We start from the raw sequence: 56,437 nt of genomic DNA, 5'->3' as shown, positions 1-56,437 counted from the left end.
GGAACGGAATGTGGAGGAACAGCCCGATCCGGTTGTCGACACCGAGCCTGCGAAGTTCCTGCGCGACCATCAGGAAATGGTAATCCTGGATCCAGATCAGGTCGTTCGGCTCGACGATCGCGGCGATGGCGCGCGCCACGCGTGTGTTGACGGTCGCGTAATCCTCGAAGTCCCGTCCGTCGAGCGACAGCAGATCGGAGCGGTGGTGGAAGAGCGGCCAGAGCACCGAGTTCGAATAGCCGAAATAGAACCCCTTGTGCTCGCTTTCGGTGAGCGAGAACGTCGCGCGGTCGTAGTCGCCGCTTCCGATCTGGGTCAGGCCGTCATCGGTCTCCTCGGTCGGATTGGCGGCCCCGATCCACAATCCGCCGGCCTCCGTCAGCGCTTCGTGGATTGCAAAGACGAGCCCCCCTGCCGGGACGTCGTCGCCCTTGGGAAGCCTGTTGGAAACGACGAGGAGCCGCCCCCCGCTGTCTTCTTCATCAGGCAAGCCAGCCTCCTAGAAGAGCCGCGAGCTGCTCGGGACGCTCGAGCCTGTGCTCGGCGACGGTTTCCGCATGGCCCATCTTGATCGCCACACCGCCGCGGGACTGGACCAGTTCGAGCGCGGGCTCGTCGGTCAGATCGTCGCCGGCATAGATCGGCGTCCTGTCGCGGAACGCATCGGTGTCGAGCAGCCGTTTCAGCGCGATGTCCTTGCCGACGCCCTCCGGCTTGATCTCGTAGGCCATGAGGGCCGGCTGAAGGCGGAAACCATCGGCCGCCATGGCGAGGCTTTCCATGAACCGCATCGCCAGCGCCGAATGCTGCTCCGCCTGCCTGAAGTGCAGCACGACGCCCGACGGCTTGTGCTCGACGAAGAATTCGGGCCGCAAAGCGGCGAAGTCGTCGGCCAGACGGCAAAGCCGGGAAACCGTACCGTGGTCGATCTCCACCACATCAAGATGTTCGCCACCCATGGCACGCATTTCGGCCCCGTGGGTTCCGATCAGCGCGCCCTTGAACCCCGGAAGGAACGCTTCGAGCGTGGCAACCGAACGTCCGGAGACGAGCGCGACACGGCCGTTCAGCCGGTCCATCGCCCGATCCAGAAGGTCGACCACGTTCTGCGGCACGACGACACCGTCCGGTCGATCCGCGATCTCGACGAGCGTGCCGTCGAAATCGAGGAACAGCGCCGAATCGGCGGGATCGGGCATCCGTATGTCGGAGCAGTCATCGGCCGTATCCGTCTCCACGCCCATGAAGCCCGTCATCTGGTAGAATTCCAAGGAAGCCCCCCCTCAATCGATCTATTCTGCGGCGATGGCCAGCGGGACTTCATTGTCCCGCCGCGCTGCCTGTACGGCAAGCGTAGCATCAACGATGCCGTCCTTCGACCCACAGTCATAACGCGTACCCGAGAACCGGAACGCATGGATCGCGCCGGCCGCGGCGATCGCGTCGGTGATCTGGATTTCTCCGCCAGCGCCACGCTCGGTCCGCGTCAGCGCATCGAACACGTCAGGCGCGATCACGTAGCGACCGACCGCGGCGAGATCGGACGGCGCATCGGCAGGATCGGGCTTCTCGACGAAGCCCCGCGCCGCGAGGGTCCGGGCCTTTCCGTCGGCGCCGTCGCAGTCGCAGTCGAAGATGCCGTAGCTCGATACGCGATCGGCCGGGACGCGCTGCGCGGCGACGAGGCTCCGCATGCGTTCGGGATCGAAGGCCTCCGCCATCTCGCGCATGCAGGGCGCGCCGAGAATCAGATCGTCGGGCAGGATCACGCCGACCGGCCCGTCGAGAACATGCGGTGCAGCGCAAAGGATCGCGTGGCCGAGGCCGAGCTGCTCTTCCTGCATCGTGAAGACCACCTCCACGTCGCTTGGAACGGATGCAGCCTGCACGGCCTCCAGAAGCTCGGTCTTGCCTTTCGCCGTCAACTCCGCCTCGAGTGTCTGATCGGGGCGCAAATAGGCCTCGATCGCTGATTTGGCGGGGTGGGAGACGAAGACCAGACGCTTCGCGCCGGCGGCAAGCGCCTCCTCGACGGCGAATTGAAGAAGCGGCGTGTCGTAGACCGGCAACAATTCCTTCGGCGTGACCTTGGTGGCGGGAAGCATCCGCGTCCCGAGACCTGCAACAGGGAAGACGACGGTGGAAATGCTGCGCATCGAAAATTCCTCGTGATGTATAAAACGTAAACGGCCGGATCGTGCGCAGGGTTCCTACGAACGATCCGCACCTGTCCAGAATTTTGCGCAACTTGCGTTAATCTTGACCGGGCGGGATGCCGCTTGGATTACCCCGCCTGCGCCAGCGCCTCGCGGACCGCCTCGAGGTCGCGCCGGAACAGCTCCGTCTCGGCCGCACGAGTACGCTCGTCGGGCAGGCGCAGAAGAAAACTCGGATGCACGGTGACCATCAGGGGCCGCCCGTCACGCGTCTCCTCCATCTGGCCGCGGCGTTTCAGGATCCCCTTGCCGTCCCCGGTCAGCGAATGCAGCGCCGTCGCGCCGAGCGCCACGACGACCTTCGGGTCGACCGTCGTCAATTCCTGCTCGAGCCACCACCGGCAGGCGCTGATCTCGCCGCCACCGGGCTTCTGGTGGATGCGGCGCTTGCCCTTCTGGACGAACTTGAAATGCTTCACCGCATTCGTGACGTATGCCGCTTTCCGGTCGATCCCCGCCTGTTCGACGACCTGGTCGAAGAGTTGCCCCGCGGGACCGACGAAGGGGCGCCCGGCAATGTCCTCGCGGTCGCCCGGCTGCTCGCCCACGAACATCAGCGGCGCGTCCTCCGGCCCCTCGCCGAAGACGGTCTGCGTGGCGGGGCCGTAGAGCGGACAGCGGGTGCAGCCCTTCGCGTCGCGGGCGATGCCCTCCAGATTTGTGGCGGCGAAGAGGTCGGGTCCGGGTTGGGTGGCCATGACGTCATCCTTCCGTCTGAGCGATTGCGGCGCCGGAAGGCTGGGCCCGGCGGCCTGCATCTCGGCCACGCGAGCCCGTGCGCCGGCGATCAGGGAAGGAATCGCCTGCGCCTCGGGAAGGTTCCGCCAGTACTTCTTCGGCATCTCCGCCCGCATCGCGTCTGGCTTCAGCCTGGCGGGGTTGAAGATGTTGCTGTAATAGGTCGTCCAGAGCTGTTCGAGCGGATCCGTGGCATTCGGTCGCGTCGCGGCCACGGCCTCCATCGAAAGCTCTCTTCCGGCATAGGTGAGCGTCACCTCCGGCGTGACGATCCGCCAGTCCATGTCTCCGAACCGGTCGACGAAGAAGCTTGCCACCGGCTCCTCGATCCGGTGCTCCGGCTCGAACCATGCGGCGAAGGCGCGGCGCCCGTCGGGGCGTTCGGTGTCCGGGGCCAGCTCCTGGAAGCGGACGAAGGCATGCATCTTGTGGATGTCGCGATGGATCGCCTTGGCGATGTCGCGGGCGCGCGCGACCTGTTCGTCGGCGCGGTTCGCGAGCAGGTCCGGCCGTCCCTGAGTTCGCGTCAACAGCGAATAGGCCAACCGCATGCCCAGCCCCGTCCGCTCGGGGATCAGGTCGCGACTGAGCGTCAGGAACGCCTTGGTGACGGCGAGCGGCCGCCCGGCCTCCGGCAACGCGTCGTCGAACATCGCGTCGCTCTCGCCCTCGAGGGCCCAGTCCACGTCCTCGGGCGGGACGTCCGCCGAGGCGAGACGCCGCGCCACGTCCCGCCAGGCCTCGTAGGTGCCGATGCGGGGAAGGCGCGGGGCGTACATCTCAGAAGAGTTCCATCTGCTTCGGCTTCACGAAGCGGGCCTTGAGATTCTCGGCGTCGAGATTGCCCCCGGGATGATGGTCGCGCGTGGTGATGAAGGCGCGCGATTGCTTCACCCGCCCGCCCATGCGGCGAATATCCTCGAGGCCCAGAGATGCGGACTTCCGCGCCGCGACGATCCGATCCACGATCTTGGTGCCGAACCCCGGCACGCGCAGCAGAAGCTCCTTCGATGCGCGGTTCACGTCCACCGGAAAACGGTCGCGGTTCGACAGCGCCCAGGCGAGCTTCGGGTCGATGTCAAGGTCGAGCATCCCCGCCCCGTCCCGCGTGACGATCTCGTCCAGTCCGAAATCGTAAAACCGCAGGAGCCAGTCCGCCTGGTAGAGCCGGTGCTCCCGCATCAGCGGCGGATCGACGAGCGGCAGCACGGCGCTGCTGTCCGGGATGGGGGAGAAGGCCGAGTAATACACGCGCTTCAAACCGTAGGCGCCGTAAAGACGGCTGGCATTGCCGAGGATCGTCGCGTCGTTCGCGGCATCGGCGCCGACGATCATCTGCGTCGACTGCCCAGCCGGCGCGAAACGGCCTCGCTTGCGGCCGGTATGCGACTTGTCGGCGTAATCTTCTGTGGTGAGACGCACCTTGCCCATCGCGCCGCGGATCTGCTCGGGGTCCTTCTCCGGCGCAAACGCCTTCACGCTGGCATCGGTCGGAAGCTCGACGTTGATCGAGAGGCGGTCGGCGACGAGGCCGGCCCGCTCGATCAACTCGGGCGCGGCGTCAGGGATCGTCTTGAGGTGGATGTAGCCGCGGAACCCGCCGGCGCGCAGCTTCTCGGCAATGCGGACCATCTCCTCCATCGTGTAGTCCGACGACTTGATGATGCCGGAGGAGAGAAACAGCCCTTCGATGTAGTTCCGACGGTAGAACTCGGTCGTCAGCCACACGACCTCGTCGACCGTGAACCGGGCGCGCTGCACGTTGCTGCTCACGCGATTCACGCAATAGGCGCAGTCGTAGATGCAGTGGTTCGTCATCAGGATCTTGAGGAGCGAGATGCACCGCCCGTCCGGCGCATAGGCGTGACAAATCCCCGAGCCGGTGGTCGAACCGAGCCCCGAACCATCCTTCGAGTTGCGCTTCGTGGTGCCCGAGGAGGCGCAACTCGCGTCGTACTTCGCGGCATCGGACAAAAGCGCGAGCTTGTCCCGGATCGACATTTTACCCATAGGTTCTGGATATGTTCCAAACCAGAATTTTTCAAGGAACTGCGGGGCTGACAAATGTCGCAGCGCCTCGCCGGACGGGGGTGGATCAATGCCGCGGCACGTCCCGCGGGCGGGTGCCGTCGCCCGCGGGGACGAGGTCCTCGACCGTCTCCTCCGCCAGTTCTTCCGGCAGGACGAGATTCAGGACGATGGCGATGAAGGCCGCGGGCACGAGCCCCGAGACCATCAGCACGCGAAGCCAGTCGGGCAGATACTGCACCGCCCCCGGTTCGAGCTGCAGGCCGAGGCCGAGCGAGAGGGCGACCGCGAAGATCACCATGTTGCGACGGTTCCAGACGACGTCGGCGAGCATCGACACGCCCGCCGCGACGACCATGCCGAACATCACGATCACCCCGCCGCCCAGAACCTCGATCGGGACGGTCCGGATGACGCCGCCGACCTTCGGGATCAGGCCGCAGAGGATGAGGAAGATCGCGCCGATCGTGACGACGTGGCGGCTCATCACCCCCGTCATCGCGATCAGGCCCACGTTCTGGCTGAATGAGGTGTTGGGCAGGCCGCCGAATACGCCCGCGATTGCCGTGCCGAGACCGTCCGCGTAGGTCGCGCCGGTAATCTCCCGGTCGGTCGCCTCCCGCCCCGCGCCGCCCTTGGCGATGCCCGAGACGTCGCCAACGGTCTCGATCGCGGAGACGAAGGCCATCAGGCAGAAGCCGAGGACCGCGGCGGCCGAGAACTCGAAACCGTAGCGGAACGGCTGCGGCAGGGCGAAGGCCGCCGCGTTCGACCACGACCCCGCGATGTCGGCCACCGGCAAGATGCCGACGAGGATCGCGTAGAGATATCCCACGACGAGCCCGATCAGCACGGCCGAGACGGAAAGCATCCCGCGGGCGAAGAACTTGAGCGCCAGCGTGACGACGACCACGATCAACGCCGCCGACCAGTTCAGCGCCGAGCCGTATTCCGCCGTCCCGATGGCCGGCACGCCACCGGCCGCGTACTGGATGCCGACCTGCACCAACGCGAGACCGATCAGCGTCACGACGAGGCCGGTGACGAGCGGCGGCAGCGCGAAGCGGATGCGGCCGATGAAGGTACCGATGCAGGCATGGAACAGTCCGCCGATCAGCACGCCTCCGAACAGGGCCGCGAGCGCATCCACGCCCTTGCCCGCCACGAGCGGGATCATGATCGGCAGGAACGCGAAACTCGTGCCCTGAACGATCGGCAGCGCCGCGCCCACCGGCCCGATCGTCACCGTCTGCAGCAGCGTCGCCACGCCCGCGAAGAGCATCGACATCTGGATCAGGTAGAGAAGCTCCGGGAAGTCCGGCGAGTCCGAGCCGAAGCCAAACCCCGCGGCGCCCGCCACGATGATCGCCGGCGTAACGTTCGAGACGAACATCGCCATAACGTGCTGGATGCCGAGCGGGATCGCCTGCGCCAGCGGGGGCGTGTAGTCTGGATCGCGCAGCTCTGCCGGCGTGCCGATGGAATGGTCTTTCATGGCAAGTCCCCCGTCAGCCTTGATCGCGGAGCACGGTGTACGGCGCCTCGAACCAGTGTTCCTCGAGATTTTCGCCGTCACCGATCCGGTCGATGATGGAAAACAGGCCCGGCGCCACGAGCGGGGTCAAGACGCCGTGCCACGTCCCGCGCCGATAGTTCACCCCCTGGCCCGGTTCCGCCACGAAAGCGCGCGGAATGCCCGGAATCCCGGCATTGTCAGGCGCGACGATTACCAGCCACGGATTGCCATGCATCGGCACGAAGGCCTGACTGCCCGCGGGATGCCGCTCGACCATCTCAAGCCGGTACGGCAGGTCGCGCGGCACGGCGTCGAATACGCTGATCCCGGCTTGGCCGTCGGCGAAATCGAGGCGGGCGCGGTCGTGATGCCGGCCGCACATCCCCTGATTGATGATCCTGTCGGGGTCGCCCCGCGCCTCCAGCACCTCGCCGAACGGCGCGAAGGCTTCGGCGGTCAGCGGCTCGGTCCGGATCTCCCGGCTCATGGAAGCATGTCCGACAGGCGGTGCAGCGCGATGCGCTCCACCTGCCGGCAGGCCTCGGCGAACTCGGTCTCGCGGCTCTGGCCGTTGCGCCGCTCGAAAGCGGCGAGGATGCCGGCCTTGTCGTGGTCACGTACCGCGATGATGAACGGGAAGCCGTGCCGAGCGACGTAATCGGCGTTCAATCGTTCGAAGTTTGCCCGCTCCGCGTCGGTCAGCGCGTCGAGCCCGGCGCTCGCCTGCTCCGACGAACTTTCCTCGGTCAGTCGCTTCGCGGCGGCGAGCTTGCCGGCAAGGTCCGGATGCGCGGTCAGGACGCCGAGCCGCTCAGCCTCGCTTGCGCTTCGGAAGACGCGGGCCAGTGCATTGTGCAGACCGATCGCCGTGTCGTGCGGGGGGCCGAGCTCCAGCGCATGCGCCCGCTCCGCAACCCAGGGCGAATGTTCGAAGACGCCGCCAAAGCGCGCGACGAAGGTCTCGCGATCCATCTGCGAGGGTCGCTTCCGCCGGACATGCGGGTGCGTCGCCGCCCAATGCGCCGCGATCTGTTCCCGCGTGGCGAACCAGACATCGCCCCTGGCCCGGGCGTGCTCGACGAACCGCGCGAGGGCCTCCGCCCGGCCGGGCCGTCCGACGAGGCGGCAATGCAGGCCGACCGACATCATCCGCCCGCCCTCGGCGTGAAGCGTGTCGAAGGTCGCGCGGAGGTAGTCGAAGAACTGCTCCGGCGCGTTGAACCCCTGCGGCGTGGCGAAGCGCATGTCGTTGGTGTCGAGCGTATAGGGCACGATCATCTGGTCCCGATCACCGACCTCGATCCAGTAGGGAACGTCGTCGGCGTAGGTATCCGCAAGATAGGCGAATTGCCCGGTCTCGGCGGCGAGCCGGATCGTGTTGACCGAGGACCGTCCGCAGTAGAAGCCGACGGGCGCCTCGCCCACGACCTCGGAGTGCAGCCGGATCGCCTCCTCGATGGCCGCGCGCTCCGCATCCTCGGGCATGTCCTTGTGCTCGACCCAGCGCAGCCCGTGGCTCGCGATCTCCCAGCCCGCGTCCTTCATCGCCGCGACCTGCACCGGCGAGCGCGCCAGCGCGGTCGCCACGCCGTAGACCGTCACGGGCAGGTCGCGCAGCATCCGGTGCAGGCGCCAGAACCCGGCCCGCGCGCCGTATTCGTAGATCGACTCCATGTTGGCGTGCCGCTGTCCCGGCCAGGGCGCGGCGCCGACGATCTCCGACAGGAACGCCTCGGAGGCGGCATCGCCGTGGAGGACGTTGTTCTCGCCCCCCTCCTCGTAGTTCAGCACGATCTGCACCGCGATCCGCGCGCCGCCGGGCCAGTTCGCCTCGGGCGGGGTCGGGCCGTAGCCCTGCAGGTCACGGGGGTAGCGGGTCATTGGGGACTCCTCGGGGTCGCGTCGGACCCTTCTCGCCATTTGCCGGCTTCCCCTGCAACCTCCGACGTCGCATCCTGCGGCCGAACGCTGACGGAGACGCAAATGGCCGGCTACCTTACCACCCACGTCCTCGACACCGCGCAGGGGCATCCCGCCCACGGAATGGCCATCACGCTGTGGCGGGTGGCCGGCGAGGCGCGTGACTTGCTGGCGGAAGCCGTCACCAACGCCGACGGTCGCACCGACGCGCCGATCATGCCCGAGGACGCCTTCCGCATCGGCAGCTACGAGCTCGTGTTCCAGGCCGGAGACTATTTCCGCGCGCAGGGCTTCCGGGACGACCCGCTGTTCCTCGAGCGCATCCCGATCCGCTTCGGCATGAACGAGGCGGTCCATTATCACGTCCCTCTCCTGCTCTCTCCCTTCGGCTACTCGACCTACCGGGGCAGCTGACGCCTTGCCCGCCGCGCCGCAGCGCGCGAAACAGGAACCGCCCCCATGATCCGAAGGAGCCGCGCATGTACGACCTCGCCATCATGTGGGACTGGCTCGCCTTCGCGGTCCGCTGGACGCATGTCATCGTCGCGATCGCGTGGATCGGGTCGTCCTTCTACTTCATCGCGCTCGACCTCGGCTTGAACCGCAACGTGCCCGGCCCCGCCGATGGAGAGGAATGGCAGGTTCATGGCGGCGGCTTCTACCATATCCAGAAGTACCTCGTCGCGCCGGGGTCGATGCCCGACCACCTGACCTGGTTCAAATGGGAGAGCTACACGACCTGGCTTTCGGGCGCCGCCCTTTTGGCAGTCGTCTACTGGGCGGGGGCGGAGCTGTTCCTGATCGACCCGTCGAAGCTCGAACTCGCCGTCTGGCAGGCGGTCCTGCTCTCGGCCGCGTTCATCGCGGCGGGCTGGATCGGTTACGACCTTCTCTGCAAGTCGCCGCTGGCGTCGCGGCCGACGCTGGTGATGCTGGTCCTCTTCGCGGGCATCGTCGCGGTGAGCTGGCTTCTGAACCAGGTCTTCACCGGACGCGCCGCGCTCCTCCATCTCGGCGCGATGACGGCGACGATCATGACGGCCAACGTCTTCTTCATCATCATGCCGAACCAGCGCATCGTGGTGGACGACCTCAAGGCGGGACGGACGCCGGACGCGAAATACGGCAAGATCGCCAAGCTACGCTCCACCCACAACAACTACCTGACCCTGCCGGTCCTGTTCCTGATGCTGTCGAACCATTACCCGCTGGCCTTCGGCACGCAGCACGCTTGGATCATCGCGGCGCTCGTCTTCCTGCTCGGCGTCACGATCCGGCATTACTTCAACACGCTGCACGCGACCGGATCCGGTCCCGTCTGGACCTGGGGCGCGACGGCAGTCCTCTTCGTGGTGATCGCCTGGCTCTCCACCGCGTCCTCCTGGGACGGGGATTACGAGGCGCTGGAAGAGGCGGGGATGACGGCCTACGAGACGCGCTTCGCCGAGGCCGAGGGGTTCGAGGAGGTCGCGAGCATCGTGCAGGGCCGATGCTCCATGTGCCACGCGCGGGAGCCGAACTGGGACGGTATCCGCTGGGCGCCGAAGGGCGTGCATCTGGAGAACACCGCCGACATCGCCCACGAGGCGCGGCAGATCTACCTGCAGGCAGGCGTCACGCACGCCATGCCGCCGGGCAACCTGACCGGGATCACGCAGGCGGAACGCGCCGCCATCGTGGGGTGGTATCGGGGTGCCGGAACGGAGGTCGCTCGGGCCGATTGAAGCTCGACCGGGATAAGCTATGCGGTAAGGGCAGTCCCCGGCCGCGGGTGGGGGCAGCCCCCCCTGCCGATGGAGGCCGGGGAGCTGCCCGACGTCACGCCGGGCCTTGCGGCCAGAGAGGCACCTGCGTCCTCAAGCCGGCGCCGGCGAGGACGATCCGCCGACGAAACCACGGATCAGGACCGGCACGCAAAGCGCCGCCGCGATCAGTGTCGTGACGAGGTCCGGCGCCACGAAGAGGAGCGCGGCCACCGCGAGGAGCGACCGCTCCCACGCGCGCAAGGGTTGCGTCAGGTAGCCGGAGAACGCTGCCGACAGCGCAGTGATCCCGAGCATCGCGCCGGACAGGGCGAGGATGAAGGACGGCCAGGTGAACCCCTGCGTCACCAGCAGAAGCGAAGGTGAGAACACGAACACGAAGGGCACGAGCGCCTTGCCCATCGAGAGGCGGAACGCCGTGTTGCCCGCCTTGAACGCGTTCGCCCCCGCGATCCCGGCGGCGGCATAGGCGGCCAGCGCCACGGGTGGCGTCACGTCGGCCAGCACGCCGTAGTAGAACACGAAGAAATGCGCCACGATCGGCTCCACCCCGAGCGCCCCGAGGATCGGGGCCGCGATGGCGATCATGATCAGGTAGTTCGCCGTCGTCGGGATGCCGCAGCCCATGAGGATGCAGACCACCGCCGTCATCATCAGCGTGAAGAGGAGCGTCAGCGTGCCGACGTCCATCGCGCCGAACGGGATGTAGGGCGCGACCGTCTCCGCCCAGCCGCCAGCGGTGGAGGTGACGAGGAACACGATCTTGAACCCCACGCCCGTCAGCGTCACCACGCCGATCACCACGCCCACCAGCGCGGCGGCCACCGTGACCGAGAGCGAGTACTTCGCGCCCATCACGAAGCCGTCGAAGATATCGGTCGCCGTCGCCCGCAACGCGTCGACGAAGCCACGCGCCATCAGGTTCTGCACCACCATCACGGCGATGCAGGTGGTGATGCCCCAGAACGCCGCCGAATAGGGCGTCCGCCCCGATAGCAGGATCGCGACCAGCACGATCAGCGGGAAGATCGTCAGCCAGTTTGCCTTGAACACCTTCCAGGCATCCGGCAGCTCCTCCTTCGTCAGCCCGCGCAGGCCGAGGCGCTTGGCCTCCATGTGGACCTGCACCAGTACGCCGAAGAAATGCATGAAGGCCGGCACCAGCGCCGCGGTCAGGATCGTCGTCAGCGGCACTTCGAGGTATTCGATCATCAGGAACGCCACCGCCCCCATGACCGGCGGCGTGATCTGTCCACCCGTCGACGACGCCGCCTCGACCGCCGCCGCGAAGTGGCGCCGGTAGCCGATCTTGATCATCGCCGGGATGGTGAGGGAGCCGGTCGTGACCGTGTTGGCGATGGAGGAGCCCGAGATCGAGCCGAGCATCGCCGAGGACAGGACCGAGACCTTGGCCGGCCCGCCCGCGTAACGGCCAGCAAGCGCGGAGGCGAGGTCGATGAAGAGCTGGCCCAGCCCGATCCGCGTCGCCAGCACCCCGAACAGGACGAAATGGAACACGTAGGTCGCGATCACGCCCAGCGCGGTGCCGTAGATGCCCTGGCTCGTCAGGTAGAGGTGATTGACGAGGCTCGCCCAGGACGCGCCCGGATGTTGCAGGATGCCGGGCATGGACTGGCCGAAATAGGCGTAGGCCATGAACAGGATGGCGATGACCGGCAGCGGCCAGCCCATCGCCCGCCGCGTCGCCTCCAGCAGACAGAGGATGAGGATCGTTCCCATCGCGACGTCGACGGGCGTCGGGTTGCCGACGCGCATGGCCAACGTGTCGAAGATCCACGGCACGTACATCGCGGAGACAACGCCGCCGATCAGGAACGCCCAGTCGAGAAGCGGCAGGCCCAGCGGTCTCAGCCAGCCTTGCTCGGCGGGGTCGGTGGAGACGCGGCCGGAGAAGGCGAAGACCGCGAAGACCAAACCGAGCGTGAAGGCGAGGTGCAGGCCGTTATGCGTCGTCTGCTGCAGGATGCCGAAGCCGGCGGTGTAGTAGTGGAAGCAGGACAGCACGAAGAGCGCGATCGAGGAGGCGATGAGCACCGGCCGCGTCAGCGGGCGGAACCGGACCTCGCTGTCGAACTTCTCCTCCAGCGCCCGCTGTTCCGCCTCGGTCAATGCCGCGGCGCCCTCGCTCGCGGCGACGCCGCCTGCCGGGCCGGCCTTCGGATCGTTCGTCATGTCCGTCGCTCCCCCTTGGAGGACGGGGCGGATCGTTGCCGCCCCGTCTGGTCTTGATGCGACCCCGAACCGGAATCGCGGATGGTCAGGCCATCACTCGATCAGGCCGGCCTCGCGGTAGAAGCGCTCCGCGCCCGGATGCAGCGGGATGCCGACACCGTCGAGCGCCGTGTCCGACGTGATCGAGGCGCCCTTGGCGTGACCGCCATCGAGCAACGCGCGGGTGTTGTCGTTCCACAGCGCCTTGGTGATCTCGTAGATCAGCTCTTCGGGCTGGTCCGCAGAGGTGACCCATTGCGCGCCCACGCTGATCGTCGTGACGTCCTCCTCCTGCCCCTCGTAGGTGCCGGCGGGAATCAGGTCCTCGGCGAAGAACTCGTAGTTGCTCAGGATGCCCGCAGCCGCGTCGCCATCGATGGGAATGACGCGGATGTCCTCCTGCGAGGCCAGCTCCGCGATGGCGCCGGCGGGGAAGCCGCCCACGAAGAAGAACGCGTCCATCGCGCCGTCGCGCATCCGGTCGGCGGCCTGGTCGGGCTTGAGGTACTCCGCCTCGACGTCGTCCTCGCTGAGGCCGGCGGATTCGAGGATGATCCGCGCATCGACCAGCGTGCCGGAGCCCGGTTCGTCGAGCGAGACCTGCTTGCCGGCGAGATCCGCGACACTCTCGATCCCGCTGTCGGCGGAGGCGATGAGGTGGATCGATTCCGGATACAGGTTGGCGATGGCGCGCAGCGACTCGACCGGCTCCTGATCCTCCCAGATGCCGGTGCCGGTATAGGCCCAGGTGGCGACGTCGGACTGCGCGAAGCCGCTTTCGATCGTGCCGCCGGCAATGCCGTTCACGTTCGCGACCGAGCCGTTCGCCGACATCGCGGTGGCGATCAGGCCGGGCGCGCCGCAGGCGCCGCCTTCCTCGCAGGGACGGCTGCCCGGCGGGGCGGAGATGGCGTTCGCGATCAGGCCGCCGATCGGAAAGTAGGTGCCCGAGGTGCCTCCCGTCGCGATGCGGAAGAAGGACGGGGCCTGCGCCGCGGCCGATCCGGCGATCAGGACCGCCGCGGCGAAGGTGCCGGCCGCCTTCAGAAAGGTGCGTTTCGTCTGTGTCATTCAGTTCTCTCCCGTTTGTGCGCCACAGGGTTGTTGAACCGCGCCGGCGATGCAAGGAGAGAACGCGAATTCACGTCTCCGCGTGCGAGGACCGGGCCCAGAGGTTGATATCCGCGTCGAGCGCGTAATGATCGATCTCGGCCAGTTCCGCCTCGGTGAAGTCGAGGTTCCGGGTGGCGCCGACGCACTCGGCGATCTGCTCCGGCCGGCTCGCCCCGATCAGCGCCGTGGTGATCCCTTCGTCGCGCAGCACCCAGGCGATCGCCATCTGCGCCAGCGTCTGTCCCCGCCGCTCCGCCACGTCGTTCAGCGCGCGGATGCGCTGCACCGTCTCCTCGGTGATCTTGCCGGAATCGAGCGACTTGCCCTGCGCCGCGCGGCTCTCCTCGGGGATGCCGTTCAGGTATTTGGTCGTCAGCATTCCCTGTGCCAGCGGCGTGAAGGCGATGGAGCCGACGCCGAGTTCCTGGAGCGTGTCCTTGACCCCGTCGGTCTCGATCCAGCGGTTGAACAGGTTGTAGGCCGGCTGATGGATGAGGCAGGGCGTGCCCATCTCCTTCAGGATGCGGACCGCCTCGCGCGTCGGACCGTCGTTGTAGCTGCTGATGCCGACATAGAGCGCCCGGCCTGAGCGGACGATGTGGTCGAGCGCGCCCATCGTCTCCTCGATCGGCGTATGCGGGTCGAAGCGATGCGAATAGAAAATATCGACGTAGTCGAGCCCCATCCGCTTCAGCGACGCATCGCAGGAGGAGATCAGGTACTTGCGGGAGCCGAACTCACCGTAGGGGCCCGGATGCATGAGGTAGCCGGCCTTCGAGGAGATCACCATCTCGTCACGGTAGCCGGAGAAGTCGGACTTGAGGATGCGCCCGAAGGCCGCCTCGGCGCTGCCGCCCGGCGGCCCGTAATTGTTGGCGAGATCGAAATGCGTGATGCCGTGGTCGAAGGCCGTGCGCAGCATGGCCCGCTTACGCTCCTCCGGCGTGTCGTCCCCGAAATTGTGCCACAGCCCGAGCGAGATCGCCGGCAGAAGCAGTCCCGACCGTCCGCAGCGGCGGTAGGGCATCGTGTCGTAGCGGGTCTCGGCGGGCGTATAGGTCATCACATGTCCTCCAGATGAACGAGCGCACCGCGCTCGGATATGACGCGTGCCGCGAGCGCACACCCGGCGGCGATGGCCGTGGCCTCGCCCTGTCCGTCGAGGCGGGCCGCCAGGTAGGCGGCGTTGAAGCTGTCTCCGGCGGCGGTCGAGTCCACGACACGGGGCAGCGGCTCGGGCTCGAAGCGCCCGGTCGTCCCGCCCTCGGCATGCAGGATCGGGCCGTCGCCGTTCTTGACCACGACCGTCCCCGCGCCCTGGCCCAGGTATCGGTCGCGCGTGGCCGCCGGGTCTGCGTCGCCGAAATGGGACGCCTCGTCGTCGTGGCTGGGCAACGTGATGTCGCAGAGCGCGGCGGCCTCCATGACTGCCGCGCACATCGTGGCCGTATCGGGCCAGAGCCGCAGCCTGAGGTTCGGATCGAAGGCGACCTTTGCCCCCGCCCCCCGGGCACGGCGCAGCGCCTCCATCAGATGCGCGCGCCCCTCGCCCTCGAGGATCGCGAGCGTGATGCCCGACAGGTAGACGAGGTCGGCCCCGGCGAACGCCGCGTCGAGCCGCATCGGGTCCTCCGCGAGCCGGCGCGCCGCCGATTGCCCCCGCCAGTAGGAGAAGCTCCGCTCCCCGTCCTTCAGCGTGATGAGATAGAGCCCGACGGTCCGCTCCGCGTCGCGGATGACGTGTTCCGTCCCGATCCCCGAATCCCGCAGGAACGTCAGCACGCTGTCCGACATCGCGTCCGAGCCGAGCGCGGTGACGTAGTCGATCTGCCATTCCGGGCGGAGCCGCGCGAGATACCATGCGGTGTTGAGCGTATCCCCCGCATAGCCGAGCCGGTAGGTCGCGGGGGCATCGAGCGGGGCCAGTTCGGCCATGCATTCTCCGACGGAGACGATCCTCATCTGCGTTCCCCCATGTCGTACGCTCCCCGGACTGCCATTCACGCCCTTGCCTTCCATACCCGTGTCCGTACCGCCAGCGGCGACCGGAAACAGAGTGTCGCGACGTTGCCGCCACGACGTGATTTGACATCTGGTATTCTACCATATTACCGAGACGCAACACGGAGGCCGTCGTTCGGCCGACGCGACGAGGGGGGACATTGATGGCACGACTCGATCCCGACCGTCTGTTCCCGACAGACGATCGCACCCGTGGCCTGGCCCGGGATCTCTACGACCGGATCCACGCGCTGCCGATCATCAGCCCGCACGGCCATTGCGACCCGGCCTGGTTCGCCGAGGACGCGCCCTTCCCCGATCCCGCCCGCCTGTTCGTGACGCCGGACCATTACGTGTTCCGGATGCTGTTCTCGCAGGGCGTCCCGCTCGAGAGCCTGGGCATCGCCCGTCGCGACGGGGGCGAGGTGGAGACCGACGGCCGCGCGATCTGGCGGGTCTTCGCGTCGCACTGGCACCTGTTCCGCGCCACGCCGTCGCAGATGTGGGTCGAGCACGCGCTCGAGGACGTGTTCGGCTGGGAGGAGACGCTTTCGGCCGAGACGGCGGATGCCGCCTACGACCACATCGCCGCCAAGCTGGCCGATCCGGCCTTCCGGCCCCGCGCCCTCTTCGACCGGTTCGGGATCGAGGTGCTGGCGACGACGGACTCCGCGCTCGACCCGCTCGCGCACCACGAGACGATCCGCGCCGCAGACTGGTACGGGCGCATCGTTCCGACCTACCGCCCCGACGCGACCGTCGATCCCGAGGCGCAGGGCTTCGCCGCCAACGTCGCCCGGCTGGGCGAGATCACCGGCGAGGACACGACCACCTGGACGGGCTATCTGGCCGCGCACCGAAAGCGTCGTGCCGATTTCATCGCCCTCGGCGCCACCGCAACCGATCACGGCCACCCGACCGCGCGGACGGCCGATCTCGACGATCCCGCCGCGCTCTTCGCCCGCGTCCTCGCCGGTGCGACGCCAGACGATGCAGAGACGTTCCGCGCGCAGATGCTGACCGAGATGGCGCGGATGTCCCTCGACGACGGGCTGGTGATGCAGATCCACGCCGGCGCGTCGCGCAACCATTCGCCTGCGATGCACGCGCTGTTCGGCCCCGACAAGGGCTTCGACATCCCCGCGCGTACCGACTACGTGAGCGTGCTCAAGCCGCTCCTCGACGCGCACGGTACCGATCCGCGGCTCCGCATCATCCTCTTCACGCTGGACGAGACGGTCTACAGCCGTGAACTCGCGCCGATGGCGGGGGTCTACCCGTCGTTGCTGCTCGGGCCCGCCTGGTGGTTCTTCGACAGCCCCGAGGGAATGCGCCGCTACCGCGAGGCGGTGACCGAGACCGCCGGTTTCTACAACACGGCCGGGTTCAACGACGACACCCGTGCCTTCTGCTCGATCCCCGCGCGCCACGACGTCGCGCGGCGGGTCGACTGCGCCCATCTCGCCACCCTCGTCGCAACCGGACGGCTGAGCCGGCCGGACGCGGAAGAGGTGGCCGAGGACCTGGCCTACCGGCTCGCCAAGAAGGCCTACCGGCTCTGACACGATACCAAAGGGAGAACCACCACATGAAACTGACGAGAACCCTGACCGCGGCCCTGCTGGCCAGCGCGGCGCTGACCGGCGCGGCCTTCGCGCAGCAATGCGAGACGACCCTGCGCTCCTCCGACACCCACCCCGAGGGCTACCCCACGGTTGTGGCCGTCGAGCGGATGGGCGAGATGGTCGAGGAGCGCACCGACGGACGCATCTGCATCGAGGTGTTCCACTCCGCCCAGCTCGGCGAGGAGAAGGACACGATCGAGCAGACGCAGTTCGGCGTGATCGACCTCAACCGCGTCTCGATGGGGCCGTTCAACAACATCGTCGAGGAGACGCAGGTCGTCTCGCTGCCCTACATCTTCCGCTCGGTCGAGCACATGCACAACGTCATGGACGGCCCGATCGGCGACGAGATCCTGGCCGCGTTCGAGGCGCACGACCTCGTCGGGCTGGCCTTCTACGACGGCGGCTCGCGCAGCTTCTACAATTCCGAGAAGCCGATTCAGTCGATGGAAGACCTGCAGGGCATGAAGTTCCGCGTCATGCAATCCGACATCTTCGTCGACATGGTCTCCGCCCTCGGCGCGAACGCGACGCCGATGCCCTATGGCGAGGTCTATTCCTCGATCCAGACCGGCGTGATCGACGGCGCCGAGAACAACTGGCCCTCCTACGACAGCTCGGGCCATTTCGAGGTCGCGCAATACTACACGCTGGACGAGCACCTGATCGTGCCGGAAGTCCTGGTGATGGCGAAGTCGAGCTGGGATTCCCTTTCCCCCGAGGATCAGGAAATCGTGCGCCAGGCCGCCAAGGACAGCGTCCCGGTCATGCGCGAGCTCTGGGCCGAGCGCGAGGCCGAGTCCGAGCAGAAGGTCCGCGACGCGGGCGTCGAGATCATCAAGGACATCGACAAGACCCCGTTCATCGAGGCGATGGTCCCGGTCTACGAGAAGTACGTCACGTCCGACAAGCTGAAGGACCTCGTCGAGCGCGTCCAGGCGACCGAGTGATCCGTCCGCATCCCCCGGCCGCCGCGCCGGGGGATGCCCCCACGCTGCGAAAGCAACCACCTTGTCCCCATCCGCTCTGCAAAGCGTAGCCCGCGCGACCGGCCTCCTGGCCCGCATCGCGCTCTGGGTCGCGGCCATCGGGCTTGTCGCCATGACGGCGATGATCGCCTGCCAGGTCTTCTGGCGCTACGTCCTCAACGACAGCATCATCTGGACCGAGCCGGCCTCCGTCATGGTGATGGGCTGGTTCATCTTCTTGGGCGCCGCCGTGGGCATCCGCGAGGGCTACCACCTGAGCTTCGATGTGCTGCTCTACTTCCTGCCCGACAGCGTGGTGCCCTGGCTGCATTCGCTCTCCGACATCGCGGTCGGCGCGTTCGGGCTCGGCATGATCTGGTTCGGCACCGAGCTTGCCGTGAAGACCGGCGGCAACATGATCCCGTCGCTCGGCATCTCGGGCGCGTTCGACTTCCTTCCCATCGTCGCGGGCGGCGTGCTGGTCGTCCTGTTCTCCGCCGAGCGGATCGTGCGCCGCGCCGCAGGGCTCCAGACGGCCCGGTTCGGCGAGGAGGCGGAGATCGACTGATGGAACTCTGGGTCCTGTTCGGAACGTTCACGTTCCTTCTCCTCATCGGCACGCCCGTCGCCTTCTGCCTCGGCGTCTCGAGCTTCGCGACGATCGCCTATCTGGGCCTGCCGCCCGTCGTCGTGTTCCAGCGGCTCAACTCGGGCGTCAGCGTCTTCGCGCTGATGGCGATCCCGTTCTTCATCTACGCCGGCGACCTGATGGTGCGCGGCGACATCGCCCGCCGCCTGGTGGCGCTCGCCGGGGCCTTCGTCGGGCATTTCCGCGGCGGCCTCGGGCAGGTGAACGTCCTGTCCTCGGTCATGTTCGGCGGCGTCTCGGGCTCGGCCGCAGCCGACGCCTCCGCGGTCGGCGGCCTGATGGTGCCGCAGATGAAGGAGCGCGGCTACGACGTGGACTACGCGGTCAACATCACCGTCGTTTCCTCGATCATCGCGCTGCTGCTGCCGCCGTCGCACAACATGATCATCTACTCGATCGCCGCGGGCGGGCGGATCTCTATCGCCGACCTCTTCACCGCGGGCATTTTGCCGGGCTTCCTGCTGGCCTTCGCGCTGATGGTCACCTCCTGGTACGTGGCCATGCGCAAGGGCTATCCGGTCCAGCCCTTCCAGGGCTTCCGCATGATCGGCACGCTCTTCGTCTCGGCGGCCCCCGGACTGATCCTCGTCGCGATCATCTTCGGCGGGGTGCGGTCGGGCATCTTCACCGCCTCGGAATCCTCGAACATCGCCGTCGTCTATGCGCTGTTCGTGACCTTCTTCGTCTATCGCACGCTCAGCTTCGAGGACTTCAAGGCGGCCACCTTCGCGGCCGTCCGGACCACCGCGATGGTCCTCCTCGTCATCGGCTCGGCCGCGGCGTTCGGCTGGCTTCTGGCCTATACCCGGGTGCCGGCCTCGATGGTGGCGCTCCTGCAGGGCGTCTCGGACAACCCGATCGTCATCCTCCTGCTGCTGAACGTCGTCCTGCTGATCCTCGGCACGTTCATGGACATGTCGCCGCTGATCGTCATCACCACGCCTATCTTCCTGCCGGTCGCCACGGCCTTCGGTGTCGATCCGGTCCATTTCGGCGTAATCCTGATCCTGAACCTCGGCATCGGCCTCTGCACGCCGCCGGTGGGCGCCGTCCTGTTCGTGGGCTGTGCCGTCGGCCGCATCCCGATCTGGGACGCGGTGCGCACGATCTGGCCGTTCTACGGGGCAGCGGTCGCGGTGCTTCTGGCCGTCACCTACATCCCGGGGCTGTCGCTCTGGTTGCCGCAACTCTTCCAGTAAGGAGGCCGCGATGCCCTTCCCCGAAGTCGACGCCGATCCCGGCGTCCGCCGTCAGGTCCTCGCCGACGCGCCCGAACTGATGGTCGTGGCGTTCCGCTTCGCGGCAGGCGCCGAGGGCAAGCTCCACAACCACCCCCACGTGCAGTCCACCTTCGTCCAATCCGGCCGCTTCCGCTTCACCGTCGCAGGCGAGACGCGGGAGTTTGGCCCGGGCGACAGCCTCGTCGTGCCCTCGGACGCCGTACATGGCTGCACCTGCCTCGAGGCGGGCACGCTCATCGACAACTTCACGCCCCGCCGCGACGACTTCCTCTGAAAGGCCATCCGATGCTCAAGACCGAAACCCGCTACGCGATCGACCCCTCCACCGCGAAGACGCTCGATACCGAAGGGCTGCGCGCGCATTTCCACGTGGGCGATCTCTTCGCGGAGGGCGAGGTCCGGCTGGTCTACAGCCATTACGACCGCCTCATCCTCGGCAGCGCGGTGCCCGCCGGCGGCACGCTCACGCTCGACAAGGTCGCCGAGACCGGCACCGACAGCATCCTCGACCGGCGCGAGATGGGCGTCCTCAACATCGGCGAGACCGGCACGGTGTCGGTCGGCGGTGAGGCGCATTCGGTCGGAAGCGGCGAGATCCTGTATATCGGCATGGGCTCCGGCGCGATTGAGTTCTCCGGCGCCGGCCGCTTCTACATCCTCTCCGCGCCCGCGCACCGCGCCTGCCCGACCCGCCTCGTCACGGTGCAGCAGGCCCGGCGCGTCGAGCTCGGCTCCCGCGAAACGGCGAACGAGCGGGTCATCATCCAGTTCCTGCATCCCGAGGTGATCGACACCTGCCAGCTCGTCATGGGCTACACGCAGTTCCAGCCGGGCAGCCTGTGGAACACGATGCCCGCCCACCTGCACGACCGGCGGATGGAGGCGTATCTCTACTTCGACGTCGGCGCGGACCAGCGCGTGTTCCACTTCATGGGCAAGCCCGAGGAGACGCGCCACATCGTCATGGCGAACGAGGAAGCGGTGATCTCGCCGCCCTGGTCGATCCATTGTGGCGCCGGCACAGGGGCCTACACGTTCTGCTGGGCGATGGCGGGCGACAACGTCGATTTCACCGACATGGACATGGTGGACATGGGAGCGTTGCGTTGAGCCCCTTCTCGCTCGACGGCCAGACGGCGCTGGTGACCGGCGCCAATACCGGGATCGGCCAGGCGATCGCCGTGGCGATGGGTCAGGCCGGTGCCCACGTCATCTGCGCCGGACGCTCTTCCTGCACTGAAACGGTCGGCATGATCGAGGGCGCCGAGGAGATGGCGCTCGACTTCGCCGATCCGATGGCGGCGCGGGACGTGTTCGCCGACCGGCAGGTCGACATCCTCGTCAACAACGCGGGCATTATCCGCCGCGAGGACAGCGCCGACTTCACCGAATCCGACTGGGACGACGTGATGGACGTCAACCTGAAGGCCGTCTTCTTCACCTGCCAGGCCTTCGCGAAGGCCGCCCTGCCCCGCGGCGCGGGCCGGATCGTCAACATCGCCTCGCTCCTGTCCTTCCAAGGCGGCATCCGCGTGCCCTCCTACACCGCGTCGAAGCACGGCGTCGCCGGGCTGACGAAAATCCTCGCCAACGAATGGGCGGCGAAGGGAATCGGCGTGAACGCCATCGCGCCGGGCTACATCGCGACGAACAACACGCAGGCCCTGCGCGACGACCCCGAGCGCAGCCAGGCGATCCTCGACCGCATCCCGGCCGGCCGCTGGGGCGAACCCGAGGACATCGCGCAGACCGCCGTGTTCCTCGCCTCTCCCGCCGCACGCTACATCCACGGCGCGCTGCTCAACGTCGATGGAGGCTGGCTTGCCCGATAGCGTGACCCCTTCCGGCGATCCGCGGCCCGAGGTCGGCATCGTCCATCTGGGCCTCGGCGCTTTCGCCCGTGCTTTCATCATGCCCTGGCTGGCGGAGGCCGGGGGCGATTGGGGCGTGATTGGCGTGAGCCTGCGCAGCCCCGACGTCCGCGACGCGCTCGCGCCGCAGGGCTGCGTCTACCACGCGGTCGAGATGACGCCGGACGGCCCCGAACCGCGGCCGATCGAGCAGGTCCGGGACGTGCTTGTCGCGCCCGAGGACCCGGAGGCCGTGCTCGCCGCGATGACGGACCCGGCCGTGCGGATCGTCTCGCTCACCGTGACGGAGAAGGGCTATTGCCACGATCCGGCAACCGGCAAGCTGAACTCGGACCACCCTGATATCGCGCACGACATCGTCAACGCCATCCCCCGCAGCGCGCCGGGCTACCTCGTCCGCGCGCTCGAGCGCCGGCGGAAGACGGGGACGCGCCCCTTCACCGTGCTCTCCTGCGACAACCTCCCGCACAATGGCGCGCTGACCCGATCTGTCCTGATCGACCTTGCCCATCGGATCGACCCGGAACTGGCCCGATGGATCGAGGCGGAGGTCGCCTGCCCCGCCACGATGGTCGATCGGATCGTGCCCGCCACGACCGAGGACGACATCGCCGAGGTGGCGCGCCTGACCGGGACCCACGACGCCGCGCCCGTCCTGCACGAGCCGTTCCGGCAATGGGTGATCGAGGACGCGTTTCCCGCAGGACGCCCCGCACTCGACCGCGTCGGCGTGCAGATGGTCGGCGACGTGGCGCCCTTCGAGGCAATGAAGCTGCGGATGCTGAACGGTAGCCACTCCTCGATCGCCTATCTGGGCTACCTCGCCGGACACGAACACGTCTCCGAGGCCGTGGCAGACCCGGCCATCGCGGACTTCGTGCGGACCTTCTGGTCGCAGGTGATCCCGACGCTCGAGACGCCGGAGGGCGAGGACCTTTCCGCCTATGCCGACGCCCTGATGGAGCGGTTCGCCAACCCCGCAATCCGGCACCGAACCTGGCAGATCGCGATGGACGGCAGCCAGAAGCTGCCGCAACGTCTACTCGGCACGCTGCGCGACGCGCTCGATGCGGGCAGGAAGACCGACGCGCTCCTCCTCCCCTTGGCCGCGTGGATCCGCTACGTCTCCGGCACCGACGAGGCCGGCGCGCCGATCGACGTGCGCGATCCGCTGGCCGACCGCCTGCGCGAGGCGGCGAACGCGGACGACCCGGTGGGATCGGTCCTCGCCATCCGGGACGTGTTCGACGCGGATATGGCAGCGCGGATCGCGGACCCGCTGCGCGAGGTTCATGCCGCCCTCGTCCGCGACGGCGCACGGGCAAGCGCCGCGGCCCGATCCGACTAGTCGGAGGCGGTATGCCGACACGCAAACACGGCACGGGCCGCGCGTCGACGGATGTTTGAGGACGGCGCCCATATGGTCCGGCTCGATGAGCTTGGCGCGCGCCGGACGAGCGCGGACATCGTCTTCGAGGAGCTTTACCGGGAGATCGTCGCGCTCGACCTCCTGCCCGGCACGAAGATGTCCGAGGTCGAGGTCGCCCGCCGGTTCGGGGTCTCGCGCCAGCCCGTCCGCGACGCGTTCAGCCGGCTCGGCAACCTGGGCTACCTGACGGTCCGGCCGCAGAAGGCCACGGAGGTGCGGAAGTTCTCGACCCATGCCATCGTCGCCGCCCGCTTCGTCCGCCTCGCGCTTGAACTCGAGGTCGTCCGCCGTTGTCACTTGCGCTGGACCCCGGAAAAGTCGGCGCGCTTCGACGCCAACCTCCGGGCGCAGGCGGATGCGGTCGCCAACGACGACCGTTCGGCCTTCCTGGCACACGACCTCGGGTTCCACCTTCTGCTCTGCGACCTAGCCGACGCGGGACATGCCGTCGATGCCATCACGGTGAACAAGGCGCAGGTCGATCGCCTCTGCCGTCTGAGCCTCGAGCCGAAGGCGGGGATGGCCGAATTGTTGACCGATCACCGCCGCCTCCTGCACGCGCTCGGAGCCGAAGATCCGGAGGAGGCCGTGCTGGCGATGCGCGACCATCTCGGCCGCCTCGACCGGACGGTCGACCACGCCCGCACGCGTTACGCGTCCTATTTTGAGGACTGACCGGTCCACGCCGCAGCGGTCGTCTCCCGGATCGAGCGCAGCGGATGATGCAGGATCGGCGTCCAGGCATTGACCCCCCGCCCGGGCGCGTAGCCCCAGGCCGCCGCCCGCGCCGCCTGAGCGTCATGCATCGTGGGCGCATCCGGATAGTCGCGATTGCCGTTGCGGATCGCCTCGTCCGGCAGCAGTCCGGTGCCGTCGCGGTCGAGGAACGCAGCGAGGGCCGTCAGCGCCGCATCCGGCCGGGCCACCACGTCCTCGTAGCGAAGTACCAGCACGGCGTGCAGCCGGGCGATGTCTTCCCGAACGATGTCGTGGGTATCCAGCCAATGGTCGATGCGCGCGGGCGCCGGATCGTCCACCCATTTCGCCGTGGCCGCCGCGACCGCTTCGGGATGCCGGATCACGACGACGAACTGCGACAGCGGGAAAAGCTGCTGCAGCAGGCGCATCCGCGTCAGGTTCACCGGCGACTTCTCGACCCGCCATGCCGCGCCGTTCGGGAACCATGGGTCCCAATCCGCGGCCAGCCGCTCGCGCGTCTCCAGCCGGTTGAGCGGATGCGCCTCCGTCAAATGCTGCGCCGGATCGGTCGCGAAGCGCATCGGCGCGCCGGCCAGCGCGTCGTGCGGGATCGCGCCCTGCAGGTAGACGCCCTCGTTCTCGGGCACCGGCGCCCCGACGATTCCGGCGGCGCCCGGAACGCGCGCGGCCATCCGTGCGACGAGGCTCGTGCCCGAACGGTGCAGCCCGCCGACGAAGAGATACCGTGTCAAAAGCACCGCAACCTCGCAGCTAACAATTATCAACCGGGCGCTTCGCCACCTTCGCATTACGGTGGGAATCGACACCGCCCCAGCAGTCGAACCGGACCGCCAGATCGCCGCAGGAACCGGCACCGCGACGGGAGGGTTATTCCTTCGGCTTAGGGGATGTGTCCATGTATATTCTGCATATCGCGCTCGGAGGATGTCTGACGTTTCCGGCTGTCCGGTACGGCGTGACGGAAGATACCGGCGGCCATATCGCCTATATACTCGGCGCGGTGACCGCTCAGGCGAAGCGCACGGATGTCGATCGGGTCGATATCGTCACGCGGGCGTTCGACGATCCGGATCTCGGTTCCGACCACATGCATCTGGTTCAGACCATCGGCCCGAAATCACGGATCCTGCGCCTCGCGACCAGCGACCGGCGCTACCTCGCCAAGGAAGCGCTCGCGGCGGAACGCCCGGCGCTCGAGCGCGCCTTCGCGGACCTGATCGGACGAATGGGCCGCAAGCCCGACGTGATCCACGCGCATTTCTCCGACGCCGTGATGACGGTCCGCCGCGCAGCCGCGCGGCACGATATTCCGGTCGTCTACACACCCCATTCGCTCGGCATCGACAAGCAGGCTTGCCTGAAGGGTCCGGGATGCGCCGTTCTGGCCCGCCGCATCGACGAGGAACGGGAAGCGCTCGCCACCGCGCGCGCGATCGTCGTCTCCTCGCGCGACGAGGCCGAGCGGCAGGTGGAGGCCTACGACGCCGACGTTGCCGCCGCCGTGCATCGCGTCGCGCCCGGCGTGAACCTGCCTGCCGCGCCGTCGGGGACCGTGGCCGCCTCGGCGCTTGTCGATCCGTACCTGACCGATCCCGAACGTCCGATGATCCTCGCGGTCGCCCGGCCCGTCATCCGCAAGAACCTCCTCGGTCTCCTGCGGGCCTATGCCGAGCATCCGACGCTCCGGGACCGTGCGAACCTCGTCATCCTCGCCGGACAGCGCGGCGGCGGCATCGTCCAGAACGAGGAGAGCCGCAGGGTGACCGACGCGCTCCTGCGCGAAGCCGCCCGGCCGGACCTGGCAGGGCGCGTGGCGCTTCCGCCGCGGCATGCACCGAAGGCCGTGCCGCAACTCTACCGGCTTGCTGCGGCGCGCGGCGGCGTCTTCGTGAACCCCGCGCTGCACGAGCCGTTCGGCCTGACGCTTCTCGAGGCGGCGCGGTTCGGGCTGCCGGTCGTGGCGACGCGCGAGGGCGGGCCGGCGGACATCCTCGAGACGATCGGGCACGGAACGCTCGTCGATCCGACCGACGCGTCGGCCATCGGCGCGGCGATCGACGCGCTGATCTCCGACCGCACCGAATGGCAGAGGGCCGCCTCCGCCGCCCGCCGCAACATGCAGGCCTTCGACTGGAACCGCTGGGCGGACCGGGTGCAGCGCGTCTATTCGGAGTTCCAACGGCCGCGGCGGAGCTTCGCCCAACCGCGCCATCTTCTCGCCAGCGACATCGACGGCACCCTGACGGGCAGCGCGGCGAGCGCCCGTCGCTTCGGGTCATGGGTCGCGAAGAACCGGCACATTCCTTTCGCCGTGGCCACCGGACGATCCATCGTCGAGGCACGCAACGTCCTGCACGCCTGGTCCCTGCCGGAGCCGGACATCTTCATCACCGCCGTCGGGACCGAGCTGCACGTGCGCGAGGCCGATGGACGTTTCCACCTCTGCCACGACTACGCGTCACGCCTGCACGAAGACTGGGACCGCGACGCCGCGTGGCGGGTCCTGACGTCCTCGTCCCTCGAGCTTCAGCCCAGCATCGAGCAGCGGCGCTGGAAGCTTGCCTGCTACGGATCCCAGCGGGAAGCAGAGCTTCTGCGGGAACGCTATCGCCGAAGCGGCGTGGCGGTCCGGATCGTCGCCTCGCACGGAAACCTCATCGACATCCTCGCGCCGAACGGGGGCAAGGCGGCGGCCGTCGCCGCGGCGGCGCGTCGGTTCGGCCTGAACCTGACCGATTGCATCACGGCGGGCGACAGCGGCAACGATTCCGACATGCTCGTCGCCTCGGGGCTCGGCATTCTGGTCGCGAACGCCCGTCCGGAAATGGCCACGCTGCATGGCGGTCGAATCTATCGGGCCGAGGCGTCGCATGCGGCGGGCATTCTCGAAGGCCTCGCGCATCTCGGCCTCGTCCGGGAAGAGCCGAAACGGCGGTCTCAGGGCGTCCCTGCGTGACGGCGCATTTCGATCTTCGCAACGTCCGGTCGGCGCCGATCGGCTACTTCGTGCACCATCAGGGCCGCGGCCATGCCGAGCGCTGTGCCGCGCTGGTTCAGGCGCTGCCGCAGAGCCGGCCGGTGACGATCTTCTGTGCCCGGGACGACATCTTTCCTGCCCTGCCGCCGAACGCCCGGGTCGAACGCATCCCGTCGCTCTTCGAGCCGACGGGGGAGGAACACCACGCCGACTGGGTTGCGACGCCCGAGACGCTGCATTGCGCGCCCCTGGGCTGGCCGGGTATCCGCACCGCGATGGGGCGGATCGCCGGGTGGTTCGCCGAGGCGGACCCTGCGCTCATGATCTGCGACGTGTCCGCCGAGGTGGCACAGCTCGCGCGGATCTGCTCCGTCCCGCATGTGAAGGTGCTGCAGCACGGTCTGCGCGACGATCCCGGCCATCGCGCGGCCTATGACGGCGCCGCGGGGCTTCTGGTTCCCTGCGACGCGCGGCTGGCACAGCCGGACTGGACGCCGGCGATGCGCGCGAAATCCTGCTTTGCCGGGGGGCTCGGCGTGACGATGGCGCAGCCCGATCGCGAGACGGCCCGTGCGCGCCTCGGCGTGCCGAAGGATGCGCGGTTGATCGTCGTGCAGTCCGGCGGCGGCGGCAGCGGCTTCGCCTCCGCACCGATCGCGGTGGGCGCGCGCGCCGTACCGGATGCGACGTGGATCACCATCGGCACCGTCGCACGGGACTGGCACGCGACGGAGCCTGCGAACCTGCGCCACGACGGATGGGTGGAGAACGCCGCGGACTATCTGGCCGCGGCGGATCTGGTCGTCGCCTCGACCGGGAACACGACTTGCCATCAGATCCTTGCCGCCGGCCGGCCCTGGCTCGCCGTGCCGGAATGGCGCTACTTCGACGAACAGGTCGAGAAGGCTCGCGCGCTCGATGCCGCAGGCGTAGCGACCTGGCGGCCGCACATGCCGTCTTCGGCGCAAGCCTGGCGCCATGCGCTGGATATCGCCACGGCCACGCACGACCCGGTGCGGCAAGGCTCGATGCTGCGCCCGGATGCCGCCCGCCACGCCGCGACCTGGATCGAGAGCCTGTGCGCCCGGCTGCGCGAAGGCACCCCCCATGCCGTCACGATACACGGAGACTGAAATGACCGAGATATCCGTCCTGACCCTCGCGCGCGGCCGGGCCGTCCACCTGCGCAACATGATCGTCGGCCTGACCCGGCAGACGGTCGCGCCTTGCGAACTCGTCATCGCGGTGATGCAGGACGAACTCTACGACGATCTGCCCGTGACCCCGTTCCCGATCCGCCAGATCCGCATCACTGGCGACGAGTTGCCGCTCGCACGCGCGCGCAACGCCGTCGCGGCGGCGGCCTGCGGGGACGTGTTCGTCTTCCTCGATGTCGATTGCATCCCCGCGCCGGAACTGCTGGCCGACTATGCGGCGCAGACCCGCGCGGGCGAAGGGCTTACGATGGGCGAGGTTCTCTATCTGCCGGCGGGCGCGAACGATCCCGGATGGTCCACCGAAGCGTTCGACGCCGTCGCAGTGCGGCATTGCGACCGGCAGGGACCGCCCGAGGCGGCCCGCAAGCGCTGCGACGATTATCGTTGCTTCTGGTCGCTAACCTTCGCGATGCACCGCGACGACTGGGCGCGATCCGGCGGCTTCGACGAGCGGTTCTCGGGCTACGGCGGCGAGGACACGGATTTCGGCCGCACGCTGGCCGAACGCGACATTCCGATATGGTGGGTCCGCGGCGCGCGCGCCTACCACCAGTACCACCCGCATTGCATGCCACCGATCCATCACGTCCCATCGATCATCCGCAACGCGGAGCTGTTCGCCACGAAATGGGGCCACCGCACGATGGAGCACTGGCTCCACGCGTTCCGCATGATGGGCCTGATCACCGACACGCCGGAGGGCCTGCGCATGCTGCGCGAGCCGTCGCAGGCGGATTTCGCGCTCTGCCAGCAGACCGCCGAGATGCCCTACGCGGCGACCGGTCGGGTCGTCCGATTGCTGGAGGACCGGGCCCGGCTCGCCGCGGGCCTGCCACCGGAAACCGCCTCCATGCGGGAGCGGCATTCCCGCATGACCCAAGCACAGGATGGTCTGCTCACCCCGCCATCAAGCGTCGCCGCCGAATGATGCGGATCGCGGTCGTCGCACATGTGCGCCACCCGATCGCGCCGCCCTTCATGGGCGGGATGGAAGCCCATTCCTGGCATCTCGCCGATGCACTGGCCCGGCGCGGCCACGAGGTCACGCTCTTCGCGAGCGGCGACAGCGCCGCCGGCGCGCCGGCGGGCGTGGCCGTACACCCCGTTCTCGAAGAGCATTACGATCGCCGCTTCCCGTGGCACGATTTCCACGGGACCGACATCCTGAACGATCATGTCGATGCCGGTTTCGCCCGCGCCGCCGCCGCGCTTCGCGATGGCGGGTTTGACGTGATCCACAACAATTCGCTGCACCGCTTTCCGCCGCGACTAGCCCGCGCCGAACAGCTGCCGATGGTCACCTCGCTGCACATCCCGCCCTTCGCTGTCCTGCGCCGGGCGGTGCACGACAGCGCCGCTCCCTGGTCGCGCTTCACCGTGACCTCCGAATTGCAGCGCGGACGCTGGTGGCCCGAGGGCGCGCCGGAAGAGGCGAGCGTCCTCCACAACGGCATCGACCTTGCTCAATGGCCCTTCGTGCCCGAAGGCGACGGCTCGGCGATCTGGATCGGACGGATCACGCCGAACAAGGGAACCCATCTCGCGGTGCAGGCCGCGCGCATCGCCGGGGTGCCGCTGACGATCTATGGCGCGATCGAGCATCTGGACTATTTTCAGGACGAGGTGGCGCCATGGCTCGGTCCCGAGATCCGCTACGGTGGACATCTCTCCGGCCGGGATTTGGCGGCAACGCTGGGCGCGGCTTCCGTGCTCCTCTTCACGCCGCTCTGGGACGAGCCGTTCGGGCTGGCGGCGATCGAGGCGATGGCCTGCGGTCTGCCGGTCGCCGCGATCGAGATGGGCGCGGTGCGCGAGGTGATCGGCCCGGCCGGGGCCTACGCCCCCCGTGACGACGCGCCGGCGCTTGCCCGGGCGGTGCAGGACGCGCTGACCATCCCGCGCGGCGTCGGACGGAACCGGGTCGAACGGCTCTTCACGCTGGAACGGATGATCGACGGCTGCGAACGAAGGTACGAAACTGTACGAAAGGGTCTTTCAGCGCATCGTCCGGCAAAACGCTTTACGACAAGGGAATTGTCGGTCGACACTTACCAAGCGATAGGTAGCTGCGACATTTCGCCGCAATTGGCGGTGGAGCCCGACATGTCAGGTTCGCCGTCATGGCATCACACCCCGACCCCGTCTCGCCCATTCACCCCCGACCCGGCACGAACACGCATTCCGGAATCCCTCTGAACGAACGCCTCGAACGGATCGGCATGTGCCATCAGATCAGCCGGGACCAGTGGGACCGTCTGGTCATGCAGTGCAGCGGGTTGCGGGATGTGCCGTGCAAGGCCCTGATCGCCGGCCGAAACGAGCCGTTGACCGAAAGTCTCCTGCTTCTCGACGGCATGATCGGGCGGCATGTTGCCTCCGACGGCGAAGGAGTCACGCAACTCGTCGGCTTGCAGGTGCCCGGCGACTTCGTCGACCTGCACGGCTTTCCGATCGGTGTCCTGGATCATGAGGTCCGAGCGGTCAGCGACGTGAGGATGGCGGTCTTTCCGCACGCGGCACTGTCCGAGCTGGTCCGGACCGAGCCGGACATGATGATCGCGCTCTGGGGCATGACGATCATCGACGCGGCAATCCATCGCTACTGGTCGTTCCGGATCGGTGCCCTGCGCGGCATGTCCCGGGTCGCGAACTTCCTCGCTGAGATGGACGTCCGCCTGCGGCAGGCGAATACGGTCGTGCGATCGACCTTCGACCTGCCGCTGACGCAGGCGCAGATCGGGGCGGCCTGCGGGATGACCTCCGTTCACGTCAACCGTGTGCTGCGCGACCTGCGCGAGGCCGACTGTTGCGTGATCCGCAACCGGCGGGTCACGATCCGGGACCGCGACGCGTTGCAGCGGATCGGCCATTTCGACCCGACCTTCTTGCAACTCGAACACGTCTGAAGCGCGAATGCGGGGAAAGGCTTGGCAGGGACGCTTCGGCATCACATCGTGCCGGAGGCCCCAGACGGAATACGCATGAAAGATCGTTCCTACTTCACCCGGCTCGGCGGGCACCCGCCGCAGACGGACTTGCTTACCGACCGCGCGGTCTTCACCGAGGCCTATGCGGTTATCCCGCGCGGCACGATGCGCGACATCACGACAAGCGCGCTGCCGTTCTGGGAGGACACGCGGCTCTGGGTGATCGCGCGGCCGCTCTCGGGCTTCGCCGAGACGTTCAGCCACTACGTGATGGAGGTCGCCCCCGGCGGCGGCAGCGACCGGCCCGAACCGGATCCGGGGGCGGAAGGCACGCTCTTCGTCGTGGGCGGCACGCTTGCGCTCAGGATCGGCGGCGCGTCGCATGCACTCGGTGCGGGCGGCTACGCCTACCTGCCGCCTGGCTGCGACTGGACCCTGCGCGCCACCGGCGACGGACCGGCACGGTTCCACTGGATCCGGAAGGCTTACGAGGCGGTCGAGGGTCTGCCGCAGCCCGATCCCGTCGTCACCAGCGACGGCGAGGTCGCGCCCACCCCGATGCCGGGCACCGACGGCCGCTGGGCCACGACGCGCTTCGTCGATCCGGCCGACCTGCGCCACGACATGCACGTCACCATCGTCACGTTGCAGCCCGGCGCGGTGATCCCGTTTCTCGAGACGCATGTGATGGAGCACGGGCTTTACGTCCTCGAGGGCAAGGCAGTCTACCGGCTCAACGCCGACTGGGTCGAGGTGGAGGCCGGCGACTACATGTGGCTCCGCGCCTTCTGCCCGCAGGCCTGCTACGCGGGCGGGCCGGGGCCGTTCCGATACCTGCTCTACAAGGACGTCAACCGGCACATGGCCCTTCCACGGCGCGGCTGAGGCCGGTTGCGTGCGCCGCCCGCCCGTGACACGTTTCGCCATGTCGCCCGAGACGCTTCCCTCCTGGCCCGATGCGGCCGCCGACCTCATCGCCATCGCCGCCGGCCGCGCGCCGGCCGAGACGGTGATCCGCGGCGGGCGCGTGGTGCTTGTCCAGACCCGCGAGGTGCTGGACTGGGAAATCGCCATCGCATACGGCCGCTTCGCCTATGTCGGCCCGGATGCGAGCCATTGCATCGGCCCGGAAACGGAGGTGATCGACGCCGCCGGACGCTACGTGATTCCGGGCCTCTGCGACGCGCACATGCATGTCGAGAGCGGGATGCTGACGCCGGCGGAGTTCTGCGCCGCCGTCCTGCCGCACGGCACGACCGCGATGTTCACCGATCCGCACGAGATCGCCAACGTGCTGGGCCTCGAAGGCGTGCGGATGATGCACGACGAGGCGCGGATGCAGCCCTGCTCGATGTTCGTTCAGATGCCCTCCTGCGCCCCTTCCGCCCCCGGCCTCGAGACGACGGGGCACGAGATCACGCCCGAGGACGTGGCCGAGGCGATGGGCTGGCCCGGTATCGTGGGACTGGGCGAGATGATGAATTTCCCCGGCGTCGTCGCGGGCGACCCGAAGATGCTGGCCGAAATGGCGGCGACCGCGCGGGCCGGGCACACGATTGGCGGCCACTACGCCTCCCCTGACCTTGGCTCCGACTTCCACGCCTATGCAGCGGGCGGGCCGGCCGACGATCATGAGGGGACCTGCGAGGCCGATGCCGTTGCCCGCGTCCGGCAGGGGATGCGGTCGATGATGCGGCTGGGCAGCGCCTGGCACGATGTCGAGCGCCAGATCACCGCCGTGACGGAACGGGGCCTCGACCCGCGCGGCTTCATCCTCTGTACCGACGATTGCATGGCCGGCACGCTGGTCCACGACGGTCACATGGATCGCGTCTATCGACACGCCGTCGAATGCGGCTGTGACCCGCTGGTGGCGCTGCAGATGTGCACGATCAACACCGCGACGCATTTCGGGATGGAACGGGAACTGGGCTCGATCGCGCCGGGCCGCCGGGCCGACCTGATCCTGACTCCGGACCTGCGCAGTCTGCCGGTCGAGCGGGTCATCGCTCTGGGGCAAACGGTGGCGCGGGACGGCGAGATGATCGTCGATTGCCCGCATTACGCCTGGCCGGAGAGGGCGCGGAACACGGTCCGTCTCGGCAGGACGCTCTCCGCAAGCGATTTCGTGATTCCGGCGCCGGAAGGTGTGGAAGAAGTGCGCGTCCGGGTCATCGGTGTGGTCGAGAACCAGGCACCGACCCGGGCGCTGAGCCGCAGGCTTCCGGTCCGCGACGGGCGGGTCGAGGCGACGGGCGCGACCTGTCAGATCGCGCTGGTCGAGCGGCACCGCGGCACCGGTGGCGTGACGAACGCCTTCGTCGAGGGATTCGGCTATACAGGGCGCGTGGCGATGGCCTCGACCGTCGCCCATGACAGCCACCACATGATCGTCGTCGGTACCTGCCGCGAACAGATGGCGCTGGCTGCAAATCGTCTGGCCGAGGTGGGTGGCGGCGTGACGCTCTGGGCGGAGGGCACGGAGCGCGCGCTGGTGCGGCTGCCCATCGCCGGCCTCATGTCCGACAGCCCGGCGCGGCAGGTGGCGGACGCGGCACAGGCGCTCGGCGCGGCCATGCGCGACGCGGGCTGCACGCTCAACAACGCCTACATGCAGCATTCACTGCTGGCCCTCGTCGTGATCCCGGACCTCCGGATCAGCGATCTGGGCCTCGTGGACGTCACCCAATTCGCCCTGACCGACCTGATCGAGACCGCATGACCCGCAAGACCGCGATCCGCACGCCCGACCTGTCGGAACCCCGGCGCTTCACCGACGGCGCCGAAGCCGTGGCCGAACTGCGCCGGCTTTATCAGGAGGCGACGGACTTCCTGCGCCGGGCCTTCCGGGAGGCGGTGACCGACGGGTTGCCGGATTGTCGCTACCGCGCCTTCTATCCCGAGGTGCGCATCACCACGACGAGCTTCGCACGCACCGATAGCCGCCTGTCATTCGGTCACGTCGCCGAGCCGGGACAGTACGCGGCGACGATCACCCGGCCGGACCTGTTCGCGAACTACCTGACGCAGCAGCTCGACCTGTTGATGCGCTCGCACGACGTGCCGGTCACGGTCGGACCGTCGCGGACGGCGATCCCGATCCATTTCGCGGTGCTGGGCGACGCCGACGTGACCGTGCCGCAGGACGGCGTCCTGCCGTTCCTGATGCGCGACGTGTTCGACGTGCCCGATCTCAACACCACGAACGACGCCATCGTGAACGGCGTAGGCTTCACCTACGAGGACGGGGCGCGGCCGCTCGCCCCCTTTACCGCCCAACGTGTCGATTACTCGCTGGCCCGGCTGGCGCATTACACCGCGACCGACCCGTCCGATTTCCAGAACCATGTCCTGTTCACGAACTACCAGTTCTACGTCGAGGAATTCGTGGCCTATGCCCGTGCCGCCCTGCGCGACCCGGATTCGGGCTACCGCGAGCTGATCGGCCCTCTGGGCCAGCGGGTGACGCCGGACGATCCCGACGCACCGATGGTCGATCCGCCGAAGATGCCGCAGATGCCGACCTACCACCTGACGCGCGACGACAGCCAGGGGATCACGCTCGTCAATATCGGCGTCGGCCCCTCCAACGCCAAGACGGCCACCGACCACATCGCCGTCCTGCGCCCGCATGTCTGGCTGATGGTGGGGCATTGCGCGGGGCTGCGGAACTCGCAATCGCTCGGCGATTTCGTCCTGGCCCACGCCTATTTGCGGGAGGACCATGTCCTCGACGACGATCTGCCGATCTGGGTGCCGATCCCGGCGCTGGCCGAGGTGCAGGTCGCGCTGGAGGAGGCGGTGGAATCCGTCACCGCGCTCGAGGGCTACGAACTGAAGCGCATCATGCGCACGGGCACGGTGGCCACGATCGACAACCGCAACTGGGAGCTGCGCGAGCAGGCCGGCCCGGTGCAGCGCCTCTCCCAGTCGCGCGCCGTCGCCCTCGACATGGAAAGCGCTACGATCGCGGCCAACGGGTTCCGCTTCCGGGTGCCCTACGGCACGCTTCTCTGCGTCAGCGACAAGCCGCTCCACGGCGAACTGAAGCTTCCTGGCATGGCCTCGTCCTTCTACCGCACTCAGGTGAGCCGGCATCTTCTGATCGGAATCAAGGCGATGGAATCGCTTCGGGAAATGCCTCTGGAACGCCTGCACAGCCGGAAGTTGCGCAGTTTCGAGGAAACAGCCTTCCTTTAGGGCAATTTCTTGGCGATTCCGCCGAAACCGGCATGCTAATTCTTGTGAGGGCCTGATTTCCCGGTCTAAGGTTTCCAGCAAATCACCAGCCCCCGGGGAGAAGAACCACATGGCCAACAAACCGATGACGAAGACGCAACTCGTCGCCGCGCTCGCCGACAAGATGGAATCCGACAAGAAGACCGCTTCGAATGCGCTGGATGCGCTGACCGGGATCATCACCGACGAGGTCTCCAACGGTGGCGCCGTTACGCTTCCCGGCGTGGGCAAGATCATGTGCCGTGAACGTCCCGAGCGGATGGTTCGCAACCCGGCCACCGGCGAGCAGTTCAAGAAGGATGCCGACAAGGTCGTGAAAATGACCATTGCGAAGGCGCTCAAGGAATCCGTGAACGGCTAAGCCGCCCGCCACCGATCGATCCACCGGGGGTCGCCGATCAGGCGGCCCTTTTTCGTGCCCGCAACATCGAGCTTCGCATGGACCTTCGCGCCCTTCTCTACGGATTGCTCTTCGCGCTGATGTGGTCCTCGGCGTTTAGCTTCGCCCGGATCATCGTGTCGGAGGCGCCACCGATCCTCGCCCTCGTCCTGCGTTTCGGGATCGCGGGCATCATCGGGGTCGGAGCGGCCCTGCTGATGGGGCAGCGGATCCGTCTGACGAAGACGCAATGGCGTGCGGTCGTCGTCTTCGGACTTTGCCAGAACGCGCTCTACCTCGGTCTCAACTTCGTCGCGATGCAGTGGATCGAGGCGTCGCTCGCCGCGATCATCGCCTCCTGCTTGCCACTCACCGTCGCGCTGGCGAGCTGGGTCCTGTTCTCGGAGCGCACACGCTTGCTGGGAGTCGTGGGACTGATTGCAGGCGCAGTCGGCGTGATCCTCATCATGGGCACGCGGCTGCAGGGCGGGGCAGACCTTCTTGGAATCGTACTCTGCCTCGTCGGAATGATCGCGTTGACCGTGGCGACGCTAGCGGTGCGCGGGGCGTCGGCAGGGGGCGGCAACCTGCTGATGATCGTGGGCCTGCAGATGCTCGTGGGCTCGGTTGCGCTCCTGCCTGCCGGGCTGGCGCTCGAGACCTGGGACGTGACATGGACGCCGCGGCTGGCGCTCGCCTTCACCTACACGACGCTGGTGCCGGGCCTGACGGCCACCTTCGTCTGGTTCCTTCTGGTTGGACGGATCGGCGCGACCCCGGCCGCGACGTTCCACTTCCTCAACCCGTTCTTCGGCGTGCTGATCGCGTGGCTGCTGCTCGGCGAGCGGCTGGGTCCGCTCGACGTGGTCGGCGTGATCGTCATCACGCTCGGCATCCTTGCGGTCCAGATCTCGCGCTTGAACCGCGCCTGACCATCGTCCGGACGCGTCCGTCAGATCCGGATACCGCTCGAAATCGAATCTTGCTTGGAGCGTCGATGCCGACGGACCTCAGCCGATCCGTCCGCCGGCATCCCCGACCTGTCCGCGATGCAGCAGGTAATGGTCCAGCACGACGCAAGCCATCATCGCCTCCGCCACCGGGACGGCGCGGATACCGACACAGGGGTCGTGGCGGCCCTTGGTGACGATCGTCGTCGCCTCGCCCGACCGGGTGATCGTCCTCCGCTCCGACAGGATCGAGGAGGTGGGCTTCACCGCGAAGCGCACCACCACGTCCTGTCCGGTGCTGATCCCACCGAGGATGCCGCCTGCGTGGTTGGACGAATAGACCGGTCCGTCCGGTCCCATCGCGATCTCGTCCGCGTTGTCGCGCCCGGTCAGGCGCGCAGCATGCATTCCCTCCCCGATCTCGACGCCCTTGACCGCGTTGATCGACATCATCGCGGCGGCCAGATCGGTGTCGAGCTTGCCGTAGACCGGGGCGCCGAGCCCCGCGGGCAGGCCCCGCGCCACGCATTCGATGATGGCGCCGACCGAATTGTGATCGTCGCGCCGCAGCCAGTCGAGATGCTCGGCAAAGGCCTCGGCAGCAATGGGGTCGGGACACCAGAAGTCGTTACGTCCGATCTCGTTCCAGTCGAAGCGCGCGCGGTCGATGTCGAGCGGCCCCATCGCCACCATGTAGCCGGTGATCCGCACCTGCGGCAGCAGCGCGCTCAGCGCCGCTCGCGCCACGCCGCCCGCCGCGACACGGGCCGCCGTCTCCCGCGCGCTGGACCGGCCGCCGCCGCGGTAATCCCGGATGCCGTATTTCTGCCAGTAGGTGATGTCGGCGTGACCGGGACGGAACTTCTCGGCGATGTCGCCGTAATCCCTGGATCGCTGGTCGGTGTTGCGGATCATCAGCTGTATCGGCGTGCCGGTCGAACGGCCCTCGAACACCCCCGACAGGATCTCGACCGTATCCGGCTCCTTTCGCTGCGTCGTGTGCTTGGATTGACCGGGCTTACGGCGGTCGAGCCAGACTTGCAGCGCCTCCGCCTCGATCGGCACGCCCGGCGGGCAGCCATCCACCGTCGCACCGAGCGCGGGGCCGTGGCTTTCCCCCCAGGTCGTGACGCGGAACATGTGGCCGAAGGAGTTCAGAGACATGGCGGCCTCATAAATGCGCGTTCGCCTGTTGGCTAGGCGATCTCGGGCCGATGGACCACGTCGCAACGGGCGCTCGGCATCAGCGTTTGGTCAAATGTTAAACTTATGTAAAGGTGGTGCCGTAGCGTTAGCGGGAGTGCCGGACATGGCAGATGCACACGTACACGATACGGGGAAACTATCCCTGACAGTCAAGATCATGATCGCGATGGGGCTCGGCATCGTCGTCGGCGTCCTGTTCGACGTCATCGATTCCGAGTTCATCGACACGAATATCGTCGCCGGTTTCTTCGGCATGATCGGCACGATGTTCGTCAACGCGCTGAAGATGCTGGTGGTTCCGCTGGTCTTCTTCTCGCTGATAACGGGCGTGACCGGGATCGGCGACATTCGCGTCCTCGGCCGGGTCGGAGGCAAGTCCTTCGCTCTCTACATGTTCACGACGGCCTGCGCGATCGGCATGGCCATCGTCCTCGCGCTGCTGATCGGGCCGGGCGCGGGCTTCGACATGGAAGGTATCAACACGTCCGGCGTCACCGGGGCGGAAGCGCCCTCGGTCTGGGCCACTTTCGCAGCCATCGTCCCGACCAATCCAATCCAGGCCTTCGCGTCGGGCGAGATGCTGCAGGTCATCTTCTACACCGTGATCCTCGGGGTCGCGGTCCTGATGATGGGCGATACGGCCAAACCCTTCACCGAGGCCTGCGGCTTCATGAACGAGCTTGTGATGAAGGTCGTCGGCATCGTCATGGTCTTCGCGCCCTACGGCGTCTTCGCCCTGATCGCCAAGACCTTTGCCGAACAGGGGATCGGGCTTTTCATCCCGGTCATGGCCTATGTCGTGACGCTGGTGCTGGCGCTCTTCCTGCACCTCTTCGGAACCCTGTCGCTGTTGCTGAAACTGCTGTCGGGCCTGAACCCGATCACATTCATGCAGAAGATGCGGCCGGCCCAGATCTTCGCCTTCTCGACGGCGAGCTCGAACGCCACGATCCCGGTCACCTACCGCTCCGTCACCGAGCGGATCGGCGTGGACAAGGGCGTCGCGTCGTTCTGCGTCCCGTTCGGGGCCACCATCAACATGGACGGCACCGCGATCATGCAGGGCGTGGCGACGGTGTTCCTCGCCAACGTCTACGGCATCGACCTCGGGCTGACCGGCTACATCACCGTCATCGGCATGGCGATCCTCGCCTCGATCGGGACGGCGGGCGTGCCGGGCGTGGGTCTGGTGATGCTGACGATGGTGCTCACGCAGGTCGGCCTGCCGATCGAGGGCGTGGCGATCATCCTCGGCGTCGACCGGCTGATGGACATGATCCGCACCGCGGTGAACATCACCGGCGACGCGGTCGTGACCACGATCATCGCCAAGTCCGAGGGCAAGGTGGATGTCGGCGTCTTCGACGATCCGGAGGCGGGCGTCATCGCCGAAGACGTGACCGACATTCCGGCCCACGCCCAACCGGCGGAATAGGCGATCGCCCTTGCCGCTACTTGCGGCTGGGGCTACATCATCTCTTACCTCGGGGAGCCTTCACGGGCTGAGATGCGCAAGCGGACCCGTTGAACCTGAACCGGTTAGGACCGGCGGAGGGAAGGTGCGAGCGTCTCGCCAAACCCGCCCGTCGAGGGAGAGCGCGAGATGAGACCTGCCACGATCGCAATGGGGTTGACCCTGATGACAACGGCCGCCACGGCCGAGCCGCTCACGATCTACGCCCCGGACTACTTCGCCTCCGAATGGGGCCCCGGACCCGCGATCAAGGAAGCGTTCGAGGCGTCCTGCGACGATTGCGAGATCGAGTACGTGACCGGCGACGTGCTGCCGCGCTTGCGCCTCGAGGGGGAGCGCACGCAGGCGGACGTGGTGATCGGCCTGAACACCGACGACGCCGAAGCGGCGCGACAGACCGGCCTCTTCGCGCCCTCGAACGTCGACACGTCCGACCTGACCATGCCGGTCGAATGGACAGACGAGACCTTCGTGCCCTTCAACTGGGGCCATACCGCCTTCGTCTACGAAGCGACGAAGATCGAGCCGCCCGCAAGCTTCCAGGCCCTCGTCGATGCGCCGGACGATCTGCGCATCGCCATTCAGGATCCGCGGACCAGCGTCTCCGGCCTGGCGCTCGCGCTCTGGATCCACCGGGTCTTCGGCGAGGAGGCGGAGTCCGCATGGGAAGGGCTCGCGCCGAAGATCGTGACCGTCACCAAGGGCTGGTCCGAGTCCTACGGCATGTTCACCGAGGGCGAGGTGGACATGGTGCTGAGCTACACGACCTCCCCCGCCTATCACATCATCGCCGAGGGCGACGACACCAAGAAGGCGGCGATCTTCCCCGAGGGCCACTACGTCATGGTGGAGACCGCCGGGCAGATCGCCGGCACCGATCAGCCAGGGCTGGCGCAGGCCTTCCTCGACTTCATCCTGACCGAGGACTTCCAGTCGATCATTCCCGAGGGGAACTGGTCCCTGCCCGCCAGGCTCGACCCGTCGAAGTTGCCCGAGGGCTTCGCCGCCCTCGAGATGCCCGAGACCGCGCTCATCTACCCGTCCGAGGAGGCGGAGGCGCTGCGCGACACGGTGGTCGCCGAGTTCGAGGCCGGTCTCGGCCGCTAGGTGACGGCGATTGGCGGCAGACGCGACGGCCCGGGCGCGCGGATCGGCCGCGCGGCGGCGATCCTCGTCGCGGTTGCGTTGGTCCTGCCGCTGGTCGCGGTGGCGTGGCGGGCCGAGGGTTGGGGCGGGCTCGCCGGATCCGACTGGGCGGCGCTCCGCTTCACGCTCTGGCAGGCGGCGCTTTCGGCGGCGCTCTCGGTCCTGCTCGCGATCCCGGTGGCGCGCGCGCTGGCTCGCCGCACATTCCCGGGTCGCGGTGTGGTCGTGCTGTTGCTCGGCGCGCCGTTCATCCTGCCGGTCATCGTCGCGGTGCTCGGACTCGTCGCCATGTTCGGCCGCAGCGGTGTCGTCAACACGGCACTCGGCTGGATCGGCGTCGCCCCCGTCTCGATCTACGGTTGGCAAGGGGTGATCCTCGCGCATGTGTTCTTCAACATGCCGCTCGCCACGCGGCTCATCCTTCAAGCCTGGCTCGGCGTGCCGGGCGAGCGCCTCCGTCTCGCCGCCTCCCTCGGCTTTACCGCCCGCGACACGTTCCGCCTGCTGGAGCTGCCGATGCTGCGGGCCGTCGTGCCGGGCATCTTCGTGGTGATCTTCCTGATTTGCACGACCTCCTTCGCCGTCGCGCTGGCGCTCGGCGGCGGGCCGCGCTCCACCACTGTGGAGCTGGCGATCTATCAAGCGTTCCGTTTCGACTTCGACCTGTCCCGGGCGGCCCTGCTCGGCGCGATGCAGATGGCCCTCGGCGGTGCAGCGGCGTTCCTGTCGCTGCGTCTCGCCCTGCCCTCGGGTTTCGGCGCGGGGCTCGACCGGGCGGTGCCGCGATGGGACAGCGCGGGCCCGGCCTTGCGGATGCAGGACGCGGTGGCGATCCTGCTCGCCTGCACGTTTCTGCTCCTGCCGATGATCCTCGTCCTGGGCGATGGAATCCGTCACCTGATCGACCTGCCCGTCTCGGTCTGGACCGCCGCCGGACGGTCGCTCGGCATCGCGCTGTCCGCCGCCCTCCTGACCACGGCGCTGGCGATGGCCATGGCCGTCGCGACAATCGCGCGCGGCCGGAACGGGTGGATCGAGGTGGTGGGCACGCTCTCCATCGCCGCCTCGCCGCTGGTGCTGGGCACCGGGCTCTACATCCTGCTCCTGCCGGTAGTGAACCCGATCGCGATGGCCCTGCCGGTGACGGCCTTCGTCAACGTTATCCTTGCCCTGCCCTTCGCGCTCCGCGCCCTGATCCCTGCGATGCGCAACCTCGACCGGGATTACGGCCGGCTCTCCGCGTCGCTCGGCCTGTCCGGCTGGTCCTGGCTCCGCCTTGTCGCCCTGCCGCGCCTGCGCCGTCCCGCGGGCTTCGCGGCCGGACTGACGGCGGCGCTGGCGGCGGGAGATCTCGGCGTCATCGCGCTCTTCGCCTCGCCCGATCAGGCGACGCTTCCCCTCGTCCTGTATCAGCTCATGGGCGCCTACCGGATGGAGGATGCCCGCGCCGCCGCGCTCCTCCTCGTCGTGCTGTCGCTTGGCCTGTTCTGGCTCTTCGAACGCGGAGGGCGCCGTGCTTGAGCTCGATCATCTGCGGCTGATGCTGGGCGCTTTTACACTCGAGGCCGATGCGCGATTAGAGGCGGGCGGCATCACCGCGCTGATGGGCGCGAGCGGGTCGGGCAAATCGACGCTCCTCGCCGCCATCGCCGGCTTCCTCGCGCCGGAGGACGGCCAAGTCCGGGTGGACGGCGCGGACATCACCGCCCTGCCCCCCGGGGACCGGCCGCTCTCGATCCTGTTCCAGGACCAGAACCTGTTCCCGCATCTCTCGGTCGCGAAGAATGTCGGGCTGGGCCTGCGCTCCGATCTGCGCCTCGACGCGGAACAGAAAAAGGACCGGGATGCGGTGCTGGCCCGCGTCGGTCTCGCAGGCATGGGCGACCGCCTGCCCCGCGACCTGTCGGGTGGACAGCAGAGCCGCGCCGCCCTGGCCCGTGCGCTCCTGCGCCGGCGGCCGTGGCTCCTGCTCGACGAGCCGTTCTCCGCCCTCGGACCTGCGCTCCGGCAAGAAATGCTGACGCTTCTGCGGGAGACGGCACAGGCGGAAGGGTTGTCGGTCCTGATGGTCACGCACGACCCAGCGGATGCCCGCGCCATCGCCGATCATACCGCGTTGATCGCGGGCGGCGTGTTGCATCCGCCGAAACCGACGGCACCGCTCTTCGCCGATCCGCCACCGGAATTGCGCGCTTATCTCGGCTGAGCGTTCCGGCGCAGCACCGACGCATTCAACGCCGTCGCATAGGCGATCCACCCGACATAGGGCAGGACCGCATAGCATGCGATCGGGTCGACAGCACGGAGCGAGGCGGCCAGCGCGATCGACGCGACCAGCAGGCAGGAGATCACCACGAGCGCCGCCCGCATCCGGTGCAGGCCGAAGAAGACCGGCGTCCAGAGCGTGTTGAGCGCGATCTGCACGGCCCAGAGCGCAAGCGGAAGCGCCGCACCCTCGCGCCCCGCCACGCGCGCCGCCGCGAAGGCAAGCAGGACGTACAGGATGCCCCAGGCCACCGGGAAGAGCCGGTTCGGCGGCGTCCAGACAGGCTTCTCGAGCCGCGCATACCACTCGCCCGGCCGGAACAGCACGCCGGTCGACGCGGCCGCGCAGCAGGCGGCCAGGAAGATCGCGAAGAGCGGCCAGTCCATCGTCAGAGCGCGGCCGGCAAGGGCAGGTTCCGCACCAGCGCCTCCGCCCCCGAGATGGCCCCGGCGACACCGCCTTCCGGCCCGGGCACGAGATGCAGGAAACCGGTTCCCGACACCGCCGAATGCCCGCCGGCCGGAAGGCCGTGGGGTGTTCCGAAGCGGTCGCGCACGTCCTCGGGGGTGAAAACCATCTCGGTCGCGAGATGCCGTGACAGCCCCGGGAGGACGCTCGCCTCGATCCGGGCCATCAGGCGATCGCGAAGCGGCCCCGCCTCCTCCGACCACCGGGGACCGGCCCGATGGCCCAGATGCGGCACGGGAACGAGCGCGTAGAACGTGTCGCCGCCTTCGGGTGCGGCCGTGCAATCGTCGAGCGTGGTGCGGCGCAGGTGGATGAGCGGATCCTCCGGGATGCGGCCCCGCGCCACGGTCCGGAGGTTCGCCGCGATGTTGTGCCCGGCGACCATGGTGCTGACCCCGGCCTCGGGCCAGAGATCCGCCGTGTCGCGCGTGCCGAAATGCCAAACGAACAGACCGATTGCCTCCGCCGGGGCACGGCGCGAGGGCGGCACAGTCCCGGCGACGACGACATCGGCCTCGAGCCGCTCGCCGCTCGTCAGCTCGACATGCCGGGCGGAGGCGGCGATCACCTCGACGCCGAGCCGCACTTCGCCACCCTGCGCCTCCACCGCCTCGGCCATCGCATGCGTGACGTCGCCGAGCCCGCCATTCGCCGCGACGAGGCCGTGGCGGGTCATCGCCGGGAAGCACAGCTCCGGATCGGCGGTCAGCGGGTTCTGACCGACGAGGATCGGCGGGCAGGCCATCATGGTCCGCAACTTCTCGTCGCTCAGATGGGTGGCGACGCGCCGCATCACGCCGCCCCAAGCCCGCGGACGGAACCGCTCGAACAGGCCGCGAAACCCGCCCCAGGGTCGCGCGCGCGCCTCGCTCCAGAGCGCGTTCCATCCTTCGAGGTCGCCGGGCGAAATCCGTCGCACCGCGTCCTCCATCCCCTCGGCCCGCGCCTCGACCCGGGTGCCGTCGTCCCAGTGGAACGACCACAGCGGATCGGGCGCGATCAGGTCGAGCACGTCGGGATCGTGACCGCATTCGAGGAACAGTCGCCGGAGCGCGTCCGGATGGCTCATCAGCGTCGGCCCGAGGTCGAAGCGGTGTCCCTCGGATTCGACCGAGATCGTCCGCCCGCCGGGCCTATCCTGGCGGTCGAGAACCGTGACGCGCCAGCCCGCAGCCCCGAGCCGCATCGCGACGGCAAGCCCGCCGAAGCCGGCGCCGATGACAACGGCATGCGGTCCGGTCCTGCCGGTTGCGGATGGAAGCAACGTCATTTGGTACTTTCGCGGATCAAGGCCGATACGTAGCGTTCGCCCGACCATACTTGCAACAAGACCGATCGCCGCAACCTGAGGGCGTGTCGTTTACCCAACGTGATCCTGCAAGAACCCGTTCGCTCGCGCTCTCCGGCCGACATCGGTTGACACGTCTCGGCCGAGCTTCACTTCACGGCACGGCGCCTCTAGACGGGCGCGGTGCCTCCGGGCCGACAGGGAGTTCGAATGCGAGCCGACGACACGATGATTCCCGCCTGGGTGGACGGGACGCTGCGCCCGATGCCGAAGCTCGAGACCCACGAACGGGGGCTGCGGCACAAGGCGATCTCGGTCTTCGTGCTGCGCGGCGACGCCGTGCTCCTGCAGCGAAGGGCGGCGTGCAAGTACCACACGCCGAACCTCTGGGCGAATACCTGCTGCACCCACCCGCACTGGAACGAGCCGTCCGCTCGTTGCGCTACCCGTCGCCTGCGGGAGGAACTGGGGATCACCGGCCTGCCGCTCGAGGCACGTGGCACGCTCGAATACCGTGCCGAGGTGGGTGGCGGCCTGATCGAGCACGAGGTCGTCGACCTGTTCGTCGGGCTCGCCGGACCGGACCTAGCGCTTGTGCCCGATCCCGAGGAAGTGCGCGACCACCGCTGGATCGGGCTGGATGCGCTGGCCGCGGAGATCGCCGCCGAACCGTCGCGTTTCACCCCCTGGCTGCGGATCTACATGGCCGATCATCGGGATCGCATCCGGCCCGGGGGTGGCAAGACGGCCGATCCCGTCACATATGGCGACGGGTGAGCAGGAGGACGACATGAGCGAATTTCCCGGCTGGCACGGCACGACCATCATCGGCGTCCGCAAGAATGGGCGCGTCGTGATCGCGGGCGACGGCCAGGTCAGCGTTGGAAACACCGTGATGAAGGGCACCGCGCGCAAGGTGCGCCGCCTGTCGCCGGGCGGCCACGACGTCGTGGCGGGCTTCGCCGGCTCCACCGCGGATGCGTTCACCCTGCTCGAACGGCTGGAGAAAAAGCTCGAGGCGACGCCGGGGCAACTCGCGCGTGCGAGCGTCGAGCTCGCCAAGGATTGGCGGACCGACAAGTACCTCCAGAAGCTGGAGGCGATGTTGATCGTCACCGACGGCAAGGACATGTACGTCATCACCGGCGCGGGCGACGTGCTCGAGCCCGAGCACGACGTGGCCGCGATCGGGTCCGGCGGGAACTACGCGCTGGCCGCGGCCCGTGCGATGATCGACACCGACCTCGACGCCGAGACGGTCGCCCGCCGGGCGATGCAGATCGCCGCCGATATCTGCGTCTTCACCAACGGCAACCTGACGGTCGAGACGCTCGGCTGACAGCCCGCTGCCGCGACATTGCGTTCGCGCGCAGGCCGCTTAGGTAGGCGCGGGAAGGAGACCGAGAATGACCGACCTGACCCCGCGCGAGATCGTGTCCGAACTGGACCGCTTCATCATCGGCCAAAAGGACGCCAAGCGCGCCGTCGCCGTGGCGTTGCGCAACCGTTGGCGGCGCAAGCAGCTCGGCGACGACCTGCGCGACGAGGTCTATCCGAAGAACATCCTGATGATCGGCCCGACCGGGGTCGGCAAGACCGAGATCAGCCGCCGGCTCGCCAAGCTCGCCCGCGCGCCGTTCCTCAAGATCGAGGCGACGAAGTTCACCGAGGTCGGCTATGTCGGCCGCGACGTGGAGCAGATCGTCCGCGATCTGGTCGATGCGGCGCAGATCATGATCCGCGAGCAGATGCGCGAGGACGTCAAGGACAAGGCCCATGCTGCTGCCGAGGAGCGGGTGATCTCGGCGCTGGCCGGCGACCAGTCGCGGGAAGGCACGCGCGAGTCGTTCCGCCGCAAGCTTCGCGCGGGCGAGCTCGATGACAAGGTGATCGAGCTCGAGGTGACCGACAATTCCAACCCGATGGGCGGCTTCGCCATCCCCGGCCAGCCGGGCAGCGACCAGATGGCCTCGCTAGGCGAGATGTTCGGCAAGGCGTTCCAGCGAAACGTCAAGAAGCGCCTGACGGTCGCGGCGAGCTACGACCTGCTGATCGACGAGGAAGCGGACAAGCTGCTCGACGCGGAGACCGTCACCCGCGAGGCGATCCGCGCGGTCGAGCAGAACGGCATCGTCTTCATCGACGAGATCGACAAGGTCTGCCGCAATGCCGATGCCCGGGGTGCCGACGTGAGCCGCGAAGGCGTGCAGCGCGACCTGCTGCCACTGATCGAGGGCACGACCGTCTCCACCAAGCACGGCACGGTCAAGACCGACCATATCCTCTTCATCGCGTCGGGCGCGTTCCACATCGCCAAGCCCTCGGACCTTCTGCCCGAACTGCAAGGGCGCCTGCCGATCCGCGTGGAGCTGCGCGCGCTGACCGAGGACGACTTCGTCCGCATCCTGACGGAGACGGACAACGCGCTGACCCGGCAATACACCGCGCTGATGGCGACGGAGCAGGTCACGGTCAGCTTCACCGACGAGGGGATCGCCGCGCTGGCCCGGATCGCCGCGCAGGTGAACGAGAGCGTCGAGAACATCGGCGCGCGGCGGCTCTACACCGTGCTCGAGCGTGTGTTCGAGGAACTGTCCTTCGAGGCGCCGGATAGAGGCGGCAGCGATGTGGTGATCGACGCAGACTTCGTGGAGGCCCAGCTCGGCGAATTGTCCCGGTCCGCGGACCTCTCCCGCTACGTGCTTTGAGCCGGGAAACCGGCTTCGCCCGGTTCCTGCACGACAACGCCGCCTTCCTGTCTGCGGGGGCGCTGATCGCGTTCACCTCGTCGTTCGGGCAGACGGTGTTCATCGCGATCTTCGCCGTCGAGGTGATGGGCGCGTTCGGCCTGACCGACGGGACCTGGGGCCTGATCTATACCTTCGCGACCTGCGCATCGGCGCTGGCCATGGTCTTCGCCGGCGGCATCGCGGACCGGCTGCGTATCCGACGGCTCGCGACGCTCGTCTGCGGCGGACTGGCAGGGGCGTGCCTGCTGATGGCCGCGACGAACGGCCTCGTGATGCTGGTGCTGGCGATCTTCGCGCTGCGGTTCATGGGCCAGGGCATGATGACGCATCTGGCCAACGTGGCGATGGCACGGTGGTTCGTGGCCTCCCGCGGCAAGGCGCTCTCCATCGCCTCGCTCGGCTTCGCGATCGGACAGGCGACCCTGCCGATCCTGTTCGTCTACCTGATGTCGGTAACGGACTGGCGGTTCCTCTGGGTTGGCTGTGCGGGCCTCACGCTCCTGTCGATCCCTATCCTGCTACGGTTGCTGCGAGCCGAGCGCACGCCGGCCTCGCTAGCGGGCGAGTCCGCCTCGACGGGCATGGGCAACCGGCACTGGGTCCGTATGGAGGTGCTGCGACACCCGCTCTTCTGGGCGATGATCCCGCTCCTGCTCGGCCCGCCCGCCTTCGGCACGGCGCTGTTCTTCCATCAGGTGCATTTCGCGATGGCCAAGGGCTGGACCCACGCGTCCTTCGTCGCGCTCCTGCCGATCTACACGGTCTCCGTCGTCAGCGTGACGCTACTCTCCGGCGCGGTGCTCGACCGGATCGGGTCCGGGCGGCTGATCCAGTTCTACATGGTCCCGTTCGTCGTGGCCTTCTACCTGCTCGCGGGGGCGGACACCCTCTGGGCCGGGGCGGTCGCTCTCGTGATCATGGGGATCGGGTCCGGGGCACAGGCGACCGTGCCCACGGCCTTCTGGGCGGAGTTCTATGGCACGCGCCACATCGGTGCGATCAAGGCGCTCGGCGCGTCGATCATGGTGCTCGGCACGGCCATCGGACCCGGCCTGACGGGCGTCGTGATCGACCACGGCATCGACCTGCCGCACCAGGCCATCGCCATCGCCGCCTACTTCGCCTGCGCCGGCCTGATCGCGGCGTACGCGGTGCAGCGTGCGAAAGCGGATCTACCGTCGCAGATAGACGTAGTACGCGCCTGAGCCCCCGTGGCGCCTATGCGCCTCGGAGACCTGCAGGACGACGGGGGCAAGCGGCGCCATGCGGAGCCATTGCGGCACCTGATGCTTCAGCACGCCCAGCCGGGCCGGGATCGGCCCCTCGGCGGGGCGGGACTTGCCCTTGCCGGTGACGACGATCACCAGCCGCTTGCCCGCCGCGTGGGACATCAGGACGAAGTGCGTCAGCTCCGGGTGCGCCTGCTCCAGCGTCATGCCGTGCAGGTCGAGCTTGCCTTCCGGGCGGAGTTTGCCGGACGTCATCCGCTTGTGCGCTTTGGCGTCCATCCGAAGCGGCGCGGCGCGGACCTCTTCGGCGATCGAGGGCGCGAGGGCGTGCGAGCTGTTGCGCATCTTCGCGCGTTCACCGAGCCGGAACGGCCGAACCTGCGGTGCGGGCGGGTCCGGGTTGGGCACGGGCGGAGATGCGTCCAGCGGCTCCTGCCGCGGCGGGTCCAACGCCTCCGCCGTGCGGGTATAGCGGGACCAGATATCCTGATCCTCGGGCGTCAGCCTGCGCCGCCTCATCGCGGCAGGAGCGGAGTGAACCGTCCCGGATGGTTGAACCGCCCCGCCGCGCGACCCGCGGCATCGCCCGTGCCGAAAAACAGATCCGCCCGGCCCGAGCCGCGGATCGCCGCACCGGTATCCTGCGCGATGCAGAGGCGCGAGATCCCGTCCGTCTCGACCCAGACCGGCGTACCGAGCGGCGTCTGCTCGGGATCGACCGCGAGCGAGCGTCCGCCGCTCAGCGGACAGAGCGTACCCATCGGGCCGGACTCGAGGGGCAGATCGAGGGCGACGAACATGACGTAGCTCGGGTTCTCCGCCATCACGGCCCGGCCGCGCACGGGATCGGCCCGGAGCCAGGTCTTCAGCGTCTCGGCGTCGATATCCGCGTCGAACACGCCACGCTCGACGAGAAGCTTGCCGATCGAGCGGTAGGAATGACCATTCCGACCGGCGAAGCGGACCCTCAACGTCCCGCCATCCTCAAGCCGGATGCGCCCCGACCCCTGAACCTGAAGGAAGAAGCGATCCACCTCGTCGCGGAGCCACGCGATCTCGTGGCCCGCCAGCAGCGGCTCGATCTCCGCGCGGGGCGCGGTGACGAGGCCGGACGGCATAGCATGAATCGGGACGGGAAAGGCATCGCTCGGCTCGAGGGCGCCCGGAAGTTCAGGCTCGTAATAGCCGGTGAAATGCCCGGTCATCGTCGGGCCCAACTGGAAGCGCGCCTCGAAGAAGGCCCGCGGGTCGGATGCCGCCCGGGCGATCTCCGACAGGGGGCCCGGCGGGTTCCTGAGATACGCATCGAGCGCCGCGGCCAAGTCGTCCTGCATCCACCCGAGCAGACCGGCAAACGAAGGCCGCCCCGTTTCGGGGGCGGCTGGCGGGGCCTCGAGGGGGGCCATCTCAGCCCCCGGTGGCGACGAGCTTCCAGTTCGGATCGCCGGTGCCCATCACGCGCGCGAAGGTCCAGACGTCGCGGCTCTTCTTGATCTCGTTCGGATCGCCCTCGACGATCTTGCCCTCGGCATCGCGCACGACGCTCGTCATCTCGCCGACAAAACGCAGCGTGATCTCAGCTTCCGATGTTGTCGGGTCGAACTCCGCGTCCGTCAGAGCCGTCTCGCGCACGCCGACGAAGTTTGCGTGAACCCGGAGCCCCCTGTCTTCCCGGTCGGAGATGACCGACAGGAAAGCGTCGTAGACATCTTCCGCCAGGAAATCCTGCACCGACGACAGGTCGCCGTTCTCGAAGGCCATCAGGATCATCTCGTAGGCCTGCCGGGCACCCCCAACGAATTCGTCCACGCTGAACCCCGGCTCGGTCTGCTTCATCACGGCAAGCGCCTTGGCGCTCTCGCTGCCATCGGGAACATGGTCGATAATGTCGCGGTCCGGCCCGCCCTCGATCACCTCGAAGTCGCGGCGCACGGTATCCGAACGCGGATTGTCCACCGCCGGCGGCTTCTCGAACCCCGTGCGCGTGCCGAGCACGTTCTTCAGCCGGATCACGAGGAACAGAGCGATCGCGGCGAGGACCAGAAGCTGTATCACGGGATGGTTCATCCTTCTCTCCGGGCGCGTGGGCTTGGTATCCCGAACCCCGCACATAAGTAAGACGGTATGGGGATCAAGGGAAGCGATCCCGACCGAAGGAGGCCCATACCATGTGGTTGTTCGCGATTTTCGTCGCCGTCCCGATCATCGAGATCGCGTTGTTCATCCAGGTGGGTGGCCTGATCGGTCTCTTTCCGACGCTCGCCATCGTCGTCGTCACGGCGGCGCTCGGGACATATTTGGTGCGCAAGCAGGGATTGGCGGAGCTGCGTCGCATTCAGCAGTCGCTGGATCGGCTGAGCAATCCGACACGCCCGCTCGCACATGGCGCGATGATCCTCGCCTCGGGGCTCCTGCTGCTAACGCCCGGCTTTTTCACCGACGCCATTGGGTTCGCGCTCTTGGTGCCAGGCGTGCGGGATGCGGTGATGCGTCACGTACGGCAGCGCATCGAGGTCAAATCCTTTACCGTCGGCGGACAACCCATGCGGGAGCAGCCACCTGCTCGCGACGACGTGGTCGAGGGCGAATATGTGGAAGTTCCGCGTCGTGGAGGCCCCTCGGGCTGGACCCGCGACTGACCCTTGCGCCGCCTCGGTTGTGACGTCCCGGCCCCTCTGGTATCGGGGCGCAACCTTTTTCTGACCCGAGGATGACGCCAGATGGCCGACGAAGACCAGACAACCGACGCTCCGAATCCCGAAGAGACCAAGCCCGAAGGCGCCACCAACGGCGCGGCCCAGCCGCAGCAGATGCCGCAAATGCAGGTGCTGGGCCAGTTCATCCGTGACCTCTCCTTCGAGAACGTGGCCGTCCAGAAGGGCCGCGCGATGGAAGGACAGCCCGACATCAGCGTGAAGGTCGGGCTCGAAGCGAAGAAGCGCAGTGCGGAGGGTCAGTACGAGGTCGCCGTGAAGCTCAACGTCACCGGCAAGGTGAAGGGCGCGGACGAACCGATCTTCGCGATGGAGCTGGACTATGCCGGCGTCTTCGCGATCTCGAACGTGCCCGAGAACCAGATGCACCCCTATCTGATGATCGAATGCCCGCGGATGCTGTTCCCGTATCTGCGCCGCATCGTCTCCGACGTGTCGCGCGATGGAGGTTTCCCGCCGCTCAACCTCGAGAACATCGACTTCGTCGCGCTTTATCGCAACGAGGTCACGCGCCGCATGCAGGCCGAGAGCGGCCAGCAGAAGCCGTCCTGAGCTAGCGCCGCCAGAGCGCCCCGTCGCCCAGGCCGTCGACGAAGGCGGCATGGGCGACGCGTTCTGCCTCCGAAATGCGCGGCGGCAGGGGCACGGGTCGCGGGCCGGGCGTCCAGTTGCCCTGCCCCGTCTGCCGACTCGTGCCCTGCGCGACCAGCGACATGGTCGGCTGCCGCCCGCCGATCAGCTCCAGATAGACTTCCGCCAGGATCTCGCTGTCGAGAAGCGCGCCGTGCTTGGTACGCGACGAGTTGTCGACACCGAACCGGCGGCAGAGCGCATCGAGCGAGGCCGGCGCGCCGGGGAACTTGGCCCGCGCGATGCCCAGCGTGTCGATCGCCCGGTCCATCGGCAGGCGCGGCAAGCCCATCCATTCGAGTTCCGCATTCAGGAACTTCATGTCGAAGGCGGCATTGTGGATCACGAGCTTCGAGTCGCCGATGAAGTCGAGGAACGCCTGCCCGACCTGCCGAAAGACCGGATAGTCCTTCAGGAAGTCGTCGCCCAACCCGTGCACCTCGAACGCACCCTGCGGCATGCTCCGTTCGGGGTTGATGTACTGGTGATAGATCTCGCCCGTGGCGACGTGGTTGACGAGTTCGACCGCGCCGATCTCCACGATCCGGTCGCCGGTCTCCGGCTCGAACCCGGTCGTCTCGGTATCGAGGACGATCTCTCTCACGTCAGCTCCTTCACGATGGTCGCGACGGTGGCGCGCGCCGTCCCCATGTCGGTCGTCTCGATGATGTAGTCGGCTTGTGCCCGCTTGTCAGCATCCGGCACCTGCCGCGACAGGATGGTTTCGAACTCCGCCTCCGTCATCGTGCCACGGCCGAGGACGCGGGACTTCTGCACCTCCGGCGGGGCGCTGACGACGGCGACGCGATCGACCTGCGCGTTCGCGCCGGTCTCGAAGAGGAGCGGAATATCGAGCACGACGAGAGGAGCATCGGCCTCGAGGAAGGTCATGCGGTGCGCCGCCACGAGGGGATGCACGATGGCTTCGATCTTCGGAAGCACGTCGGGGTCAGCGGCGACGATGCGGCGCAGGACTTCGCGGTCCACGGCGCCGTTTCGCACCGCCTTTGGGAATGCCGTTGCCATCGGCGCGACCGCTGCGCCCCCTGCGGCGTAGAGTTGGTGTACGGTGGCATCCGCATCCCAGACCGGCACGCCGAGTTCGCGGAACATTTCGGCGGTCGTAGACTTCCCCATGCCGATCGACCCGGTCAGTCCGAGGATCACGCAAGCACCGCCCGGCGAAGGTCGTCATCGACCTCGGGCGTCGTGCCGAACCATGCCGCGAAGCCAGGGACGGCCTGATGCAGCAGCATGCCGAGACCGTCCACGACCGGGTTGCCCCGCGCGGCGGCCGCGCGCAGGAGCGGCGTCGCGAGCGGCGTATAGACGATGTCGGTCACCACGGCCTCCTCCGGCAATGCATGCAGGTCGAGTGTCAGGGGCGGCTGCTCCGTCATGCCGAGGCTGGTCGTGTTGACCAGGAGCCCCTGCCCCGCCAGTGCGTCCGAAACTTCCGTCCAGGGAACGACCTGTGTCCAGTCACCGAAGATGTCCGCGAGCGCTTCCGCCCGCGCGGTGGTCCGGTTGGCGAGCGTCACCCCGGGCACGCCCGCCGTCAGTAGCGCATCCACGATCCCCCGCGCCGCGCCGCCCGCGCCGAGAACCATAGCCGGACGGTCGCTTTGCCAGTTCGGTGCGCCCTGTCGCAGGTTCGCGAGAAAGCCGATCCCGTCGGTGTTGTCGGCGTGGATGCGGCCGTCGCGGAAGACCAGCGTGTTCGCCGCCCCGACGGCGCGCGCCCGGTCCGTCACCTCGTCGGCACGATCGAAGACGGCCTCCTTGTGCGGGATGGTCACGTTGATGCCGGCGAAGCCGAGCCGCGGCAACAAGCGGAGCGTCTCGTCGAGATCGGCCGCCGGCACGCGGAGCGGGACGTAATGCCCGTCGATGCCGTAGCGCGCGAGCCAGTGCCCGTGCAGGCGGGGCGACCGGCTGTGCCCGATCGGGTCGCCGATGACGCCGGCCAGGACGCTCATGCCGCGATCTCCCCGCGGGTGATCAGGAAATCGATGAGCGGCAGGAGCGGCAAGCCGAGCACGGCGAAGTAATCGCCTTCCACCCGATGGAACAGACGCGCGCCCTCCCCCTCGAGCGTGTAGCTTCCGGCAGAGTGACGGATCTCGTCCCAGTTCCGGCTCACGTATTCCTGTAGATAGGCCTCTGACGCCAACCGCATGTCCATGCGCACGGTCGCAACGTGACGCCAGACCGGCCGGCCGGCTTCCGCAACGACCGCAGCGGAATGGAGGCGATGCGTTCCGCCGGACAGGCGACGGAGTTGCGCGACGGCTTCTTCCTGTGTGCCCGGCTTCGACAGGAGCGTGCCGTCATGGTCCGCAGTCTGGTCGCAGCCGAGGACGAGACCCGGGGCTCGTACCCGGAGCGCCTTCATCTCGGCCAGCGCGTCGGCGATCTCCCGCGGCCCGTGCCCTTCGGCCAACAGCGCATCCCGCACCAGTGCCTCGTCCACGCGCGACGGGCGCGCCTCGAACGGGATCGCGGCATTGGCCAGCAACATGCGACGCGTCTCCGACGTCGAGGCGAGGATCAGCATGGGACAACCCTGTGAGGAACCGGCGGGAGAAGCTTGTCGGAAACCATGTGGGAGGAATGACCGGACGCGTGGTCGAGGACAAGTCGGGCGTTCTCCCCGCCTCACCGACGTGTTCTCCGCCGGTGGAACGTTTGATACCGGGATGTGCAGGAACGGATCCGTACATGGCGTGGCTCGCATCGTCCCCAACATTCTCCACAAGCAGTCAGCCCATGAAAGCCGTGCTATTCTCGCTTTATCCCCGACCTCGGGATCCCGCGCATCGACGTTCTCCCCAGCTATGCATTTCCTGTTGAAAACCTTTAATCCCCGACTCTCACAGGCCCTACAAACAACTTCATCTTCTTTCTTTCTTTTTGACTGGTAGGAGACGGCGCAGGAGGAGCGCAGTTGGCAGATCTCTATCTCTGGTTGAAAGCTGGACACGTGATCTCAGTCATCGCGTGGATGGCAGGCATCTTCTATCTGCCGCGTCTGTTCGTGTACCACGCGGAGCAGAGCGCCCTCGTCCCGGACATGATCCCCGTTCTCGAGGTCATGGAACGTCGGCTCCTGCGGGCGATCATGCTGCCGGCAATGATCGCGGCATGGACTTTCGGGCTTTCCCTGATCGCCCTCGGCGTGGTCGACTGGAACGAGGGTTGGCCTTGGGTGAAGGCCGCCAGCGTTCTTGCGATGACGGCATTTCATATCTGGTGCGCAAGCGAGCGGAAGCGGCTGGTAGCCGGTACGGCCAAGCTCGATGGGCGGCGCTACCGGATGATGAACGAGGTGCCGACGGTGCTGATGGTGGTCATCGTGATTTCAGTGATCGCTCGACCGTTCTGATTGACTTCCCGGATCTCAGCGCATAGCTGAGCCTCAACGGTGGGCCGTCCTGGCCCGGAATGCCGATCTCCAAAACACAATTGAGGCGTCGCTATACCATTTGGGGAGCGGGGCCATGCCGCTGCGAGGCAATGACATGCGCGATGACGAGTATCCCACCGAACCGACGTCTCCGGAAGCCGGCCCTGCCGAAACGTTGAACCTCCGCGACCTCAAGGCGATGTCGCCGAAGGCGCTGGTGGACATGGCCGAGGAACTGGAGATCGAGAACGCCTCGACCATGCGCAAGGGCGAGATGATGTTCTCCATCCTGCGCGAGCGGGCCGATGAGGGTTGGGAGATCTCGGGCGAAGGCGTGCTCGAGGTCCTGCAGGACGGGTTCGGGTTCCTGCGGGCGCCTGAGGCGAACTACCTGCCTGGCCCCGACGACATCTATCTTTCCCCCGACGTTATTCGTGCCCATTCGTTGCGCACCGGCGATACCGTCGAGGGTGTCATCCAGGCGCCGGACGATAACGAACGGTACTTCGCAATCGTCAAGGTGACCCAGATCAACTTCGCCGATCCGGAAATGGCGAAGCACAAGGTTAGCTTTGATAACCTGACGCCGCTCTATCCCGACGAGCGTTTCAGCATGGAGATCGAGGATCCGACCATCAAGGATCGCTCCGCCCGGATCATCGATCTTGTCGCACCCATCGGGAAAGGTCAGCGATCTTTGATCGTTGCCCCGCCTCGGACAGGCAAGACCGTCCTCCTGCAGAATATAGCCAAGTCTATCGAAACGAACCATCCCGAGTGTTACCTCATGGTTCTGTTGATTGACGAACGTCCAGAAGAAGTCACGGATATGCAACGATCCGTGAAAGGCGAGGTCATTTCCTCGACCTTCGATGAGCCGGCTACCCGCCACGTCGCTGTCAGCGAGATGGTGATCGAGAAGGCCAAGCGTCTCGTCGAGCACAAACGCGATGTCGTCATCTTGCTCGATTCGATCACGCGCCTCGGTCGTGCCTTCAATACCGTGGTGCCCTCCTCTGGCAAGGTTCTTACCGGCGGCGTCGATGCAAACGCCCTCCAGCGGCCGAAGCGCTTCTTCGGCGCTGCCCGTAATATCGAGGAGGGTGGCTCTTTGACGATTATCGCGACGGCCCTGATCGAT

At 67.7% G+C, this 56,437-nt stretch carries 56 protein-coding genes and 1 riboswitch (2 of these 57 only partly in view); of the genes, 33 read left to right on the top strand and 23 right to left on the bottom strand.

Translation table 11 applies throughout. The features are described 5' to 3' along the window. The 8 genes from Q1A87_RS07520 to puuE form a co-directional block, all read right to left on the bottom strand. On the bottom strand, positions 1–490 hold the start of the coding sequence (locus Q1A87_RS07520) for a trehalose-6-phosphate synthase (RefSeq protein WP_299649130.1). The gene continues 917 nt to the left of window position 1, outside the view; 490 of the gene's 1,407 nt are visible here — the first part of the coding sequence; the start codon lies at positions 488–490; its stop codon lies off the left edge, out of view. Beyond that, positions 483–1,271 (bottom strand): trehalose-phosphatase, encoded by a 789-nt coding sequence (gene otsB / locus Q1A87_RS07515; protein ID WP_299649127.1) that lies wholly within the window; start codon positions 1,269–1,271, stop codon positions 483–485. Before otsB ends, Q1A87_RS07520 begins: the two co-directional genes overlap by 8 nt. 21 nt (positions 1,272–1,292) lie before the next feature. Further along, entirely contained in the window at positions 1,293–2,156 is an 864-nt protein-coding gene (locus Q1A87_RS07510; protein WP_299649124.1) for a UTP--glucose-1-phosphate uridylyltransferase, read from the bottom strand. Positions 2,157–2,284: 128 nt separating this feature from the next. Further along, the gene (locus Q1A87_RS07505; RefSeq protein WP_299649121.1) at positions 2,285–3,733 is read right to left on the bottom strand and encodes a UdgX family uracil-DNA binding protein; all 1,449 of its coding nucleotides are present in this window, start codon (positions 3,731–3,733) and stop codon (positions 2,285–2,287) included. A 1-nt stretch (position 3,734) separates the two neighbouring features. Beyond that, a complete protein-coding gene (locus Q1A87_RS07500) occupies positions 3,735–4,964 on the bottom strand; it encodes a putative DNA modification/repair radical SAM protein (RefSeq protein WP_299649118.1) in 1,230 nt (409 codons plus the stop codon). Positions 4,965–5,049: 85 nt separating this feature from the next. Beyond that, a complete protein-coding gene (locus Q1A87_RS07495) occupies positions 5,050–6,477 on the bottom strand; it encodes a nucleobase:cation symporter-2 family protein (RefSeq protein WP_299649114.1) in 1,428 nt (475 codons plus the stop codon). Positions 6,478–6,490: 13 nt separating this feature from the next. Continuing rightward, a complete protein-coding gene (locus Q1A87_RS07490) occupies positions 6,491–6,985 on the bottom strand; it encodes an ureidoglycolate lyase (RefSeq protein ID WP_299649111.1) in 495 nt (164 codons plus the stop codon). Beyond that, a complete protein-coding gene (gene puuE / locus Q1A87_RS07485; RefSeq protein ID WP_299649108.1) occupies positions 6,982–8,379 on the bottom strand; it encodes an allantoinase PuuE in 1,398 nt (465 codons plus the stop codon). Before puuE ends, Q1A87_RS07490 begins: the two co-directional genes overlap by 4 nt. 102 nt (positions 8,380–8,481) lie before the next feature. Between puuE and uraH the strand changes: the two genes are divergently transcribed. Both uraH and Q1A87_RS07475 read left to right on the top strand, forming a co-directional pair. Next, a complete protein-coding gene (gene uraH, locus Q1A87_RS07480; RefSeq protein WP_299649105.1) occupies positions 8,482–8,832 on the top strand; it encodes a hydroxyisourate hydrolase in 351 nt (116 codons plus the stop codon). A gap of 65 nt (positions 8,833–8,897) precedes the next feature. Beyond that, entirely contained in the window at positions 8,898–10,142 is a 1,245-nt protein-coding gene (locus Q1A87_RS07475) for a urate hydroxylase PuuD (RefSeq protein WP_299649102.1), read from the top strand. A gap of 132 nt (positions 10,143–10,274) precedes the next feature. On the opposite strand, the gene Q1A87_RS07470 is transcribed toward Q1A87_RS07475, so the two are convergent. From Q1A87_RS07470 to Q1A87_RS07455, 4 genes are all read right to left on the bottom strand, one after another. After that, entirely contained in the window at positions 10,275–12,374 is a 2,100-nt protein-coding gene (locus Q1A87_RS07470; protein WP_299649099.1) for a TRAP transporter permease, read from the bottom strand. A 93-nt stretch (positions 12,375–12,467) separates the two neighbouring features. Beyond that, a complete protein-coding gene (locus tag Q1A87_RS07465) occupies positions 12,468–13,484 on the bottom strand; it encodes a TAXI family TRAP transporter solute-binding subunit (protein ID WP_299649096.1) in 1,017 nt (338 codons plus the stop codon). Between the two features lie 70 nt (positions 13,485–13,554). Next, complete coding sequence (gene mgrA / locus Q1A87_RS07460) at positions 13,555–14,589, bottom strand: L-glyceraldehyde 3-phosphate reductase (protein ID WP_299649093.1); 1,035 nt, start codon at positions 14,587–14,589, stop codon at positions 13,555–13,557. Next, on the bottom strand, positions 14,589–15,488 hold the full coding sequence (locus tag Q1A87_RS07455; RefSeq protein ID WP_299649090.1) for a sugar kinase: 900 nt from the start codon (positions 15,486–15,488) through the stop codon (positions 14,589–14,591). The genes mgrA and Q1A87_RS07455 overlap by 1 nt, the downstream gene beginning before the upstream one ends. 203 nt (positions 15,489–15,691) lie before the next feature. Here Q1A87_RS07455 and uxaC point away from each other — a divergent pair, with 203 nt between their 5' ends. From uxaC to Q1A87_RS07410, 9 genes are all read left to right on the top strand, one after another. Continuing rightward, positions 15,692–17,089, top strand: a complete 1,398-nt coding sequence (uxaC, locus tag Q1A87_RS07450; RefSeq protein WP_299649087.1) for a glucuronate isomerase — start codon at positions 15,692–15,694, stop codon at positions 17,087–17,089. Positions 17,090–17,115: 26 nt separating this feature from the next. Further along, the gene (locus Q1A87_RS07445; RefSeq protein WP_299649084.1) at positions 17,116–18,102 is read left to right on the top strand and encodes a TRAP transporter substrate-binding protein; all 987 of its coding nucleotides are present in this window, start codon (positions 17,116–17,118) and stop codon (positions 18,100–18,102) included. Positions 18,103–18,163: 61 nt separating this feature from the next. After that, the gene (locus Q1A87_RS07440) at positions 18,164–18,688 is read left to right on the top strand and encodes a TRAP transporter small permease (RefSeq protein WP_299649081.1); all 525 of its coding nucleotides are present in this window, start codon (positions 18,164–18,166) and stop codon (positions 18,686–18,688) included. Next, on the top strand, positions 18,688–19,968 hold the full coding sequence (locus tag Q1A87_RS07435) for a TRAP transporter large permease (RefSeq protein ID WP_299649078.1): 1,281 nt from the start codon (positions 18,688–18,690) through the stop codon (positions 19,966–19,968). Before Q1A87_RS07440 ends, Q1A87_RS07435 begins: the two co-directional genes overlap by 1 nt. Positions 19,969–19,978: 10 nt before the next feature. Further along, positions 19,979–20,284, top strand: coding sequence for a cupin domain-containing protein (locus Q1A87_RS07430; RefSeq protein WP_299649075.1), 306 nt, complete (start codon positions 19,979–19,981; stop codon positions 20,282–20,284). Positions 20,285–20,295: 11 nt separating this feature from the next. Beyond that, positions 20,296–21,120, top strand: a complete 825-nt coding sequence (gene kduI, locus Q1A87_RS07425; protein WP_299649072.1) for a 5-dehydro-4-deoxy-D-glucuronate isomerase — start codon at positions 20,296–20,298, stop codon at positions 21,118–21,120. Beyond that, complete coding sequence (gene kduD / locus Q1A87_RS07420; protein ID WP_299649069.1) at positions 21,117–21,842, top strand: 2-dehydro-3-deoxy-D-gluconate 5-dehydrogenase KduD; 726 nt, start codon at positions 21,117–21,119, stop codon at positions 21,840–21,842. Before kduI ends, kduD begins: the two co-directional genes overlap by 4 nt. Further along, on the top strand, positions 21,820–23,229 hold the full coding sequence (locus tag Q1A87_RS07415) for a mannitol dehydrogenase family protein (protein ID WP_299649066.1): 1,410 nt from the start codon (positions 21,820–21,822) through the stop codon (positions 23,227–23,229). Before kduD ends, Q1A87_RS07415 begins: the two co-directional genes overlap by 23 nt. Positions 23,230–23,301: 72 nt before the next feature. Further along, the gene (locus Q1A87_RS07410; RefSeq protein WP_299649063.1) at positions 23,302–23,985 is read left to right on the top strand and encodes a GntR family transcriptional regulator; all 684 of its coding nucleotides are present in this window, start codon (positions 23,302–23,304) and stop codon (positions 23,983–23,985) included. Here Q1A87_RS07410 and Q1A87_RS07405 read toward each other — a convergent pair. Then, the gene (locus Q1A87_RS07405; RefSeq protein ID WP_299649060.1) at positions 23,970–24,767 is read right to left on the bottom strand and encodes a sulfotransferase; all 798 of its coding nucleotides are present in this window, start codon (positions 24,765–24,767) and stop codon (positions 23,970–23,972) included. The genes Q1A87_RS07410 and Q1A87_RS07405 overlap by 16 nt on opposite strands. A gap of 158 nt (positions 24,768–24,925) precedes the next feature. Here Q1A87_RS07405 and Q1A87_RS07400 point away from each other — a divergent pair, with 158 nt between their 5' ends. The 10 genes from Q1A87_RS07400 to Q1A87_RS07355 all read left to right on the top strand — a co-directional run bounded on the left by Q1A87_RS07400 (position 24,926) and on the right by Q1A87_RS07355 (position 36,701). Further along, the gene (locus Q1A87_RS07400) at positions 24,926–26,986 is read left to right on the top strand and encodes an HAD-IIB family hydrolase (RefSeq protein WP_299649057.1); all 2,061 of its coding nucleotides are present in this window, start codon (positions 24,926–24,928) and stop codon (positions 26,984–26,986) included. Next, complete coding sequence (locus Q1A87_RS07395; protein ID WP_299649054.1) at positions 26,983–28,140, top strand: glycosyltransferase; 1,158 nt, start codon at positions 26,983–26,985, stop codon at positions 28,138–28,140. Before Q1A87_RS07400 ends, Q1A87_RS07395 begins: the two co-directional genes overlap by 4 nt. 1 nt (position 28,141) lies before the next feature. Continuing rightward, positions 28,142–29,152 (top strand): galactosyltransferase-related protein, encoded by a 1,011-nt coding sequence (locus Q1A87_RS07390; RefSeq protein WP_299649051.1) that lies wholly within the window; start codon positions 28,142–28,144, stop codon positions 29,150–29,152. After that, the gene (locus Q1A87_RS07385) at positions 29,149–30,420 is read left to right on the top strand and encodes a glycosyltransferase (RefSeq protein ID WP_299649048.1); all 1,272 of its coding nucleotides are present in this window, start codon (positions 29,149–29,151) and stop codon (positions 30,418–30,420) included. The genes Q1A87_RS07390 and Q1A87_RS07385 overlap by 4 nt, the downstream gene beginning before the upstream one ends. 23 nt (positions 30,421–30,443) lie before the next feature. Next, a complete protein-coding gene (locus tag Q1A87_RS07380) occupies positions 30,444–31,130 on the top strand; it encodes a Crp/Fnr family transcriptional regulator (RefSeq protein WP_299649044.1) in 687 nt (228 codons plus the stop codon). 75 nt (positions 31,131–31,205) lie between these two features. Continuing rightward, entirely contained in the window at positions 31,206–32,036 is an 831-nt protein-coding gene (locus tag Q1A87_RS07375) for a bifunctional allantoicase/(S)-ureidoglycine aminohydrolase (protein ID WP_299649041.1), read from the top strand. Positions 32,037–32,076: 40 nt separating this feature from the next. Continuing rightward, on the top strand, positions 32,077–33,873 hold the full coding sequence (locus Q1A87_RS07370; RefSeq protein ID WP_299649254.1) for an adenine deaminase: 1,797 nt from the start codon (positions 32,077–32,079) through the stop codon (positions 33,871–33,873). Further along, positions 33,870–35,351: an AMP nucleosidase gene (locus tag Q1A87_RS07365; protein ID WP_299649037.1), complete on the top strand. Its 1,482-nt coding sequence runs from the start codon at positions 33,870–33,872 to the stop codon at positions 35,349–35,351. Before Q1A87_RS07370 ends, Q1A87_RS07365 begins: the two co-directional genes overlap by 4 nt. 109 nt (positions 35,352–35,460) lie before the next feature. Further along, positions 35,461–35,751 carry an HU family DNA-binding protein gene (locus Q1A87_RS07360; RefSeq protein WP_299649034.1) on the top strand — a complete coding sequence of 97 codons (291 nt, stop codon included), beginning with the start codon at positions 35,461–35,463 and terminating at the stop codon, positions 35,749–35,751. A 77-nt stretch (positions 35,752–35,828) separates the two neighbouring features. Then, the gene (locus tag Q1A87_RS07355; protein ID WP_299649031.1) at positions 35,829–36,701 is read left to right on the top strand and encodes a DMT family transporter; all 873 of its coding nucleotides are present in this window, start codon (positions 35,829–35,831) and stop codon (positions 36,699–36,701) included. Between the two features lie 78 nt (positions 36,702–36,779). On the opposite strand, the gene aroC is transcribed toward Q1A87_RS07355, so the two are convergent. Then, positions 36,780–37,883 carry a chorismate synthase gene (gene aroC, locus Q1A87_RS07350; protein ID WP_299649027.1) on the bottom strand — a complete coding sequence of 368 codons (1,104 nt, stop codon included), beginning with the start codon at positions 37,881–37,883 and terminating at the stop codon, positions 36,780–36,782. A gap of 145 nt (positions 37,884–38,028) precedes the next feature. On the opposite strand from aroC, the gene Q1A87_RS07345 reads away from it, so the two are divergent. From Q1A87_RS07345 to Q1A87_RS07330, 4 genes are all read left to right on the top strand, one after another. After that, on the top strand, positions 38,029–39,360 hold the full coding sequence (locus Q1A87_RS07345) for a dicarboxylate/amino acid:cation symporter (protein WP_299649024.1): 1,332 nt from the start codon (positions 38,029–38,031) through the stop codon (positions 39,358–39,360). Positions 39,361–39,400: 40 nt separating this feature from the next. Continuing rightward, positions 39,401–39,499: riboswitch (TPP riboswitch) on the top strand. A 29-nt stretch (positions 39,500–39,528) separates the two neighbouring features. After that, positions 39,529–40,506 carry a thiamine ABC transporter substrate binding subunit gene (locus Q1A87_RS07340; protein WP_299649021.1) on the top strand — a complete coding sequence of 326 codons (978 nt, stop codon included), beginning with the start codon at positions 39,529–39,531 and terminating at the stop codon, positions 40,504–40,506. A gap of 9 nt (positions 40,507–40,515) precedes the next feature. Then, complete coding sequence (locus Q1A87_RS07335; RefSeq protein WP_299649252.1) at positions 40,516–42,066, top strand: thiamine/thiamine pyrophosphate ABC transporter permease ThiP; 1,551 nt, start codon at positions 40,516–40,518, stop codon at positions 42,064–42,066. Beyond that, on the top strand, positions 42,059–42,751 hold the full coding sequence (locus tag Q1A87_RS07330; RefSeq protein WP_299649018.1) for an ATP-binding cassette domain-containing protein: 693 nt from the start codon (positions 42,059–42,061) through the stop codon (positions 42,749–42,751). The genes Q1A87_RS07335 and Q1A87_RS07330 overlap by 8 nt, the downstream gene beginning before the upstream one ends. Here Q1A87_RS07330 and Q1A87_RS07325 read toward each other — a convergent pair. Together Q1A87_RS07325 and Q1A87_RS07320 are read right to left on the bottom strand one after the other, a co-directional pair. Continuing rightward, positions 42,739–43,197, bottom strand: a complete 459-nt coding sequence (locus tag Q1A87_RS07325; RefSeq protein WP_299649015.1) for a TspO/MBR family protein — start codon at positions 43,195–43,197, stop codon at positions 42,739–42,741. The genes Q1A87_RS07330 and Q1A87_RS07325 overlap by 13 nt on opposite strands. Before the next feature lie 2 nt (positions 43,198–43,199). Continuing rightward, the gene (locus tag Q1A87_RS07320) at positions 43,200–44,549 is read right to left on the bottom strand and encodes an FAD-dependent oxidoreductase (protein ID WP_299649012.1); all 1,350 of its coding nucleotides are present in this window, start codon (positions 44,547–44,549) and stop codon (positions 43,200–43,202) included. A 228-nt stretch (positions 44,550–44,777) separates the two neighbouring features. On the opposite strand from Q1A87_RS07320, the gene Q1A87_RS07315 reads away from it, so the two are divergent. The 4 genes from Q1A87_RS07315 (at position 44,778) to Q1A87_RS07300 (ending at position 48,522) form a co-directional block, all read left to right on the top strand. Next, positions 44,778–45,344, top strand: coding sequence for an isopentenyl-diphosphate delta-isomerase (locus Q1A87_RS07315; protein WP_299649009.1), 567 nt, complete (start codon positions 44,778–44,780; stop codon positions 45,342–45,344). Between the two features lie 13 nt (positions 45,345–45,357). Next, entirely contained in the window at positions 45,358–45,906 is a 549-nt protein-coding gene (gene hslV / locus Q1A87_RS07310) for an ATP-dependent protease subunit HslV (protein ID WP_299649006.1), read from the top strand. Between the two features lie 67 nt (positions 45,907–45,973). Next, positions 45,974–47,275 carry an ATP-dependent protease ATPase subunit HslU gene (gene hslU, locus Q1A87_RS07305; RefSeq protein ID WP_299649003.1) on the top strand — a complete coding sequence of 434 codons (1,302 nt, stop codon included), beginning with the start codon at positions 45,974–45,976 and terminating at the stop codon, positions 47,273–47,275. Then, the gene (locus Q1A87_RS07300; RefSeq protein WP_299649000.1) at positions 47,272–48,522 is read left to right on the top strand and encodes an MFS transporter; all 1,251 of its coding nucleotides are present in this window, start codon (positions 47,272–47,274) and stop codon (positions 48,520–48,522) included. Before hslU ends, Q1A87_RS07300 begins: the two co-directional genes overlap by 4 nt. On the opposite strand, the gene Q1A87_RS07295 is transcribed toward Q1A87_RS07300, so the two are convergent. The 3 genes from Q1A87_RS07295 to Q1A87_RS07285 are packed head-to-tail and all read right to left on the bottom strand — an operon-like array spanning position 48,490 to position 50,613. Next, complete coding sequence (locus tag Q1A87_RS07295; protein ID WP_299648997.1) at positions 48,490–49,065, bottom strand: Smr/MutS family protein; 576 nt, start codon at positions 49,063–49,065, stop codon at positions 48,490–48,492. The genes Q1A87_RS07300 and Q1A87_RS07295 overlap by 33 nt on opposite strands. Further along, complete coding sequence (locus Q1A87_RS07290) at positions 49,062–49,952, bottom strand: MltA domain-containing protein (protein WP_299648994.1); 891 nt, start codon at positions 49,950–49,952, stop codon at positions 49,062–49,064. The genes Q1A87_RS07295 and Q1A87_RS07290 overlap by 4 nt, the downstream gene beginning before the upstream one ends. Position 49,953: 1 nt before the next feature. Continuing rightward, positions 49,954–50,613 (bottom strand): Tim44/TimA family putative adaptor protein, encoded by a 660-nt coding sequence (locus tag Q1A87_RS07285; RefSeq protein ID WP_299648991.1) that lies wholly within the window; start codon positions 50,611–50,613, stop codon positions 49,954–49,956. Between the two features lie 101 nt (positions 50,614–50,714). Between Q1A87_RS07285 and Q1A87_RS07280 the strand changes: the two genes are divergently transcribed. Then, positions 50,715–51,185, top strand: a complete 471-nt coding sequence (locus tag Q1A87_RS07280) for an FxsA family protein (protein WP_299648987.1) — start codon at positions 50,715–50,717, stop codon at positions 51,183–51,185. A gap of 81 nt (positions 51,186–51,266) precedes the next feature. After that, the gene (secB, locus tag Q1A87_RS07275) at positions 51,267–51,812 is read left to right on the top strand and encodes a protein-export chaperone SecB (protein WP_299648984.1); all 546 of its coding nucleotides are present in this window, start codon (positions 51,267–51,269) and stop codon (positions 51,810–51,812) included. A gap of 1 nt (position 51,813) precedes the next feature. On the opposite strand, the gene dnaQ is transcribed toward secB, so the two are convergent. From dnaQ to Q1A87_RS07255, 4 genes are read right to left on the bottom strand one after another with little or no spacing between them, the layout of a single operon-like run. Continuing rightward, entirely contained in the window at positions 51,814–52,494 is a 681-nt protein-coding gene (dnaQ, locus tag Q1A87_RS07270; RefSeq protein ID WP_299648981.1) for a DNA polymerase III subunit epsilon, read from the bottom strand. Then, entirely contained in the window at positions 52,491–53,057 is a 567-nt protein-coding gene (gene coaE, locus Q1A87_RS07265) for a dephospho-CoA kinase (protein WP_299648978.1), read from the bottom strand. Before coaE ends, dnaQ begins: the two co-directional genes overlap by 4 nt. Beyond that, positions 53,054–53,869 (bottom strand): shikimate dehydrogenase, encoded by an 816-nt coding sequence (locus Q1A87_RS07260; protein WP_299648975.1) that lies wholly within the window; start codon positions 53,867–53,869, stop codon positions 53,054–53,056. The genes coaE and Q1A87_RS07260 overlap by 4 nt, the downstream gene beginning before the upstream one ends. Next, positions 53,866–54,447 carry a nucleoside triphosphate pyrophosphatase gene (locus tag Q1A87_RS07255; RefSeq protein ID WP_299648972.1) on the bottom strand — a complete coding sequence of 194 codons (582 nt, stop codon included), beginning with the start codon at positions 54,445–54,447 and terminating at the stop codon, positions 53,866–53,868. Before Q1A87_RS07255 ends, Q1A87_RS07260 begins: the two co-directional genes overlap by 4 nt. Positions 54,448–54,837: 390 nt before the next feature. On the opposite strand from Q1A87_RS07255, the gene hemJ reads away from it, so the two are divergent. Further along, positions 54,838–55,275: a protoporphyrinogen oxidase HemJ gene (hemJ, locus tag Q1A87_RS07250; protein ID WP_299648969.1), complete on the top strand. Its 438-nt coding sequence runs from the start codon at positions 54,838–54,840 to the stop codon at positions 55,273–55,275. 136 nt (positions 55,276–55,411) lie between these two features. Continuing rightward, positions 55,412–56,437, top strand: the 5' portion of a protein-coding gene (gene rho, locus Q1A87_RS07245) for a transcription termination factor Rho (RefSeq protein ID WP_299648966.1). It continues 291 nt past the right edge of the window; only the first 1,026 of its 1,317 coding nucleotides appear in the window; the start codon lies at positions 55,412–55,414; the stop codon falls past the right edge of the window.

It is taken from the genome of uncultured Jannaschia sp., from assembly GCF_947494055.1.
Lineage (GTDB): Bacteria > Pseudomonadota > Alphaproteobacteria > Rhodobacterales > Rhodobacteraceae > Jannaschia.
This window is presented reverse-complemented; position numbering and strand designations above follow the sequence as displayed.

Coding starts and splice junctions, on each gene's coding strand:
- Q1A87_RS07510 (WP_299649124.1), bottom strand. CDS start 2,156: ATGCGCAGCATTTCCACCGTCGTCTTCCCTGTTGCAGGTCTCGGGACG.
- Q1A87_RS07505 (WP_299649121.1), bottom strand. CDS start 3,733: ATGTACGCCCCGCGCCTTCCCCGCATCGGCACCTACGAGGCCTGGCGG.
- Q1A87_RS07500 (WP_299649118.1), bottom strand. CDS start 4,964: ATGGGTAAAATGTCGATCCGGGACAAGCTCGCGCTTTTGTCCGATGCC.
- Q1A87_RS07495 (WP_299649114.1), bottom strand. CDS start 6,477: ATGAAAGACCATTCCATCGGCACGCCGGCAGAGCTGCGCGATCCAGAC.
- Q1A87_RS07490 (WP_299649111.1), bottom strand. CDS start 6,985: ATGAGCCGGGAGATCCGGACCGAGCCGCTGACCGCCGAAGCCTTCGCG.
- puuE (WP_299649108.1), bottom strand. CDS start 8,379: ATGACCCGCTACCCCCGTGACCTGCAGGGCTACGGCCCGACCCCGCCC.
- uraH (WP_299649105.1), top strand. CDS start 8,482: ATGGCCGGCTACCTTACCACCCACGTCCTCGACACCGCGCAGGGGCAT.
- Q1A87_RS07475 (WP_299649102.1), top strand. CDS start 8,898: ATGTACGACCTCGCCATCATGTGGGACTGGCTCGCCTTCGCGGTCCGC.
- Q1A87_RS07470 (WP_299649099.1), bottom strand. CDS start 12,374: ATGACGAACGATCCGAAGGCCGGCCCGGCAGGCGGCGTCGCCGCGAGC.
- Q1A87_RS07465 (WP_299649096.1), bottom strand. CDS start 13,484: ATGACACAGACGAAACGCACCTTTCTGAAGGCGGCCGGCACCTTCGCC.
- mgrA (WP_299649093.1), bottom strand. CDS start 14,589: ATGACCTATACGCCCGCCGAGACCCGCTACGACACGATGCCCTACCGC.
- Q1A87_RS07455 (WP_299649090.1), bottom strand. CDS start 15,488: ATGAGGATCGTCTCCGTCGGAGAATGCATGGCCGAACTGGCCCCGCTC.
- uxaC (WP_299649087.1), top strand. CDS start 15,692: ATGGCACGACTCGATCCCGACCGTCTGTTCCCGACAGACGATCGCACC.
- Q1A87_RS07445 (WP_299649084.1), top strand. CDS start 17,116: ATGAAACTGACGAGAACCCTGACCGCGGCCCTGCTGGCCAGCGCGGCG.
- Q1A87_RS07435 (WP_299649078.1), top strand. CDS start 18,688: ATGGAACTCTGGGTCCTGTTCGGAACGTTCACGTTCCTTCTCCTCATC.
- Q1A87_RS07430 (WP_299649075.1), top strand. CDS start 19,979: ATGCCCTTCCCCGAAGTCGACGCCGATCCCGGCGTCCGCCGTCAGGTC.
- kduI (WP_299649072.1), top strand. CDS start 20,296: ATGCTCAAGACCGAAACCCGCTACGCGATCGACCCCTCCACCGCGAAG.
- Q1A87_RS07415 (WP_299649066.1), top strand. CDS start 21,820: ATGGAGGCTGGCTTGCCCGATAGCGTGACCCCTTCCGGCGATCCGCGG.
- Q1A87_RS07410 (WP_299649063.1), top strand. CDS start 23,302: ATGGTCCGGCTCGATGAGCTTGGCGCGCGCCGGACGAGCGCGGACATC.
- Q1A87_RS07400 (WP_299649057.1), top strand. CDS start 24,926: ATGTATATTCTGCATATCGCGCTCGGAGGATGTCTGACGTTTCCGGCT.
- Q1A87_RS07390 (WP_299649051.1), top strand. CDS start 28,142: ATGACCGAGATATCCGTCCTGACCCTCGCGCGCGGCCGGGCCGTCCAC.
- Q1A87_RS07385 (WP_299649048.1), top strand. CDS start 29,149: ATGATGCGGATCGCGGTCGTCGCACATGTGCGCCACCCGATCGCGCCG.
- Q1A87_RS07380 (WP_299649044.1), top strand. CDS start 30,444: ATGTGCCATCAGATCAGCCGGGACCAGTGGGACCGTCTGGTCATGCAG.
- Q1A87_RS07375 (WP_299649041.1), top strand. CDS start 31,206: ATGAAAGATCGTTCCTACTTCACCCGGCTCGGCGGGCACCCGCCGCAG.
- Q1A87_RS07370 (WP_299649254.1), top strand. CDS start 32,077: ATGTCGCCCGAGACGCTTCCCTCCTGGCCCGATGCGGCCGCCGACCTC.
- Q1A87_RS07365 (WP_299649037.1), top strand. CDS start 33,870: ATGACCCGCAAGACCGCGATCCGCACGCCCGACCTGTCGGAACCCCGG.
- Q1A87_RS07360 (WP_299649034.1), top strand. CDS start 35,461: ATGGCCAACAAACCGATGACGAAGACGCAACTCGTCGCCGCGCTCGCC.
- Q1A87_RS07355 (WP_299649031.1), top strand. CDS start 35,829: ATGGACCTTCGCGCCCTTCTCTACGGATTGCTCTTCGCGCTGATGTGG.
- aroC (WP_299649027.1), bottom strand. CDS start 37,883: ATGTCTCTGAACTCCTTCGGCCACATGTTCCGCGTCACGACCTGGGGG.
- Q1A87_RS07345 (WP_299649024.1), top strand. CDS start 38,029: ATGGCAGATGCACACGTACACGATACGGGGAAACTATCCCTGACAGTC.
- Q1A87_RS07340 (WP_299649021.1), top strand. CDS start 39,529: ATGAGACCTGCCACGATCGCAATGGGGTTGACCCTGATGACAACGGCC.
- Q1A87_RS07325 (WP_299649015.1), bottom strand. CDS start 43,197: ATGGACTGGCCGCTCTTCGCGATCTTCCTGGCCGCCTGCTGCGCGGCC.
- Q1A87_RS07320 (WP_299649012.1), bottom strand. CDS start 44,549: ATGACGTTGCTTCCATCCGCAACCGGCAGGACCGGACCGCATGCCGTT.
- Q1A87_RS07315 (WP_299649009.1), top strand. CDS start 44,778: ATGCGAGCCGACGACACGATGATTCCCGCCTGGGTGGACGGGACGCTG.
- hslV (WP_299649006.1), top strand. CDS start 45,358: ATGAGCGAATTTCCCGGCTGGCACGGCACGACCATCATCGGCGTCCGC.
- hslU (WP_299649003.1), top strand. CDS start 45,974: ATGACCGACCTGACCCCGCGCGAGATCGTGTCCGAACTGGACCGCTTC.
- Q1A87_RS07295 (WP_299648997.1), bottom strand. CDS start 49,065: ATGAGGCGGCGCAGGCTGACGCCCGAGGATCAGGATATCTGGTCCCGC.
- Q1A87_RS07290 (WP_299648994.1), bottom strand. CDS start 49,952: ATGGCCCCCCTCGAGGCCCCGCCAGCCGCCCCCGAAACGGGGCGGCCT.
- Q1A87_RS07285 (WP_299648991.1), bottom strand. CDS start 50,613: ATGAACCATCCCGTGATACAGCTTCTGGTCCTCGCCGCGATCGCTCTG.
- Q1A87_RS07280 (WP_299648987.1), top strand. CDS start 50,715: ATGTGGTTGTTCGCGATTTTCGTCGCCGTCCCGATCATCGAGATCGCG.
- secB (WP_299648984.1), top strand. CDS start 51,267: ATGGCCGACGAAGACCAGACAACCGACGCTCCGAATCCCGAAGAGACC.
- Q1A87_RS07260 (WP_299648975.1), bottom strand. CDS start 53,869: ATGAGCGTCCTGGCCGGCGTCATCGGCGACCCGATCGGGCACAGCCGG.
- Q1A87_RS07255 (WP_299648972.1), bottom strand. CDS start 54,447: ATGCTGATCCTCGCCTCGACGTCGGAGACGCGTCGCATGTTGCTGGCC.